General features: G+C 45.5%; 54 protein-coding genes, 1 tRNA gene and 1 other RNA gene (1 of these 56 running past the window's edge). 30 read left to right on the top strand and 26 right to left on the bottom strand.

The genetic code is table 11. The features are described 5' to 3' along the window. The 3 genes in view from mazG to hypF are tightly spaced (each overlapping or abutting the next) and all read right to left on the bottom strand, a layout consistent with a single transcriptional unit that may run on beyond the window. On the bottom strand, positions 1-452 hold the 5' portion of the coding sequence (gene mazG / locus VST71_01520; protein MEC4684397.1) for a nucleoside triphosphate pyrophosphohydrolase. Its footprint begins 328 nt before the window's first position; 452 of the gene's 780 nt are visible here — the first part of the coding sequence; its start codon is at positions 450-452; the stop codon falls past the left edge of the window. Next, positions 433-1,497 (bottom strand): hydrogenase formation protein HypD, encoded by a 1,065-nt coding sequence (gene hypD, locus VST71_01515; GenBank protein ID MEC4684396.1) that lies wholly within the window; start codon positions 1,495-1,497, stop codon positions 433-435. Before hypD ends, mazG begins: the two co-directional genes overlap by 20 nt. Continuing rightward, positions 1,494-3,797, bottom strand: a complete 2,304-nt coding sequence (gene hypF, locus VST71_01510) for a carbamoyltransferase HypF (protein MEC4684395.1) — start codon at positions 3,795-3,797, stop codon at positions 1,494-1,496. The genes hypD and hypF overlap by 4 nt, the downstream gene beginning before the upstream one ends. Before the next feature lie 118 nt (positions 3,798-3,915). On the opposite strand from hypF, the gene VST71_01505 reads away from it, so the two are divergent. The 7 genes from VST71_01505 to VST71_01475 all read left to right on the top strand — a co-directional run bounded on the left by VST71_01505 (position 3,916) and on the right by VST71_01475 (position 12,944). After that, positions 3,916-8,136 (top strand): acyl-CoA dehydratase activase, encoded by a 4,221-nt coding sequence (locus VST71_01505; protein MEC4684394.1) that lies wholly within the window; start codon positions 3,916-3,918, stop codon positions 8,134-8,136. A 47-nt stretch (positions 8,137-8,183) separates the two neighbouring features. Then, a complete protein-coding gene (locus VST71_01500) occupies positions 8,184-8,270 on the top strand; it encodes an AURKAIP1/COX24 domain-containing protein (GenBank protein ID MEC4684393.1) in 87 nt (28 codons plus the stop codon). Positions 8,271-8,378: 108 nt separating this feature from the next. Next, positions 8,379-8,603, top strand: coding sequence for a hypothetical protein (locus VST71_01495; GenBank protein ID MEC4684392.1), 225 nt, complete (start codon positions 8,379-8,381; stop codon positions 8,601-8,603). A gap of 77 nt (positions 8,604-8,680) precedes the next feature. Continuing rightward, the gene (locus VST71_01490; protein MEC4684391.1) at positions 8,681-9,631 is read left to right on the top strand and encodes a hypothetical protein; all 951 of its coding nucleotides are present in this window, start codon (positions 8,681-8,683) and stop codon (positions 9,629-9,631) included. Further along, entirely contained in the window at positions 9,631-10,731 is a 1,101-nt protein-coding gene (locus tag VST71_01485) for a sensor domain-containing diguanylate cyclase (protein ID MEC4684390.1), read from the top strand. Before VST71_01490 ends, VST71_01485 begins: the two co-directional genes overlap by 1 nt. Beyond that, a complete protein-coding gene (gene mqnE / locus VST71_01480; GenBank protein MEC4684389.1) occupies positions 10,721-11,830 on the top strand; it encodes an aminofutalosine synthase MqnE in 1,110 nt (369 codons plus the stop codon). The genes VST71_01485 and mqnE overlap by 11 nt, the downstream gene beginning before the upstream one ends. Then, positions 11,817-12,944: a radical SAM protein gene (locus tag VST71_01475; protein MEC4684388.1), complete on the top strand. Its 1,128-nt coding sequence runs from the start codon at positions 11,817-11,819 to the stop codon at positions 12,942-12,944. Before mqnE ends, VST71_01475 begins: the two co-directional genes overlap by 14 nt. A gap of 3 nt (positions 12,945-12,947) precedes the next feature. Here VST71_01475 and VST71_01470 read toward each other — a convergent pair whose 3' ends face one another. Then, a complete protein-coding gene (locus VST71_01470) occupies positions 12,948-15,032 on the bottom strand; it encodes an ATP-binding protein (GenBank protein MEC4684387.1) in 2,085 nt (694 codons plus the stop codon). Positions 15,033-15,197: 165 nt separating this feature from the next. Here VST71_01470 and VST71_01465 point away from each other — a divergent pair, with 165 nt between their 5' ends. Both VST71_01465 and VST71_01460 read left to right on the top strand, forming a co-directional pair. Beyond that, positions 15,198-16,148, top strand: coding sequence for an FAD-dependent oxidoreductase (locus VST71_01465; protein MEC4684386.1), 951 nt, complete (start codon positions 15,198-15,200; stop codon positions 16,146-16,148). A 17-nt stretch (positions 16,149-16,165) separates the two neighbouring features. Then, on the top strand, positions 16,166-18,214 hold the full coding sequence (locus VST71_01460; GenBank protein MEC4684385.1) for a lytic transglycosylase domain-containing protein: 2,049 nt from the start codon (positions 16,166-16,168) through the stop codon (positions 18,212-18,214). 16 nt (positions 18,215-18,230) lie between these two features. Here the strand turns inward: VST71_01460 and coaE are convergent, their stop codons facing one another. The 7 genes from coaE to VST71_01425 form a co-directional block, all read right to left on the bottom strand. Continuing rightward, a complete protein-coding gene (coaE, locus tag VST71_01455; protein ID MEC4684384.1) occupies positions 18,231-18,815 on the bottom strand; it encodes a dephospho-CoA kinase in 585 nt (194 codons plus the stop codon). A gap of 149 nt (positions 18,816-18,964) precedes the next feature. Then, positions 18,965-19,441 carry an SET domain-containing protein-lysine N-methyltransferase gene (locus VST71_01450; protein MEC4684383.1) on the bottom strand — a complete coding sequence of 159 codons (477 nt, stop codon included), beginning with the start codon at positions 19,439-19,441 and terminating at the stop codon, positions 18,965-18,967. A 399-nt stretch (positions 19,442-19,840) separates the two neighbouring features. Continuing rightward, complete coding sequence (locus VST71_01445; GenBank protein ID MEC4684382.1) at positions 19,841-20,521, bottom strand: PEP-CTERM sorting domain-containing protein; 681 nt, start codon at positions 20,519-20,521, stop codon at positions 19,841-19,843. A 670-nt stretch (positions 20,522-21,191) separates the two neighbouring features. Next, the gene (locus tag VST71_01440) at positions 21,192-21,380 is read right to left on the bottom strand and encodes a type II toxin-antitoxin system HicA family toxin (GenBank protein ID MEC4684381.1); all 189 of its coding nucleotides are present in this window, start codon (positions 21,378-21,380) and stop codon (positions 21,192-21,194) included. Beyond that, a complete protein-coding gene (locus VST71_01435) occupies positions 21,377-21,592 on the bottom strand; it encodes a type II toxin-antitoxin system HicB family antitoxin (GenBank protein ID MEC4684380.1) in 216 nt (71 codons plus the stop codon). Before VST71_01435 ends, VST71_01440 begins: the two co-directional genes overlap by 4 nt. 732 nt (positions 21,593-22,324) lie before the next feature. Further along, on the bottom strand, positions 22,325-22,528 hold the full coding sequence (locus VST71_01430; GenBank protein ID MEC4684379.1) for a type II toxin-antitoxin system HicA family toxin: 204 nt from the start codon (positions 22,526-22,528) through the stop codon (positions 22,325-22,327). Continuing rightward, positions 22,521-22,745, bottom strand: coding sequence for a type II toxin-antitoxin system HicB family antitoxin (locus VST71_01425; protein MEC4684378.1), 225 nt, complete (start codon positions 22,743-22,745; stop codon positions 22,521-22,523). The genes VST71_01430 and VST71_01425 overlap by 8 nt, the downstream gene beginning before the upstream one ends. Positions 22,746-23,405: 660 nt before the next feature. Here VST71_01425 and ahcY point away from each other — a divergent pair. The 3 genes from ahcY to VST71_01410 all read left to right on the top strand — a co-directional run bounded on the left by ahcY (position 23,406) and on the right by VST71_01410 (position 25,487). Then, complete coding sequence (gene ahcY, locus VST71_01420; protein ID MEC4684377.1) at positions 23,406-24,722, top strand: adenosylhomocysteinase; 1,317 nt, start codon at positions 23,406-23,408, stop codon at positions 24,720-24,722. 118 nt (positions 24,723-24,840) lie between these two features. Beyond that, positions 24,841-25,086: a CopG family transcriptional regulator gene (locus tag VST71_01415; protein MEC4684376.1), complete on the top strand. Its 246-nt coding sequence runs from the start codon at positions 24,841-24,843 to the stop codon at positions 25,084-25,086. Continuing rightward, positions 25,086-25,487 (top strand): putative toxin-antitoxin system toxin component, PIN family, encoded by a 402-nt coding sequence (locus VST71_01410; protein MEC4684375.1) that lies wholly within the window; start codon positions 25,086-25,088, stop codon positions 25,485-25,487. Before VST71_01415 ends, VST71_01410 begins: the two co-directional genes overlap by 1 nt. 133 nt (positions 25,488-25,620) lie before the next feature. Here the strand turns inward: VST71_01410 and VST71_01405 are convergent, their stop codons facing one another. The 3 genes from VST71_01405 to larB form a co-directional block, all read right to left on the bottom strand. Beyond that, positions 25,621-26,139, bottom strand: coding sequence for an NYN domain-containing protein (locus tag VST71_01405; protein MEC4684374.1), 519 nt, complete (start codon positions 26,137-26,139; stop codon positions 25,621-25,623). Between the two features lie 118 nt (positions 26,140-26,257). Continuing rightward, entirely contained in the window at positions 26,258-28,840 is a 2,583-nt protein-coding gene (mutS, locus tag VST71_01400) for a DNA mismatch repair protein MutS (GenBank protein MEC4684373.1), read from the bottom strand. Positions 28,841-28,880: 40 nt separating this feature from the next. Beyond that, entirely contained in the window at positions 28,881-29,624 is a 744-nt protein-coding gene (gene larB / locus VST71_01395; GenBank protein ID MEC4684372.1) for a nickel pincer cofactor biosynthesis protein LarB, read from the bottom strand. Positions 29,625-29,807: 183 nt separating this feature from the next. Here larB and VST71_01390 point away from each other — a divergent pair, with 183 nt between their 5' ends. From VST71_01390 to VST71_01370, 5 genes are all read left to right on the top strand, one after another. Further along, positions 29,808-30,914, top strand: coding sequence for a response regulator (locus tag VST71_01390; protein MEC4684371.1), 1,107 nt, complete (start codon positions 29,808-29,810; stop codon positions 30,912-30,914). 281 nt (positions 30,915-31,195) lie between these two features. Beyond that, positions 31,196-34,042, top strand: coding sequence for a valine--tRNA ligase (locus VST71_01385; protein ID MEC4684370.1), 2,847 nt, complete (start codon positions 31,196-31,198; stop codon positions 34,040-34,042). Next, entirely contained in the window at positions 34,035-34,517 is a 483-nt protein-coding gene (locus VST71_01380; GenBank protein MEC4684369.1) for a hypothetical protein, read from the top strand. Before VST71_01385 ends, VST71_01380 begins: the two co-directional genes overlap by 8 nt. Positions 34,518-34,588: 71 nt before the next feature. Then, complete coding sequence (nadC, locus tag VST71_01375; GenBank protein ID MEC4684368.1) at positions 34,589-35,434, top strand: carboxylating nicotinate-nucleotide diphosphorylase; 846 nt, start codon at positions 34,589-34,591, stop codon at positions 35,432-35,434. Positions 35,435-35,589: 155 nt separating this feature from the next. After that, positions 35,590-35,666 (top strand) — tRNA-Arg (locus tag VST71_01370). A 13-nt stretch (positions 35,667-35,679) separates the two neighbouring features. On the opposite strand, the gene VST71_01365 is transcribed toward VST71_01370, so the two are convergent. Then, the gene (locus tag VST71_01365; GenBank protein MEC4684367.1) at positions 35,680-37,029 is read right to left on the bottom strand and encodes a sugar phosphate nucleotidyltransferase; all 1,350 of its coding nucleotides are present in this window, start codon (positions 37,027-37,029) and stop codon (positions 35,680-35,682) included. Continuing rightward, on the bottom strand, positions 36,995-38,089 hold the full coding sequence (locus VST71_01360) for an inositol-3-phosphate synthase (GenBank protein ID MEC4684366.1): 1,095 nt from the start codon (positions 38,087-38,089) through the stop codon (positions 36,995-36,997). The genes VST71_01365 and VST71_01360 overlap by 35 nt, the downstream gene beginning before the upstream one ends. Before the next feature lie 438 nt (positions 38,090-38,527). Here VST71_01360 and scpB point away from each other — a divergent pair, with 438 nt between their 5' ends. After that, positions 38,528-39,052, top strand: a complete 525-nt coding sequence (scpB, locus tag VST71_01355) for an SMC-Scp complex subunit ScpB (protein MEC4684365.1) — start codon at positions 38,528-38,530, stop codon at positions 39,050-39,052. A 93-nt stretch (positions 39,053-39,145) separates the two neighbouring features. Here scpB and VST71_01350 read toward each other — a convergent pair whose 3' ends face one another. The 10 genes from VST71_01350 to VST71_01305 are packed head-to-tail and all read right to left on the bottom strand — an operon-like array spanning position 39,146 to position 46,102. Further along, positions 39,146-39,664 carry a cob(I)yrinic acid a,c-diamide adenosyltransferase gene (locus VST71_01350; GenBank protein ID MEC4684364.1) on the bottom strand — a complete coding sequence of 173 codons (519 nt, stop codon included), beginning with the start codon at positions 39,662-39,664 and terminating at the stop codon, positions 39,146-39,148. Beyond that, complete coding sequence (locus tag VST71_01345) at positions 39,661-40,095, bottom strand: tetratricopeptide repeat protein (protein MEC4684363.1); 435 nt, start codon at positions 40,093-40,095, stop codon at positions 39,661-39,663. The genes VST71_01350 and VST71_01345 overlap by 4 nt, the downstream gene beginning before the upstream one ends. A 5-nt stretch (positions 40,096-40,100) precedes the next feature. Further along, positions 40,101-40,628: a C39 family peptidase gene (locus VST71_01340; protein ID MEC4684362.1), complete on the bottom strand. Its 528-nt coding sequence runs from the start codon at positions 40,626-40,628 to the stop codon at positions 40,101-40,103. Then, a complete protein-coding gene (locus tag VST71_01335; protein ID MEC4684361.1) occupies positions 40,618-41,013 on the bottom strand; it encodes a PA2779 family protein in 396 nt (131 codons plus the stop codon). Before VST71_01335 ends, VST71_01340 begins: the two co-directional genes overlap by 11 nt. Before the next feature lie 57 nt (positions 41,014-41,070). After that, complete coding sequence (locus tag VST71_01330) at positions 41,071-42,567, bottom strand: MlaD family protein (GenBank protein MEC4684360.1); 1,497 nt, start codon at positions 42,565-42,567, stop codon at positions 41,071-41,073. Then, positions 42,564-43,322, bottom strand: coding sequence for an ABC transporter ATP-binding protein (locus tag VST71_01325; GenBank protein ID MEC4684359.1), 759 nt, complete (start codon positions 43,320-43,322; stop codon positions 42,564-42,566). Before VST71_01325 ends, VST71_01330 begins: the two co-directional genes overlap by 4 nt. Positions 43,323-43,349: 27 nt before the next feature. Next, entirely contained in the window at positions 43,350-44,120 is a 771-nt protein-coding gene (locus VST71_01320; protein ID MEC4684358.1) for an ABC transporter permease, read from the bottom strand. Between the two features lie 52 nt (positions 44,121-44,172). Then, positions 44,173-45,279 (bottom strand): alanine racemase, encoded by a 1,107-nt coding sequence (gene alr / locus VST71_01315; protein ID MEC4684357.1) that lies wholly within the window; start codon positions 45,277-45,279, stop codon positions 44,173-44,175. Then, entirely contained in the window at positions 45,279-45,518 is a 240-nt protein-coding gene (locus tag VST71_01310; protein ID MEC4684356.1) for a twin-arginine translocase TatA/TatE family subunit, read from the bottom strand. The genes alr and VST71_01310 overlap by 1 nt, the downstream gene beginning before the upstream one ends. Then, complete coding sequence (locus VST71_01305; protein ID MEC4684355.1) at positions 45,506-46,102, bottom strand: molybdenum cofactor guanylyltransferase; 597 nt, start codon at positions 46,100-46,102, stop codon at positions 45,506-45,508. Before VST71_01305 ends, VST71_01310 begins: the two co-directional genes overlap by 13 nt. 148 nt (positions 46,103-46,250) lie before the next feature. Between VST71_01305 and ssrS the strand changes: the two genes are divergently transcribed. The 12 genes from ssrS to VST71_01245 all read left to right on the top strand — a co-directional run bounded on the left by ssrS (position 46,251) and on the right by VST71_01245 (position 56,956). Then, a non-coding RNA gene (ssrS, locus tag VST71_01300) (6S RNA) lies at positions 46,251-46,438 on the top strand. Between the two features lie 408 nt (positions 46,439-46,846). Beyond that, positions 46,847-48,121, top strand: coding sequence for a replication-associated recombination protein A (locus VST71_01295; GenBank protein ID MEC4684354.1), 1,275 nt, complete (start codon positions 46,847-46,849; stop codon positions 48,119-48,121). Continuing rightward, positions 48,118-49,680, top strand: a complete 1,563-nt coding sequence (gene rny, locus VST71_01290; protein ID MEC4684353.1) for a ribonuclease Y — start codon at positions 48,118-48,120, stop codon at positions 49,678-49,680. Before VST71_01295 ends, rny begins: the two co-directional genes overlap by 4 nt. Before the next feature lie 60 nt (positions 49,681-49,740). Continuing rightward, positions 49,741-50,523, top strand: coding sequence for a TIGR00282 family metallophosphoesterase (locus VST71_01285; protein MEC4684352.1), 783 nt, complete (start codon positions 49,741-49,743; stop codon positions 50,521-50,523). 137 nt (positions 50,524-50,660) lie between these two features. Further along, entirely contained in the window at positions 50,661-51,173 is a 513-nt protein-coding gene (lptC, locus tag VST71_01280) for an LPS export ABC transporter periplasmic protein LptC (protein MEC4684351.1), read from the top strand. Then, positions 51,151-51,681, top strand: a complete 531-nt coding sequence (lptA, locus tag VST71_01275) for a lipopolysaccharide transport periplasmic protein LptA (GenBank protein MEC4684350.1) — start codon at positions 51,151-51,153, stop codon at positions 51,679-51,681. The genes lptC and lptA overlap by 23 nt, the downstream gene beginning before the upstream one ends. Beyond that, positions 51,671-52,396, top strand: a complete 726-nt coding sequence (gene lptB, locus VST71_01270; protein MEC4684349.1) for an LPS export ABC transporter ATP-binding protein — start codon at positions 51,671-51,673, stop codon at positions 52,394-52,396. Before lptA ends, lptB begins: the two co-directional genes overlap by 11 nt. Beyond that, positions 52,396-53,850: an RNA polymerase factor sigma-54 gene (gene rpoN, locus VST71_01265; protein MEC4684348.1), complete on the top strand. Its 1,455-nt coding sequence runs from the start codon at positions 52,396-52,398 to the stop codon at positions 53,848-53,850. Before lptB ends, rpoN begins: the two co-directional genes overlap by 1 nt. Positions 53,851-53,887: 37 nt before the next feature. Further along, positions 53,888-54,409, top strand: a complete 522-nt coding sequence (gene raiA / locus VST71_01260) for a ribosome-associated translation inhibitor RaiA (GenBank protein ID MEC4684347.1) — start codon at positions 53,888-53,890, stop codon at positions 54,407-54,409. Next, positions 54,396-55,265 (top strand): RNase adapter RapZ, encoded by an 870-nt coding sequence (gene rapZ / locus VST71_01255; protein ID MEC4684346.1) that lies wholly within the window; start codon positions 54,396-54,398, stop codon positions 55,263-55,265. The genes raiA and rapZ overlap by 14 nt, the downstream gene beginning before the upstream one ends. Further along, positions 55,262-56,374, top strand: coding sequence for a cysteine desulfurase family protein (locus tag VST71_01250; GenBank protein ID MEC4684345.1), 1,113 nt, complete (start codon positions 55,262-55,264; stop codon positions 56,372-56,374). Before rapZ ends, VST71_01250 begins: the two co-directional genes overlap by 4 nt. Before the next feature lie 63 nt (positions 56,375-56,437). Then, positions 56,438-56,956: a transcription termination/antitermination NusG family protein gene (locus VST71_01245; protein ID MEC4684344.1), complete on the top strand. Its 519-nt coding sequence runs from the start codon at positions 56,438-56,440 to the stop codon at positions 56,954-56,956. Positions 56,957-57,671 lie beyond the last annotated feature (715 nt).

The raw sequence follows: 57,671 nt of genomic DNA, 5'->3' as shown, positions 1-57,671 counted from the left end.
GATACACGCTCCTGAACCCTGTGGGCCTTCAGTAGCGCAGGCAGATTCCCTGGGATACCCTCAAGAATTGATTCCTTAAGCTTGCCCTCCTGCCGTTTATGCTCTTCCCATCTGTCGAGCACCTCATCTGCTGTCCTGAGCCTCTTGCCTCCAAACACATGGGGATGGCGGAAAACCATCTTCCCGGAAATCGCCCCTATGACGTCCCGGATATCAAACTCTCCTCTCTCTTCGGCTATCCGGGCATGAAAGACTATCTGAAAAAGGAGGTCTCCCAGCTCCTCCTTTATCCTTGAAGGGTCGTCTTCCTCAATCGCTTCGAGCAACTCGTAAGCCTCTTCTATCAGATACGGTTTCAGGGACTGTCGGGTCTGTTCCCTGTCCCATGGACAACCGTCCTCACTCCTCAATGCCTCCATTATCTTTACTAATTTATCGAAGTCCATCATCATACCTGTAATATGCCGAACAGCTTCCCTCTGTACTTACCATGCAGGCGCCAACAGGACTTTCAGGGGTGCATTTCTTCCCATACAGGGAACAATCAGTCGGTATTTTTATACCCATCAGCACGTCACCACACGCACATCCTCTTATATCAGGCATGCTTTCCGCCTCGATATCAAAGAGTTTTGAGGCATCCCGGTGTCTGAACTCCTCACGTAAGGAGAGACCACTTTCGGCGATTGTGCCAATACCGCGCCATTGAGCATCAACAGGCATAAAACAGGTCTCAATGAGGGAGATGGCCCTCGGATTACCCTCTGCCCTTACTGCACTGACATATTGTATATCAACCCTTGACTCCCTTTTGATAAGCTGTGCAAGCAGCATAGCGATTGTCTCGAGAATATCCCTTGCCTCAAAACCCGCAATAACGGAAGGTTTTTTATAATCCCGTGAAATAAATTCGTAGGGAGACCTGCCTATAATGGTGCTTACATGCCCGGGTAGGATAAAACCATCCACTTTAACCCTCTCATCGCCAAGCAAGGCCCTCAGTGCCGGGGGCACGAGTTTGTGGTTTGGATATATGTGAAAATTATTGATCCCCTTTCTGTCTGCCTCGCAAAGGGTGGCTGCCACAGACGGAGAAGTCGTCTCAAACCCGGTTGCAAAGAATACCACACTCCTGTCAGGATTTTCACCTGCTATAGCAAGGGCATCCATTGGTGAGTATATGACCCGTATGTCTGCACCCTCAGCCCTTGCCTCCTGAAGGTTTTTACGGGAACCCGGGACTCTCAGCATGTCCCCGAAGGTGGTGAATATTACCCCGGGCTTTTTGGCGATCTTTACAGCATTATCTATGTCTTCAATGGATGTTACACAGACCGGACAACCCGGCCCGCTCAGCAGCATGATACCTTCGGGCAGGATGGTCCTTATGCCGTGACGGAATATTGCAACAGTATGGGTGCCGCAGACCTCCATCAGCCTCACAGGACGGCCAATCTTTTTCATCATCAGATGTATATTTTCAATCAGATGCTTCACTGCCGCAGCCTCTCCCTTAATATATATGCCTGGCCAAGCGATATGTTTGCATCATTGGGAGGCATCAGCCTGTTACAATGGACACTGAAACCTTCTCCCTGAAGCCTTTCAAAAACCCTCTCTGCAATATAAAGGTTCTGAAAAAACCCTCCAGAGATAACTACATCCCTTATGCCTGTAAGGCTATGGAGTTTATTTACCACCCTTATTATAGTTGTAATGATGGTATTATGAAACCGCGCGGATATAATACTCCTGCCGGTTCCGGACGTCATGTCCTCCAGTATCCTCAGCAATGTAAAGGAAAAATCCACCACCATGGGCTCGGCAAACTTTATATCCACCGGGTAATCTTCAGCAATACCTTCTGCAGCACAAGACTCAAGCGCTGTTGCTGCCTCGGCTTCATAGGTATTTGTATCAGCTATGCCGGTAATTGCAGCCACGGCATCAAACAATCTCCCGGCACCTGAGCTATAGGGGGTAAACTCCGGCAGCTCAATCAGCCTCAATACATTTTTAATCCTCTCTTCGCCATAATGGTTCAGAAATCCGACTCTCTCAATGTACTGCAAGGCATCCCCCCCGGTCACCTCCTGGAGCCAGCCCAGGGCTATCCTCCAGGGCTCCCTTATTGCCATCTCACCACCGGGAAGTTTCATGTAACTGAAGTGACAGAGACGCTTGAATCCCTTGAGGTCAGCAATCAGAAACTCACTGCCCCAGATATTGCCGTCAGTTCCGTAGCCGGAGCCATCAAGGGCCACACCTATAACCTCGTTCCTGAGCCCTGCCTCAGCCATGACAGAGGCCACATGAGCATGGTGGTGTTGCACCCTCATTCCCTCCAACGGTTGAGATTCTGCCCACCTTGTCGAATAATACCCGGGATGCATGTCAAAGGCCATGGCAACCGGGTTGATCCTGTAGAGTTTTTTAAGGTTTTCAAGTGTCTCCTCAAAGAATTTCAGGGTTTCAAAATTTCCCATATCGCCGATGTGCTGACTCGGTATTGCATAAAAATCCCTTGTCAGGGTAAAGGTATTTTTCAGGTCCGCACCCACGCCAAGCACCTCAGGACCGGTCTCTTTTATAGCTATTGCCTCCGGCACATATCCCCTTGAACGCCGGATAAAGACGTTTGACCGTATAACCGAATCATCCACCCTCATGAATATATCCCTGTTATGCAGTAAAAATGCATCTGCAATCCCTGCAAGCCCCCCCTTTGCAGCCTCATTTTCATGTATTATCGGCTCTTCTGAAAGGTTTCCACTTGTCATTACAAGGCAACGGAAATTCGGTGTCCCTCCCCCTTCCCTTTCCGGATAGAAAAAGAGGAGATGGTGAAGCGGGGTGTAGGGGAGCATAAAGCCAAGGCACCGGTTTTTCGGGGCCACTTCTTCCGGCAGCCTGCAGTCGAGTCTTTTTTTCAGGAGCACTATCGGTCTCCGGCGGGAGAGCATGAGTTGAGCCTCCGCATCTGTTACATAACAGAACTCCCTTACGGTATCCATATCAGGTGCCATCAGTGCAAAGGGCTTGTTAATCCTCTGTTTTCTCTCCCTCAGCAGGGATACAGCGTCCGCATTTTCAGCATCACAGGCAATATGAAAGCCCCCAAGGCCTTTTACGGCAACAATTCCCCCGGCCTTAAACACCTTGATTGCTGAAGAAATGGGTTCTTCACCCACATCATCCTTAAATAAAGGGTTTATGCTCTGAAAACCGAGCTGTGGACCACAGAGGGGGCAGGCGTTTGCCTGTGCATGGAATCTCCTGTCTTCAGGGTCATGGTATTCCCTGCTGCAGTCATGACACATCCTGAAACGTAACATTGTAGTGTTTGGCCGGTCATAAGGGATTGCCCTTGTAATAGAGTATCTCGGCCCGCAATTTGTGCAGTTTATGAAGGGATAGAGGTATCTCCTGTCCGGGGGATCGAGGAGCTCGGACAGACAGTCTTTGCAGACGGATATATCCGGTGAGACAGGGGTAATACTGCCATTATCCTCACTCTCCACAATCCTGAACTCATCACTTCCGTATCGTGGTGGTTTTTCCTTTACGATCGATTCTACATCAATTGATTCTACATCGGAAAGTTCCGGTTTCTCACTTCTGAGACGCTTCAGAAACACCCCTGCGTGCTTCCCCTCAATCTCTATTACTACTCCCTCAGACGTGTTTTTCACAAACCCTTTGAGATCTAAAGACCTGGCAAGGTTGAAAACAAACGGCCTGAATCCCACACCCTGAACAAGGCCCCTTACTTTTATTTTTATTCTAAGATAGGTCATTATGATATATTACCACTTAAGATTGCCCCAACGTGAGCTTTTTGTATAAACTATTCAGTACTTTTATAACTCTTATAATAACACTGAAATATCCTGAGGGGTTTAGGGAGGTTAAGAGATGGCCCTTACAGCAGGTCTGGACTGTGGTTCTGTAAGTGTAAAAATTGCCATTATTGATGAAAAGGGGGAAGTTCTCCTGACCGTCTATCGCCGGCATAAGGGACATCCCGTGGATGCGGCCATTGAGCTACTGAGGGAGGTCTCTTCTGATTATCCCGAAATCATGATAGTCTTTACAGGTTCAACCGGTAAGCTTATGGCAAGGGCTACAGGCGCTGCTCATATCAATGAACTTGTGGCCAACTGCACATCCACAAAGAGGTTTTATCCGGATGTCAATACCATTATTGAGATGGGTGGAGAGGATTCAAAGCTTATTATCCTTGAAGGCAATGCAATAAAGGACTTTTCACTGAATTCGGTCTGTGCGGCAGGTACCGGCTCTTTTCTTGATCAGCAGGCAGAAAGACTGCGGTTAAGTATAGAGGAATTCAGCGAGACTGCATTGAGGTCCAAAAATCCTCCAAGGATTGCAGGACGTTGCAGTGTCTTTGCCAAATCAGACATGATCCACCTGCAACAGATTGCCACACCCATGGATGATATTGTGGCAGGGCTCTGCCTTGCAGTGGCAAGGAATTTTAAAGGCTCGATAGTCAGGGGCAGACCAGTGCCCCTCAACATATCCTTTCAAGGGGGGGTTGCACTGAATAAGGGTATGATAAAGGCATTTAAGGAGGTTTTTGAACTTGAAGAGCTGATAATTCCCGAGCATACGGCCTTCATGGGTGCGATTGGAGCGGCCTTCAAGGCATTGGATGAGGAAAAGACAACCGCCCTGAACTTCGGCAAACTTGAAGAGACCCTCTCCACGCTGAGGCAGAATGATTCAGGCCACAGACCGCTTATTGTAGAAGGGGATGGATTCAGGGAGAGGCATCTGCTGACAGAGGCCGGAGGGCAAGTGGCAGGGGTCAGGGGTCAGAAAAAAGCACGGGATCAGAAAAGCAGGGTTTATCTGGGTATTGATATCGGTTCCATCAGCACAAATCTTGCTGTTATAGATGAAGAGGGCAGACTGGTTGCAAAGAGGTATCTGATGACAGCAGGAAGACCTATTGAGGCTGTCAGGCTGGGTCTGCTGGAGGTAGGAAAAGAGGTGGGCAATGATGTTGAGATATGCGGCGTTGGCACTACAGGCTCCGGCAGGTACATGATTGCAGACTTTGTCGGTGCTGATATTGTAAAAAACGAGATTACTGCACAGGCAACAGCAGCCGTATTTATAGACCCTGAAGTTGATACAATTTTTGAAATCGGGGGGCAGGACTCAAAATATATCTCCCTCCGGGACGGCATAATAGTGGATTTTGAGATGAACAAGGCATGCGCTGCAGGCACAGGTTCATTCCTTGAAGAACAGGCTGAAAAACTTAGCATCTCAATCAAGGACGAGTTTGCCGACTGTGCCTTTTCATCAACCCATCCATGCAGGCTCGGTGAAAGGTGCACCGTCTTCATGGAGAACTCCCTCATGGCAAACCTCCAGCGCGGAGCCCGGAAAAACGATCTCCTTGCCGGCCTTGCGTACTCCATAGTGGAAAACTACATTAACCGTGTAGTTGCGGGGAGAAACATAGGGGAGCATATCTTCTTTCAGGGCGGGACGGCTTTCAACAAGACGGTAGTGGCAGCCTTTGAGAAGTTTACGGGAAGAACCATAACCGTACCGCCGAACCACGATGTAACAGGCGCCATAGGAATGGCCCTGATAGCAAGGGAGCATATGCAGGCTGCAAAAGGAAAATCCTCTGAAAAGGATGCTTTTCCGGAAACTTCCTTCAAGGGCTTTGACCTTGCAAGCAGGCCCTACCAGCAGAGCTCCTTTGAGTGCAGGAGCTGTGAGAACATGTGTGAGATTAACAGGATTAAGATAGATGGTGAAGACGGGTTCCTCTTTTATGGTGGCAGGTGTGAAAAATACGATGTACGAAGAAGGGTAAAGACAAAAATACCTGACCTTTTTGCCTTCAGGGAAGATGAGCTATGGAAGTCTCATACAGAACGTGCTGAAGGGGTAAAGGAATCAGGCACAAGCTTCCGCAGGGGCAGGATAGGAATCCCCTATGTCTTTTACTTTCAGGATTATCTTCCATACTGGAGTACGCTCCTGTGGGAATTAGGTTTTGATGTAGTGGTCTCACCCAAAACAAACAGGAGAATCGTCAGCCTTGGGCTTGAGACAGTGTTGGCCGAGACATGCTTTCCTGTCAAGGTCTCACATGGACATGTAAGGCATCTGCTTCAGGAGGGCGTGGATACCCTATTTATCCCGAGTTTTATAAATATGAACCCCACGGATGATCCATACGAAAAAGGCCATGCCTGCCCCCTTACCCAGAGCTTCCCGTATCAGATACGTGTGGCCTTTGAAAATGCCACTGTTGTCTCGCCTGTTATAAAACTGAAAGAAGGGGAAAACTTTGTTTTAAAAGAGATCAAAAGGACCATGAGGCATTTCGGCATTTCCTCTGGTGAAATCAGAAGGGCGATGAGAAAGGCACAGGAGGCACAGGATGAATTTATAGAAAATATCAAGGCTCGGGGCAGGGAGGTTCTGTCCACCCTGGACAGACGGGCCGTGGTAGTGGTGGGACGGGCGTATAATGCCTTTGATATGGGGGTAAATCTTGAAATACCGAGAAAACTTGCCTCCCTTGATGTGTTATCCCTGCCAATGGATTTCCTTTCTGAAGAGGATATCCATAATGACTGGCCTGATATGTACTGGAGGTCCGGTCAGAAGATACTGAAGGCAGCAAGGGTAATTAAGAAAAACAATCTCCTCTATCCTATTTTCATAGGTAATTTTTCCTGCGGGCCTGATTCCTTTATACAGAAATTTTTCGAAAAGGAACTTTCAGGAAAACCCTATCTCTATGTCGAGATAGATGAACATAGTGCAGATGCCGGTGCAATCACAAGATGCGAGGCATTTCTCGACAGCATTGATGCTCAGATTTCTGCCGGGAAAACAGAGCACAGAGACATCCAAGTACCGCAGAAGGTGGAGTTTTCCGTCAAGCAATCCTCGGGAAAACAGCGGACTGTTTATCTGCCGAGGATGTCCGATCACGCCTTTGCCCTGAAGGCGGCATTTGAGCATTGCGGCATACCTGCCGAGGTACTCCCCGAGACAGATGCAGGGGCGCTCGAATTCGGCAGGAGGTATGTATCCGGAAAGGAGTGTTATCCCTGTACAGTCACAACCGGGGATATGCTCAAAAAGGTCTTTTCTGAAGATTTCAGACCGGAGGAGTCAGCCTTCTTTATGCCCTCGGGAACAGGACCCTGCAGATTCGGTCAATACAATATCTTTCACCGGATGATACTTGAAGAAGTCGGGATTAAGGATGTTCCCATATTCACTCCTGTGCAGGATGTAACTTTTTATAAGGACCTCGGAATCGTCGGCAAGGATTTTGTGTCAAGATCCTGGGAGGGAATAGTGGCCTTTGAAATCCTCATAAAATGTCTGCACGAGAGCAGACCTTATGAAAAAGAGAAAGGCTCTGCGGATAAGCTCTATAATCAATACCTGCAGAAGCTGACCACAACTCTTAGCGGCTCTAATGGCAACATAATGCCGTTGATGGAGCAGATGAAAAATGATTTTGACAGCTTCCCCAAAGAGCATGGCGAAAAACCACTGATAGGAGTAGTGGGCGAGATATTCGTGAGGTCCAACAGGTTTTCAAACGAGGATCTTGTCAGAAAGATAGAGACTCTTGGAGGTGAGGTCTGGCTTTCCCCGGTGGATGAGTGGATTTATTATATTAACCTGATGTCCCTGAAAAAGACCTTGCGAAAAAAAGACATCTCTGGTATTATAACTATTCTCTTAAAACGGCTCTTTCAAAAAAGAATAACCGGCAGTCTCGAAAAACCGTTCAATGGTTTTTTGAAAACATTACACGAGCCTGATACAAGTGATATACTGAAGAAGGCCTCCCCTTATCTGCATGAATCCTTTGAAGGAGAGGCCATCATGAGCATAGGCAAGTCTATCGACCTTATAGGCAAAGGCGTTTCCGGGATCATAAATGCCATGCCCTTTGGATGTATGCCCGGTACGGTTGTGACGGCCATTATGAGGGGAGTTACGAAGAAATATGGGATTCCATCAATCAGTATCCCCTATGACGGAGCCGATTCTTCAACTACAGAGCTGCAACTTGAGGCATTCATGGAACAGGTTAGAACAAAAAACGGCAATTAAAGATTGTCGGCAGACATATTGAAAAATTTAAAGAAGGAGGTGATTGAGTGGGCAATGTCAAGAAGTGGCGTAAAAAAAAGATTAACAAACACAAGCATAAAAAACTCCGCAGGAGAATGAAGAATAAACGCTAAAATCCGCTTTAAGCTGGTGATCAGGAAGCCGGACAGTCTTGCTAATTACTTATAACTCTTTCAACTTTTAAAAAGAAAGAGCAAAATCCATAGACTGGGGAAGGGGCCATGAAAGAAGAGAGGGAGTTGAGCGAGAAGGTAAATCTCCTGGAAAAGGAGATTCAGACACTTGTATCCGAGATTCAGAGACTTGATAAGGCGGTATCGGAGGTTGAAGATGTCAAGCTTGAACTCAAGGGAATAAAATTATTCCTTGGCAGAAAGCATCCTGAGCTAAAAAATCAGTTACCCGAGATAGTCAGGAAGTTAAAAGCAAATAAACCGCCGGATTAATGGATCACCTCCCTGACGTCATCATTCACCAGGGATTCAAGGATTGTCCCTGCTGCCTTTTCATACATGGCCTGGGTATGAACCTGAGTGTTTGGACAGAGCCGGAAAAGACAAGGATACTTGCGGGGAAATTTCCCATAACGGTTCTATTATCCAAAACACCCAAAAATGTTGATATATCAAAGCAGAAAGAACCTTTAGTTAAAGCAAACTTTTCAGTTACACCTGCCATTAAAAACCGGATTACCACCGGATTGAAACCACGGACATTAAAAACCGTTTTTCACGATCTCAGGACATCAGGGTATACCGTTATGGCATACTCCCAGAGACGCCCTGCCTCGGATTGCATGTCCCTTGTGGGAGAGCTTGAGCTTTTACTGAAGCATCACCATCAACTTACAAAAAATGGTATTATTTTCATAACTCATAGCAGGGGCGGACTTGTTGCAAGGAAGGCCATTGAGTTGCTGAATATTAAATGCCTGGCACTTGTTACCCTCGCAACCCCCCACCATGGAAGTACCATGGCAAAACTGGCTGGCTCACTTTCCGGTATTTCAAGAATTATCTATCCCTTTTTTGAAAATGCTGAGAAAGGTACGGCCAGGAGTACCATCAAAAGGATAACGGAGTTCCTTAAAAGTGAAGCTATCCGGGAATTGCTGCCGGAGTCACCATTCATTACAGGGCTTGACGATAAAAGACTTGCTACTATAAAGACCCTCTCTTTTGGCGGTACAGATCCAACACTGCTTACAATTTACAGGTGGCATGAGGATTCGGCTAAAGGCGTTATGACACCGGGAAAACTCTTCTCGATACCGGAAATTCTGACATCCTTCGTTCCTGAAGGGATGTTGCCTGAAGAGCTGATTGTGGGAAAGGGGGATGGCCTGGTCACTAAAAAGAGTTCAGAGGCTCCTCATACTTCCGAACATCACAATTTAGCCCTGAACCATGCAAGGATACTCTTTGATCACTCTGTCAGGAAGACCGTTTTATCCTTTATCAGGACAGCGTATTGATGGAATTAACAGTTATAGCTTTAATCTCCCTTCTAATCATCGTCCTTATTCTCCTCTTCCTTTTTATTAAAAAGGAGCGGATGTATAAGAACATGGTAAAGGGATATCTGAGAACAATAAGAGAGCTGAATATACTCAATGAGCTCTCCGCCCATCTCCATACAACCATGGATAGAGAAGTGGTACTTGAGAGTATTATGGACAGGGTAAAGGACCTCCTCAGAGCAGAAAAATCAGCCATTATCATTATTGACAAACATGAGAGGATAACGGATTTCTATTCTTCCCTGGGGCCTACGGGGAAGTGTAAAACGGAGGTCAGGGGCATTATAAAAAAGGTCTTTAAGGAACTGACCCCGCTAAGAACAGAAGATATTAAAAAAGTGCCTGATTTTCAGGGTTTTCCGGACAAACATCCCGAGATACGGAGCCTGCTCATCGTTCCCATAATGTTAAGAAGGAAGGCCATAGGTGTGCTTGCTGTTTCCGACAAGAAAGGTTCCCGCTCCTTTTCATCAGAGGATGAAGACCTCCTGCTGACCCTTGCCTTTCACTCTGCATTTGCCATTGAAAAGGTTGATCTTCATGAAGGGATAGTGAAGATGGCAAGTACGGATGGCCTCACCGGATTGAACAACCACAGAACCTTTCAGGAAAGACTCGATGAGGAGCTTGAGAGGGCAAGGAGGTTTGGTAACAAGGTAAGCCTGCTCATGATAGATATCGATCATTTCAAGGCATTCAATGATACTTACGGCCATGTGTCCGGTGATGAAGCGCTGAAGAGAATCTCCTGCACCCTCGTTGATAATATAAGAACCGTTGATTTTGCAGCCCGGTATGGTGGCGAGGAATTTGCCATTATATTGCCGGAGATACCGCTGGAAGGGGCAATGGTTGTAGCAGAAAGAATCAGGGAATCAGTGGAAACCCAGACATTGCGTTTAAACGGGAAAAAAGCAAAAATTACACTCAGTATTGGTGTTGCCTGCTTTCCGGATCATGCCCTGAACAGAAAAGACCTTATAGACAGGGCAGATAAGGCCCTGTACCTTGCCAAACGCTCCGGGAGGAATAAAGTGTGTGCTTATGCCAAGTAAAGGAGCTATAAGTGAATACATAGAGCAGAAAATCCTTGCCGGTGAAAGGATCACTTTTGAAGAAGCGGTTGCCCTTTTTCAGGATGATGACATCCACACACTGGGTAAACTTGCAACCTCCGTTGCAGAGAAAAAAAACGGTAACAGGGTTTATTTTATCCAGAACCGCCATGTAAATCCCACAAACATATGCGTAAACCGATGCCGTTTTTGTGCCTTCAGCAGGTCAACGGGAGAAAAAGGCTCCTTTGAATTATCAATTGATGAGATATTAAGGAGGATTGAACTCTCCCCTGAAGGTCTCAGAGAGATCCATATAGTCGGAGGACTCCACCCTGACCGGCCCTTTGGATATTATCTGAGTCTGCTGCGAGCGCTCAAGAAGCACTTTCCCAATATACATATCAAGGCATTTACAGCAGTTGAAGTTGATTATTTTTCAAGGATAAGCAATCTTGGCCTCAGGGATACCCTGTTAAGACTGAAAGAGAGTGGTCTTGATGCCATGCCGGGTGGAGGGGCGGAAATATTTGCAAGCAGCATAAGGGAGAGGCTCTGTCCCGAAAAGATAACAGCTGAAAGGTGGCTTGAAGTTCACAAGGCAGCGCATTTATGTGGTATAAAGACAAACGCCACCATGCTGTACGGTCATTTTGAATCATACGAAGACAGGATAGACCACCTTTCAAGGTTGAGGGAACTCCAGGACCAGACAGGCGGGTTTCAGGCATTCATCCCCCTCTCCTACCATCCCCGGAATACAGACATGGGAGGCCGGTATCCTTCGGGAATCGATGATTTAAAGACAATAGCAATCAGCCGCCTTGTGCTTGACAACTTTCCACACATAAAGGCATATTGGGTTATGCTTGGTGAAAAACTCTCTCAGGTGGCACTCCTGTTCGGGGCAGATGATATTGACGGCACGGTCATTGAGGAGAAGATTACCCATGCAGCAGGTGCGATGACGGGTGAAGGACTTACAAAAGCAGAGATGGTAAACCTTATCAGGAAGGCTGGGAAAGTACCTGTTGAAAGGGATGCTTTTTATGAAACAGTGAAGGTCTACGAGACTCCGGTGAAAGATGAGAATAGATAAAAAAACTGCATTAAATCTGCTAAAAAACTCCGACCTTCTTGAGATTGGAAAGATAGCGGACGGAATAAGGAAAGACCTCCATCCGGAGGGTGTCGTTACCTTTATTGTGGACAGGAATATCAACTATACCAATGTCTGTATAAATAAGTGCAGGTTTTGTGCATTTTACAGAGACCCGGATTCTCCGGAGGCCTATGTACTGGAAGAGGAGCAGCTATTTGAAAAGATCAGGGAAACGATACATCTGGGTGGAACACAGATACTAATCCAGGGCGGGCTCCATCCGGCGCTGGACCTCTCCTTTTATACAGAAATGCTGAGGTCCATAAAGAGAGAGTTCGATATAAATGTGCATGGCTTTTCACCACCTGAGATAAGTTACATTGCCGGAAAATCCGGTCTTACCCTAAAGGAAACCCTCTTGACTCTCAAGGATGCAGGCCTTGATTCAATTCCAGGCGGAGGCGCCGAAATCCTGTCGGACAGGGTGAGAGAGGTGCTTAGTCCGAAAAAAATAAGGTCATCAGAATGGCTTGAGGTCATGGAGGAAGCTCATGGACTCGGGATAAAGAGCACTGCAACCATGATGTTTGGTTCCATAGAAGAAGAGGAGGATATAATTGAACACCTTGATGTCATAAGGGCACTTCAGGACAGGACAGGTGGTTTTACAGCCTTTATTCCCTGGAGTTTTCAACCTGGGAATACAGAGATTGCAAAACAGGAGCCAGATGTAAACTCGCAACCCGCAACCCGCAACTCGCAACTCGAAAGTCAGAAGCCGGCTGTAAACCCGCAACCCGCAACCCGCAACCCGCAACTAATCCCTGCCACCGCAGTCGACTACCTCAGGGTCCTGTCACTCTCAAGGCTCTATCTCGACAACATCAGGAACATCCAGGCATCCTGGGTTACACAGGGCCTGAAGATGGCACAGGCTGCCCTGAGGTTTGGTGCTAATGATTTTGGCTCTACAATGATCGAGGAGAATGTGGTAAAGGCCGCAGGGGTTTCATACAGGGTTACACGTGAGGATATAATAAACTCAATCAGGCAGGCAGGGTTCAGGCCTGCCCAGAGAGACACCTGTTATAATATAATAAAATACTTCTGATTCTTATGCCCTTTTGAGCCTTATGATAAATTTTGTTTCCCTGCCATTTACTGATTCAACCCTTATTGTACCGCCATGCAGCTCTATTATCTTATCCGCTATATAAAGACCAAGGCCTGTACCCTGGGATGATGATGCCTTGGTTGTATAAAACGGAACAAACAGTTTGTCAAAATCATCCTTTCTGATCCCTATGCCGTTGTCCTCAATCACAACCTTGACCATTCCCCTTTCCAATGCCCTTGCCCGTATTCCAATCGTTGGTTCCTTATCATTGCCTTTTGCAAGGGATTGCCTTATGGCGTTGTCGGCGTTCTCAAGGAGATTAAGGAAAACCTCTCTCAACTGTGACAGGTTGCCCACTACTTTTAAAGAACTCTCGACATCGACCTCAAGCCTTATTTGGCTGAAAGAGGATTTTTTCAGTCTCATCATCTCAAAGCTACTTTCAATTACATCCTTTAACAATACCGGAGACATCTCTTCAGAGGAGGTTCTTGAGTAGTTTCTAAGTTTTTCAATCGTATCCTCCGCCTGTCTTATATTATTGACTATGGAACCGACAAGCTCCTTTCCCCTCTTGTTAAAGGTGTCTGAGTACATTATGTTGAGCGACTCTACTGCAAGCAGGATTGTATGGAGTCGGTTATTTATCTGATGTCCCAAACCAGAGGCCATAGTTCCGAGAGACGACATTTTTGCAGCGTGGAAGAGTTCAGATCCTGCTTTTTCAAGATCCTTCAGATACAGTGCATTCTCAATTGCAAGGGCAAACTGGTTGGAGAGTGTAAGAAATGTGTCGATCTCATCAGAGGAGAAGTGCTGGCCGGACCTCTTGTTTCCAAAAGCAAGAAATCCAACAATGCCCCGCCGGGTGCAGCATGGTATGATGATAGCGGCATTAAGCCTTTGCATCTCGTCAACCACCCCACGGCCTTCCCCCCTGCTGAGGAGTTCATCCCTGTTCAGTATCTCTTTTTTTGATATTTTCCTGACAATCGGGTTTTGCATATCGAGTGTCAGAGGCCTTTCCGGCAGCCGAGGCCTCTCTGCCTTCAGTTCAAAATGGTTTGACTCTTCATCGAACAGATATATTGCGGCATATCTCAGCCGTGCAACGAGAGTTAATAATATTACTACAAATTTGAGCAGCCTGTTCAGGTCTCTCTTGTATAACATGCCATGGGATGCATACAGAAGGGTCTGCTGGTAGCGTCTCTGCTGCTTCAACAGCAAATTTTCTGTACGTTCTCCTATATAAATATACAGGAGTGGAGCAGTGGCAGCGAGTATAAGGGCAACGGATACGGGAATTATCCATAATCCAGGGCCAAGGAGCTTTATACCTAAAAGAAAAGGTGTGCCGGTGACAACAACGGCGGTTATAAAGAGAAGGAATAACCTTGCAAAGGCCACTCTGATATCGAGGAGCTGATGTCTCAGGGTTGCATATGTGAGGATAAACGTAAAAAGTGACATGAAGATAAAACCGAGTGGCATCACCGGTATACCGTAGTTACCAAGAAAGTCAACGGATGCAAGGGCTGCAACCAGCAATCCTGCAAAGATGTATTTTAGCTTGGTCCGCTGTATAGACGGTACATTCCTTTTCTTCATCTCCTTATATATCAGGTTCAGGGCAGAGAACAGAGTAATCAGAAAAAAGAGCATGAAGATAATGTGAAAGGGGCTTGACGCTGCAGGGTAAAATCCCCAGGGGTATAAGAAAAGACCTTTTATCATGTGGTTTGTACCTAAGACTATTAAGGCAAACAGGGTAGATACGAGATACCTGGCAGCTATTCTCTTTCGTGAGGTTCTGCCCACGAATTCATGTGCAAAATGGTAGAAGGTTGAAGGGATAAAGACTATGCCAACATAGCATATCCTGAAAAAAAGGAGGGACGTATCATAACTATCTGAAAAAGTTGCTACAAAAGCAAAAAAGAGCCAGAAGAATGATGCCAGACAAAACAGGAAAAGGCTCATGTTTATCCTTGACTTTCGGTTGTTCAGATAGACCATGACACCGTGAGAGAGGACGGTGATGGATGCAATGAGGTATAGGATGCTGACTAAAGGTTTCATGGATTATTTACCGGGTTATTATTCAAACTTTATTTCAGACATTATGAACTTGTTAATTATATCACAAGAATGCCGGAAGCTTGAAAGAATATAATAAAAACCTTGCAGATTATGATAAAATTGATTTATCAGGAGTTGATAATTTGCAATGGAGGTGTTTTACTGATGGGTGAAGACGAAATATATGACGTTCTGATTATCGGAGGTGGTCCCGCAGGTCTTACAGCAGCCCAGTATGCTGCAAGGGCCCATCTCAAAACAGCCATTCTTGACAAATCCTCTACAGCAGGAGCCCTTGCAATTGCAGATAAGGTAGAGAACTATCCCGGCTTGACAGAGCCCATCTCCGGGAAGGAACTTCTCGATATATTCCGGGAACAGGCGATACGGTTCGGGGCAGAATACCTTGAGGTACAAGTCATAGGTGTAAGTCTGGATAAAGAGATAAAAGAAATCTATACAATAGAGAGGACTTTTCAGGGAAAGGCCGTTATTTTAGCGACCGGTGCTATGGGCAGGAAACCTACAGTCAAGGGAGAGAAGGAGTTCCTCGGGAAAGGTGTAAGCTACTGTGCAATATGTGACGCTGCGTTTTTCAGGGGTAAGACTGTCTGTGTTATTGGAGACTCTGAGGAAGCTGTAAAGGAAGCCGAACTGCTTACGCGTTTTGCTGAGACTGTATATCTGATAGCTCCATCAAAGTCACTCAAAATTTCAGGCGAACATCACCTGTCTAAAATTGACAATCTGAAATTACTCACAGGTCATGTTGTTTTATCTATTGAAGGAGGCGAGGTAGTTGAAAGGATAAAGCTGAAGGACAGAAACACCGACAAAGAGGAGATATTACCTATGGATGGGGTCTTTGTTTATCTTCACGGAAACAAGCCTGTGGTTGATTTTCTCAATTTTTCCGTTGATATTAGCGATGAAGAATGCATAATAACAAACAGGATGATGGAGACAAATCAGCCGGGGGTTTTTGCAGCAGGCGATGTCACCTGTGTTGAGGTCAGGCAGGTTGTTGTAGCTGCGGCAAACGGCTGCGTGGCAGCACTGTCTGCAGACAAATATGTACACCACAGAAAGAGACGGAGATATGACTGGTCAAAATAAAAAACGCAGATCGTCATATGAAAAAGATATTTAGACATTTTTTGTTTATTTCATTCGCTCTTATCGTATTCCCGGCTTTTAGTGATTACACAAATACCTCTTCTGCCGGGACAGTGGACAGGGCACTGAATAGTCCTGTTGAGACAGGAATATATAATGAAGTAATAACACGTTTAGTCCTCGATTCCGGAAAAGCCCACCTTTTCAGTGATTATCTCCTTTTTCTCGGTGCCATGGATGCCTATACTGAAGGGGATTATTATCATAGCCTTGCTGATATAGATAAATTTCTCTCTCTCTATCAGGATACATACCTATCTAAAGATATACGGCTGTTGAAGATTAAAGTCCTCTATGCAATCCTTGACGAACAGGATATATGGCCGGAGATAGACGGGTGCTTTGAAAAAGATGCTTCCTTCTATTCAATTACCCTGAAGGAGATCAAGGATTACCTTAGGGACTTTCCTTCTGACCCGGAAGCCCGGTATCTCTATGCAAGAACATTAGAGAGGGCAGGAATGGAGGGAGAGGCCGGAGTTATCCTTAAATCCTTATACGTCAAGGCTGATAGATACTATACAGAGCTTAAGGATGAGGTCTCTCCTGATGACCTCTCTACAGAAGAAATCATCCTGATGAGCAAAAACCTCCGCAGATTTCTCAGACTGAAAGAGTCAGAAACCCTGCTCCTGACGAGATTGAACAAGCTGGCCGGCAGTGACAGAAAACCACTTTATACCTCCCTTGCCGATACATATTTTCGTATGAAGAATTATAGCTTGGCAGCCCTCTATTATCAAAAAGCCGACAACGTCCAGAAGGCGGCAATATCTTATTACAGGGCAGGTGATTATGATCTCTTTGAGAAGATGCTCGATCTGGCAAGGGATAAAAAGACCAAAGAGACCTGTACTCTCTTTCTGCTTAAAGGGATACAGAAGAGACGCGATATGGAGTTTGATGAGGCTCTGCAGATATTCAGGATGGCCTACAGAAGCTATCCCTGCGAGAAGGAAGCACTCTGGCATATTGCATGGACGGAATATTTAATGGGGGATTTCCTCAGTGCATCATATAATTTCAGAGACCTCTACAGCCAGCACAGAAACCCTGGATATCTTTACTGGCAGGCAAGATCACTTGAAAGTCTCGGACAAAATGCAAAAGGACTTTATAGTAGTATAGAGGGTGACTCTTTTTATGCATTTCTGGGGCGGATGAGGTCTGGCGGTATCAGCCTGACATCCGGGAGAGTTGAGCTCCGGAATTCATTAAAAAAAGAGGTTACGAGCTTCGATGCTGGAACAGATAGCCTGTCGAGGGCTAAAACTCCTGAATCTGTAAATTTCCCGGATAACCTTTCACTAACCTTTAAACGGGCCGGCTTCCTCAACAGTGTTGGCCTGCAGGATTATGCAATAAAGGAGATTTACAGCTACAAGCCGGAGGGTGACTATGACAGATTGAAGATATGCAGGTATCTCCAGTCCCTGGAGGCATTTAATGAATCTTTCCGCTGCGCAAGTAAACTGAAGAGATATCCCGGGACTTCCGTGCTCCTTTACCCTGCCGTATACAGTGATATTGTTGACAGAATATCGGCTGATTATAATATAGACCCCCTTGTTATCTTCTCAGTGATGCGGGAGGAGAGCAGGTTTAACAGAAAGGCAATCTCAAGGTCCGGGGCGCTGGGTCTGATGCAGCTCATGCCATTTACCGCGCAACGAATGGCAAAATCACTCGGCTATGGGACGGGGGTGCTTTCTGACAATGAAATTATGAGACCCGATTTAAATATAACCCTGGGCAGTTACTATCTCGGGCAGTTGATTAGCGAGTTCGGGTCTGTCCCAATGGCTGTGGCAGCCTATAACGCAGGAGAGAGTGCTGTCAGGAGATGGCTTGAGGCCAATCAGTACAATGAACTCGACGAGTTCATTGAGGACATCCCCTATAAAGAAACTCGACTCTATGTAAAAAAGGTACTGCGTTCATATTTTAAGTATCTTGATATCTACGGACAGAAGAAAATAAGAGATAAAACAGCGTCTGGCAATTAGACTTCTTGCTGAGTTCTCAAAAGTCTTCCCATACTCTCCTGACCTGCCTCTCCGTGTCATCGAGGGAACCTGTATTGTCTATAACATAGTCCGCCCTGGAGGCCTTTTCATCAACCGGTAACTGAGCAGCAGCCCGCACCCTTATCTCTTCATCAGAAAAACCCTTTCTCCTTAATCGCTCGCGGACAACATCCGCTTCAGCCCTGACAACAACCACCGCATCCACCCCTTTATCAAATCCGGTCTCAAAAAGCAGGGGGATCTCCACAACCATAATGATTTCCGTGTTACTGGTCAGATTTGCGGCCTTCTTATAATTTTGCTCTATTGTTTCAAGAACAAGGGGATGGAGCAGTTTTTCCAGTTTCTTTCTTTTGGTTTCATCAGAGAAGACCTTTTCAGAGAGTTTTTTTCTGACAATCTCCCCCTTTACGAGGATATCCGGGCCAAACATCTCCACTATGGAATTCCTGACTTCTGAGCGCTTTAACAGGTCATGAACGATTGAATCAGCGCTTAGAACAGTAGCGCCGAGTTCTTCAAATAACTTAAGCACAGTGGACTTTCCGCATCCAAAACAACCGGTAAGGCCCACAAGCATCTTATTCTCCCTTATTTTTTCTGTATCCCAGGATACTTTGGAGTGCTTATTTTGGCGGTATTCTTCGCCATACAGACGCTCAAGGTACGGCTCCTCCATACGCGTCGTGTACAGAGGAAGGAACCTGCAGCCAAACCATTAGTTTCGCACTATGTTTGCTCCGCACAATACCTGGCATCCATTTCAAGAAGGTAAGGAGCAACAAAGCCTTCGTATCTTTTCTTCCTCGCCTCCGGCAAATCCTTCCAGCCGGTAACTCTGCCACGACATATTTCAGAGCCGCACATGCACTCTTTCGGGAAATAATCAACTCCATAATTTCTCATGGCATAATCAAAGGTTATCTCCTCATCAGCAATAATTTCCCTTATGGCTGCAAAATCATGGGCACCGGTTTCATTGATTTTGATACCACAATTAGGGTCGCACGAATGATTGACCTTGCTTATTGATCCAGCATGAAAGACATATTCATCCTCACCAATCTGTGAGGCATGAGAGTGATTCTCCTTCAGTCTTTTTTCAATTACTCCGATCATCACGGTTTCACCGGCCTTAAATGATCTCGTCGCAAAAATGCCTTCCCCTTTTCTATCAGATACTCTTAATTCAAATCCATCGTCCATATTGAAACTCCTTTAAAGATTTTTTTTCTTAAACTTGCACCTGAACTATGGGGAACAGCGGCTTTTTACCGTATTCCTCTCCGGTAACTCTTTAAGACGTACTTTATATGTTAACATTTTCCGCTATAGCATGTTCCAGATTTTTTTCATACATTTAAAATGTCAAAAGTTTTCGGTTTGTGTCCTGGATAACAAAGTGATCCATAAATAGCTTTCAATGTTTTCAAATTTTCTCGGAATTTAATGCCTCGCCTTGTGCAATTGCACGTGCGATAGTAGACGTTGCAACAACTTAAGTAGTACTCTATCACTCGTAAGATCTAAAATTTAATGGCCCATAAAAAAATGCCCATCCGAACACATCCGAATGGGCATTTTGAGGCATTACATATTTGACTCTTATATCATCTTTCTTCTAGCAAACGCAAGTCCGATCAGGCCTGAGCCTATGAGGAGCAAAGTGCCTGGTTCGGGCACATTAACTCCGGATGCATCGCCACTCATGTTATCAACAACCCAGTAGTTACCGGTATCATGCAGGACTACATAATCGATATAGGTGCCCGCAGAAGCGGCAACGCTCAGAAAGTCCATTCCAACTCCGTAATTTTTTCCACCAGAAGCAGTTACAGTGCTCCCATCGGTTAAGTATGCCACCACATAGAAGTTACTATTAGCGCTATAGCCGGTTGAAAACCAGGTTCCATCATTCGACGTAAAATCGACTATTACGCCCTGTGCATCAGCATTTGGGCCAGCCCATAAGCCAACATTATCATAAATGTAGTAACCGCCATAACTATAACTGCCGTTCATATCTGAACAGTTATAGCTACCGGTAGAGCAATCTAAATAGAGAGAGGCATACCCATTGTAATCTAAAAAACTGATGCCGGGAATGTCGGTTACAGGCGCTCCGTTGACTCCATCTTCAAAATCAATGAAGAAAGCGGTTGCGTTACCAACCATTACAAGACTTACTACTAATGCAAACACAAACGTTAACATCGGTTTCACTATTTTCATTTTCTCCTCCTCCTTTCTTTCTAAATTTTCTCTTACAAAGAGATTTCCTAACATTTTAGCCTCCTTATTTATTTTTTTCAATTTAAAGCAATTGAATTACCATAATTTTATTATTTAATTATAGTTTAGTGCAAGAGATGTGCCAGCCTTGGCAGTATCCCTGTAACCTATTGAATTCAAAGGGAAATAACAGTATTGTGGCCTTTTGCCGAGATATGATTGTTTGCTTTTAGTGCAAGAAAGTCCGACAGTATTCCTGCCAAGTAATGGTAAACACAAGAAGGATTAGAGCGATCTAATGGGCATAACCAATTAATTTTAAAGGAAATTTAATCAAACCCTTTCAATAGACAGGAATCGCTTCCTATTGTGTAAGAAGTTTTTTTAAAGTAAAGAATTCCGACACTTAAAGTATGGCATGTGGAATCTGTAATCTGAATTGCCCTGACCGGGCATTTTTCAATATTTCCAAATAAATAAGGACGGTCTATAGGCCTCCTCACATATGCTACGCGTGTATCCGCACCAACAGCTGAAGGCTTGCAAATACAAGTGCCTAAAAGGTGCTTTTGCCCCTGTTCTTGTGCTTAAGCTCTCTCGCTCATGAGTTTGTTGAATCCGGAGCCATGATTAAAAACCGGCACACAGAGTTTTTAACTGAATTAAGTGGTTGATATTGCAGGGGTACAGTGGGGACCAGAAGAGAAAAAATCCAGCTACCCGATTATCCAATCTCTTTTATTGATAATGCCTTACAGATTTTCCGAGCTAACTTATTAGAAATCTCCGTATGGCGAGGTATGGTTTCGACATGACCTGTTAAAGGATTACACCATAGAGAGTGAGATGAACCCTCTCGTTTGAGGTAACAGCCGTGTTTGCGAAGATGTCGTAATAGCTCGCTTCTTTTCATTCAACTGCTACAACTTCAGATATTGCATCCTGTGGAATTCCTCGCATACCATTCTGCCTTCTATCCTCTAAAATCAATTTAATGGCTTCTGACAAGCTCTTAAGACATTCTTCTTTTGTCTTGCCCTGACCATTGGCTCCTGGTATTTCAGGACAATATGCAATGTACCAATCTCCATCTTTTTCAATTATTGCAGTAAATTCATTGTGCATATTTATACCTCCAAACCATTTTAGTCTATTATAGCATGAGCAAATGGGTAGAGTTAATTTTGGATAATGATATGATGACTGATAAGTACCTGTATAATATCAGACACCTTAAGAATCGATAGGGACAAAAAAACTTTGAATCTTCGCTAATTTTTTCGTATAGGTCTTTAAGATTGTGCCCCCTGCGCCATTTTTTTGTCTCGTAATATACTAATAATTTCAAGCACAATTCTAACGAGAAGGCACCATTAACAACATATGGTGTGATATACTCCGTGTCTCCACGATTACTCCCTTCGCATAGCATTACTAACTCTTGACCTTTGCCGACTATAATCGGAAGGGTATTCAGACAAGGTGACCCTTTTACTTGGTTTGCAAGAAGATTTGTTGTTTTATGAAATCGACTGATGTTATTTTTGACATATAAGATATTTATTTTCATCTTGCTGACGAGTTATCAGATACTTTTACCGTACCACAAAAAACATAGGGAAGGTCTACACATTTCACATTAAGGTGATCCGTACCCTTGATGATATTAACTGGCATGACGCCTTTTTGAAAACAACAAAATATCTCTTGCTCAAAAAGCATCCTCTGGTACGCATTCAAATCACCAACCGTTTGTTATATGCTGTTTTATTAACCTGGCAACTCTTCAGGGAGACATATTTGTCAGCAAAGCTAACCACTACAGCCAGCAAAAGAACGCTGTATTTGTTTGCCAGGTTAATATTCTTTCGTTTCTATTGCTTTGATAACTTGTTTGACAATTTTGGGATGTAAGATTTTGCCGGTGTGAAATGGAATTATCATTCGTCTTGTCCCCTTGATGTAAATCCTGTGACTACCTTTGCTTCTGATAAATTCATATCCATCCTTCAGGAGCATTGATTCTGCTTCCTGAGGTGTAAGTCGTGGAAGTTTAGGCAACCTGAACCTCTAAAGTTGTTGTTAGGATTTCCTTGCTCATCGCTTCCCTAATTTCCTCTTCCGTAAGTGTCTCCAAATAAAGTTCAATTGCCTCTTTTATGTTTACCATTACTTCGTCTATTGTCTCACCCTGAGTCTGACATCCTTCCAGTTCCGGTGCATAGGCGTAATACCCATATTCATCTTTTTCAATTATTATGCTTACTTTGTATGACATCACTAATGCCTCCAGCTTTTTTTCATATCATAGCAAATTTCTGCATCTTGTATTATTTTATACAGATATCATTAATTAGTGTCTGTGTATAAACTGCTGTTTTTAATTTTTGTCATACCTGAAGTGTCTGTAATCGGATATCCAGAACTCACTGAAAAGACTGGATTCCCGCTCAACAGACCGCGGGAATGACGGCTCAATTCTTATATTTATACACAGACTCTAATTACACGAATTTCCGGTTCCTCCGTTTATTTGTTAAAGTATAGCATATCTGAAAGATTTCACAAGATAAAAGTCATTTAAAATCAATAGTTGCTTACTCGCGGAATTTCGCATTTTTGAAAAATCCCCCTCCCCTCTTCCAAAGAGGTGGACTTATTCTGAATCCCGAATCAAGTTAAGGAACACACCCTGTTAATCCCCTCTTGATAGAGGGGAAAACTTTTGACCTTCCCGGCCTTATCAGGAGGAATGGAACATGAAAGGAAGAGCTTTATGGCATCAAATCCTTACTCGTTTACTTGCATTTACTTGCAATTGTTGGCTGAAAACATGATAATACTATGAACCGGTAATACAGAAACGGGCTCTCCAAGAGCCCAACCCGCCGGAATAGGCAGTTACAATACTTTTAAAATTCAGGAGGTTTTAAAGCTAATGATTGAGGACAAAATTGTTGTTGAGGATTTCAAGGTAGCGGATATTTCCCTTGCCGAATGGGGAAGAAAGGAGATATCCATTGCTGAAACCGAAATGCCAGGGTTGATGGCGCTTCGTCAGGAATTCGGACAGGAAAAACCACTTAGTGGAGCCCGGGTAGCAGGGTGTCTCCATATGACGATACAGACTGCTGTATTGATAGAGACCCTGGTTGAATTAGGGGCTGAGGTCCGCTGGTCATCATGCAATATATTTTCCACACAGGATCATGCTGCGGCAGCCATAGCAGCCCGTGGTATTCCGGTATTTGCATGGAAGGGAGAAAGCGAGGAAGAATATGACTGGTGTATAGAGCAGACGCTCTTATGGCCTGACGGAAAACCACTTAACATGATTCTTGATGACGGCGGGGATCTTACCCAGATTGTTCATGACCGCTACCCTGAGTATCTGAAGGAAATCCGCGGTATTTCCGAGGAGACGACCACAGGAGTTCATCGTCTTTATGAAATGATGCGTGAAGGCACCCTTGGCTGTCCTGCCTTTAATGTAAATGATTCCGTCACAAAATCGAAGTTTGACAATCTATACGGCTGCCGTGAGTCCCTGCTGGACGGGATAAAGAGGGCCACTGATGTAATGATAGCCGGCAAGATAGCGGTTGTAGCCGGCTATGGTGATGTCGGCAAGGGATGCGCCCAGTCTTTAAGGGGTCAGGGTGCCAGGGTTCTTATTACAGAAATAGACCCGATATGCGCTCTTCAGGCCGCCATGGAGGGTTATGAGGTTGTTACCATGGAGGATGCCGCACCCATTGCGGATATATTCATTACCACTACGGGGTGCAAGGACGTTATCTGCAGACAGCATATGGATGTGATGAAGGATCAGGCCATAGTCTGTAACATAGGGCATTTTGATATAGAAATAGATGTTGCCTCGGTCTTTAACGACCCATCGCTTAAGAAGGTAAATATAAAGCCGCAGGTTGACCAGGTGATCTGGCCTGAGGGCAAGGCCGTAACAATACTTGCCGAAGGGCGCCTTGTAAACCTCGGATGTGCCACAGGTCATCCTTCTTTTGTCATGTCAAACAGTTTTACGAACCAGGTTATGGCCCAGATGGAGCTCTGGAACAATCCTGACAATTACGAAAACAAGGTTTATGTGCTCCCAAAACATCTGGATGAAAAGGTTGCCCAGTTGCATCTGGGAAAGTTGGGTGTAAAGCTGACCACGCTTACCGATGCCCAGTCCGAGTATCTCGGTATTCCCAGGGAAGGGCCGTTCAAGCCGGACTATTACAGGTATTAATTTTAAAAAAAAAGGGCATAAAAAGCACTCTTTTTATGCCCTGCCCTCATATATCTGCTTTGACGCAGCACGATCATGTGTGTTGTGGTATTACATGGTAACACCACAGGAGGTTCTAATGGAAAAAAGGCAGAGGGTAGCCATAACCATATCCGTGCCCCCTGAGACTGCACAGGAGTACAGAAAGATAGCAAAGATTCAAGGGGAAACGATTAGCCAGCTCTTCCGGGAAATGTTTGAACTGTACAAGGAGGAAAAACTCAAAAAAGAGTTCTATTCTCTGCAGAGGTACGGTGCAAGGAGAGCCAGGGAGCTGAAAATCACCGAGGAAGATATCGAAAAAATCGTTTTCGAAGGCCGGTAGTGATCAAGGCCGTATTTGATACAAATATCTACATTTCAGCATTTATTACACCTGGAGGCAAAGCAGAGGAAGCATACCTCCTTACTGTTGAAAAAAAGGTAGAACTCTATACCTCTATACCGATCCTTACCGAAACGGCAGGAAAGCTCAAAGAGAAGTTCCTGTGGAGTAACGAACAGATAACAGCTACAATCAAACATATCGGCTCTGTTTCAACCGTTGTTAAACCAGGGAGCAGGATCAAGGTATTGCATGATGAACCTGATAACAGAATCCTCGAATGCGCAGAACATTCAAAAGCAGATTTTCTTGTCACCGGGAACAGGCATCTTCTTGATTTAAAGAAATACGGACAGACAAGGATTATAAAACTTGCGGAATTTCTCAGGAAAATCGGATAAGTTCTTCTTTAACCCCGTTATAACTGCATTCAGACTGTAATAGCGAAATATTTTAGACGGGATTTACAGGATACTTTTCTAAAAGAGATACTTTCCGATAAATAGTCTTTATCATGTTTATCCCGTCAAAATCCTATCCTTGTGAACTGTCAGGTCTTTTTTGTTTTGTCTTTCTCGGTGCCTTGTATATAAACCAGTCTTCCTTGGTTATCTCGTGAAAATAGTCTGCTTCTTCAATTAATATCCTGGCAGTTGTTTTTCTTACAGCAGCAATTTCTACCCTTACACCCTCCCCTTTCAGATGCGTAACCAAATCCACAAAATCTGCATCGCCTGACATAATGATAATAGTGTCTACCTTTGAGGCAAGTTGTGTTGCCTTGATGGAAAGGGGGATATCGGCTGACTTATGACACGGAAGAACCGATCCATAATAATTTTCGTGCAGCCTTTCAGCGAATTTGGAAGAAATGGACTTGCCTTCCCGAAAATAAAGCAGTCTGTTCAACCCCCTGTCATTAAGTAATTTCGGGATCAGTTTATCGAAATTGATCATTGTATTTTTTGATTTGGAGAGCTCGTGGATGCTCCGTTCAATATTATTCCCGTCGCAAAGGATAGCTACCGATTGATTGATTAGTATATTTCCCATAATTTTGTTTTAATTGTAATGATTTAACGGACAAGTTGATATACAATATCATAGAAATGACTAAAAATCAAGCTTGCCGTTCAGTAATATATCGTAAAAAGGATGATATTTCAAACCCTTATTGAAGGTCTTCCGCCATCTTGCGTATTTCAAGCAGACGCTTGACTGCCTCATCAGGGGTCAGGCATGAGGTGTCAATGCCGAGGAGTTTATTTACAATCGGCTCATAGTTTACTGAAAACAGGTCAAGCTGCGACGCCTTTCTGCGGGTATTCCTGCCCATAACCCTTGGTGTGCCGAATTCAGTAAACTCTGATTTTTCAAGATTATTCAGCACCTCCTTTGCCCTGTCTATCACAGGCTCTGGCAATCCTGCCAAGCGTGCCACCTGAATTCCGTAACTCTTGTCAGCAGGGCCCCGTTCGATCTTTCTCAGAAATATTATCTCATCACCCCACTCCTTGACGGAGATATTGTAGTTTTTTACTCCAGGCAAAGTGATTCCGAGCTCTGTCAGCTCATTATAATGGGTGGCAAAGAGGGTCCTTGCACCAATCTCGTTTGCAATGTACTCAGCTATTGCCCAGGCTATGCTTATTCCATCAAAGGTGCTTGTCCCCCTGCCCACCTCGTCAAGTATTATCAGGCTCTCTTTCGTTGCGTTATAAAGGATGTTTGCGGTCTCTATCATTTCCACCATAAACGTGCTCTGGCCCTTTGCAAGGTAATCCGAGGCCCCGATCCTTGTAAATATCCTGTCCACAACCCCTATTCTGGCCTCTGCCGCGGGGACAAAGGAGCCGACCTGGGCCATCAGCACGATCAGTGCAACCTGCCTCATATACGTTGATTTCCCCGCCATGTTCGGACCTGTTATGATCAGGAGCCTGTGGTCTTCCGTATCAACATAAGCGCTGTTCGGGATAAACTTCTCATCAGAGGTGCCCCTTTCAAGCACCGGATGCCTTCCGTCTGTAATTTCAAGTCTTCCCGTACTGTCAATCAGGGGTTTTTTATAGTTGTATCTTTTTGCAGTCACAGCAAGTGAGAGAAGGAAGTCAAGCTCTCCTATCGCCTGAGCAGTCCCGAGAAGGTCTTCAATTGAAAGAGCAACCTCTTTGAGTACTTCCATAAAGACTTCATACTCAAGGGCCTTGAGCCTCTCCTCAGCGCCGAGCACCCTGTTTTCGTATTCCTTTAACTCCGGGGTGACGTACCTCTCGGCCCCCACAAGGGTCTGCTTCCTGATGTAATGTTCAGGCACCATATGGAGGTTTGATTTTGTAACCTCAAGATAATAACCAAAAACTCTGTTATAACCGATCTTCAGTGACGATATGCCTGTTGATTCCTTCTCTTTCATCTCAAGCCCCGAGATGTAGTCCTTCCCCTTTGTGGACATTTCCCTGAATTCATCCACATCCTGTCTGTAGCCTGACTTTATTATCCCGCCGTCTTTCAGACCATTGGGCGGATCATCATTAATCGCCCGATCAATCAGGTCTTTCAATCCGCTGAAATCCTCCACATCACCGGAAATTTTCGTGAGTAGCGGGGAGTGGGCCTTCGTAAGGGCACCTCTTATTTCAGGAAGACATGCCACTGATGTCCTGATCGCAATAAGGTCGCGGGCGTTTGCACTGCGCTGGAGCACCCTTGTGGAGAGCCTCTCAAGGTCCTGAACCTGCCTGAGATAGGTTCTTAGGGTCTCCTGCAGCTCGTAGCCCTCTATAAGGTTTTCAACGGCCTCATGACGGTCTCTGATACCTTCTATGTTGACAAGGGGTTTTAATATGGCATTTCTGAGGAACCTTCCGCCCATTGGCGTCAATGTTTCATCCAGTATTTTGAGCAGGGTACCCTCGGATGAGCCGTCTCTCATGTTATGTATCAGTTCGATGTTCCTCTTGGTAACGGAATCAAGGAACATATACTCACCCTGCTTGAGCACAGCAGGTTTCCTGAGTACAACAGCGCCCTTCTGGTTTTCCGTGAGATAGTTGATGAGCGCTCCGGAGGAAGATACTGCTGCCTTCATCTCCTCACAGCCGAAGACTTCAAGGGAATAGACCTTAAAATGTTCAAGCATCTTCCTGTATGCCTCGGAGTAGTCAAAAAACCAGTCCTCATAATAGGTCGTAAAATAGCTGTTCAGTGTATCGAGGTAGTGGAAATGACCCTTGAGGTGAGACGGGCAGAGAATCTCCTTTGGTTCAAACCTCTGGATCTCGTCCTCAACCGGTCGGTCGGTCTCGTAAAGAAAGAATTCACCGGTTGAAAGGTCTGCGATTGAGATGCCGTGGACCTTGCCGTCAGGATAAAAACTGAGTATAAAGTTGTTTTCCTTGGGGTTTTCAGGCGTATGCGTACCCGGAGTGATAACCCTGACAACCTCTCTTTTTACAATCCCCTTTGCCTCCTTGGGGTCTTCAACCTGTTCACAGACGGCAACCTTGTAACCTGCATTTATCAGTCTGGTTATATAGGTCTCTGCAGCAAAATGAGGGACCCCGCACATGGGGGTGGGTCTTTCCTTTCCCCTGTCACGCGTTGTGAGGGCTATCGAAAGGACGGAGGAGGCCACACGGGCATCCTCACCGAACATCTCGTAAAAATCACCAAGGCGAAAGAAGAGTATGGCGTCGGCATGTTCCTGCTTTATACTGAAGTACTGTTTCATGAGGGGGGTCTGTTCTGCCATAGGGATATTTAAAACAATTTCTGCCTGAAAGTTCAACTTTTCATCTTTTAGTCCCTGTATTTATCCTGTGTGCAAGACATCCTGCCCCAAAACCGTTATCAATATTGACAACCGCAATCCCCGGCACACAGGAGTTGAGCATTGCAAAGAGTGCGGTAAGCCCCCCAAAGGAAGTGCCGTAACCGGTTGATGCGGGTACCCCGATGACAACACTGTCTGCAATACCACCAACCACAGAGGGAAGAGCACCCTCCATGCCTGCAACAACCACTATTACCCTTGCCTCCCTGATGAGGTCCATGTATGCAAATAATCTGTGTATGCCTGCTACACCGACATCATAAACCGTCTCAACCCTGCTGCCAAGAAAAGAGGCCGTGAGCGAGGCCTCTTCAGCCACTGCGATATCCGATGTCCCTGCTGTAACAACGAGTACAAGGCCGCTGCCGGACTTTGCCCCCCCTGCCATTATAATTCCGGAACGCGGATAATGCTTTGCCCCTTTAATGCGGAGTGCCTTACGGATATTCTCATCTGCCCGTGTTATGAGCAGTTTCCTGCTCTTCTTATAGATCGCCTTTGATATCCTCAAAACCTCATCGACCGTCTTCCCTTCAGCAAAGACCACCTCAGGGATACCCTGTCTCAAAGCCCTGTGATGGTCCACGTGTGAGGAATCAATAGCCTCAAACGGCAGGGATCTTAATTTCTCCACAGCCTTCTCGGGTGACAAGGTTCCGTCTTTTACCTTCTGAAGCAATTCGTTCAATAAAGAAGCATCCATAACAGATATATTAAAATTTTTTGATGATATTTTAAAATACTTGACTTTTCTGGCCATTAACAATAAAATTTTGTTAGTGTGTTTAACCACAGATAAGCAACAAGTACTGAGTTGAGTCTTTTTGATAGTGATTCCTCAAAATAAAAACTAAACGGGCAAGTCCCGTTAACTAAGAGGTGGGATATGAGCAAAAAACTGCTTTTGGCTGATGACAGTATAACCATTCAGAAGGTCGTTGAACTTATACTCGCTGATGAGGGGTTTGAGATCAAATCGGTTGGAGACGGAGAACATGCCTGGGCTGTAATAAAAGAATTCATGCCGGATATAGTCCTTGCAGATATAGAGATGCCAAAGATGAACGGCTATCAGTTGTGTGAAAAGATCAAGGAGGATGAGAACACAATGGGAATTCCCGTTATTCTCCTTGCCGGAGCCTTTGAGCCGATTGATGAAGACCTGCTAAAAGAGGTCGGGGCTGATGATTATATTGTAAAACCCTTTGAATCCCAGGAACTTATCAGCAAGATAAACGCAATATTTGCAGAAAAAGAGATGCTGGAAGAAGAAGGTGTAGCCGAGACACTTGAAGAGGAGTTTGAAGTAAGTGAAGGCGAAACCGTTGAAACTGCTGAAACTTTTGAAACTGCCGAAACGGTTGGACACCTGGAAACTGCTGAAACGGCTGAAAGCTCTGAAACAGAGACGGTAGAAGAATGGGAAAAAGAGGAATTGACCATGGAACCTTCTCTGGAACCCTCTGAGGAGACATTTGCACTGGAAGAAGAGCTGACTTTTGAGGAAGACGATGAAACCCTGGAAGAACTCGAAGAGATAAAAGATGAAGAGCTATCCCTGACCGGAGACAGGGCCGCAGTTGGAGAAGAAAGACAGGGACAGGCAGTTCCGCTCCCGGGAACAGAAGAAATGAAGTCTATGTTCAAGGCTATTGCCGAAGAAAAAATTTCAGAGATGGTCAATTCACTTGACAGCAATGAGTTTTATGCCGCCTTTACATCTTCAGTTGAGGACAGGATGAAGGAGATGCTGGAGTCTTTTGATCTGCAGGCTGCTATATTGGACAGCGTCAACAGCCTCATGAAACCGGCAGTAGAGAAGATTATACTTGACACCGCCCCCCGACTCATGGAAGAGACCATCAGTAATATGATGGAAGAGTTAAGTTCCTCGTTAAAACAGCAGATTGAAAAGATCATATGGGAAACCGTCCCTGACCTTGCCGAGACCATTATTAACCGGGAGGTCGAGGAGATTAAGTCTATACTCTGAAAATAACGCTATCTTGACCCTTAAATTTTAGATCATAAAGAATGTCTTAAATGCTGGATTTAATATCTGAATTTTGAATTCTTTTCTCGCCCCCTTGACGTAAGGGACAAAAAAATATATAATTTCCCCCACCCAATGCATCTTCTGTAATAAGGATTTATTCAGAGATAACCTTGAGTTGTTAAAAATCAGGCCGTTCCTGACAAGAAAGAATGCAGTGCACAGCACAATCATGCTGAAATAAATCTACTATTGAAATAACAGTGACAGGAGCTTTAAATATGAGTGAACTTGAGAAGAACTACAGGTTCGAAGATGAGATGAAATGGTATGAACTCTGGGAAAAGAAGGGATTTTTCAGACCAGAGGTGAATCCGGACGGAGAAGCATACAGCATAGTGATCCCCCCTCCGAATGTCACAGGCTCCTTACATATGGGACATGCCCTGAACGCAACCCTCCAGGATATACTTATCCGCTGGAAAAGAATGCATGGTTACAGGGCATTGTGGCTGCCGGGAACCGACCATGCAGGTATCGCAACACAGAATGTAGTAGAGAGAGAGCTGGCAAAGGAGGGAATTGACCGTTTTACCCTTGGCAGAAAGGAATTCATCCGGAAGGTGTGGGAGTGGAAGGGGGAATACGGGGAGAGAATAATCAGCCAGCTCAAGCGTCTGGGGGCCTCCTGTGACTGGTCAAGGCAGAGATTCACACTCGACGAGGGGCTTTCAGAGGCTGTCAGGGAGGTCTTTGTAAGACTCTTCCAGGATGGTCTGATTTACAGGGACCTCCGGTTGATCAACTGGTGCCCAAGATGCCATACAGCACTTTCCGACCTTGAGGTGGAGCATGAAGACCTTGAGGGAAAGCTCATATACATACGTTACCCCCTGACTGACGGCAGTGGATACATAGTAGTGGCCACTACAAGGCCTGAGACCATGCTTGGAGACAGTGCCGTGGCCGTACACCCGGAGGACAGCAGGTATAAAGACTTTATAGGCAAGAGAATCAAACTCCCCCTGACAAGGCGGGAGGTTCCCATAATTGCAGATGAGATGGTAGACCCCAACTTCGGCACCGGCGCTGTAAAGGTCACCCCTGCGCATGACTTTAATGACGAGGCAATGGCCAGAAGGCAGACCCCCAATCTGCCCTTTATCACGGTTATTGCCGAAGACGGAACAATGACGGATACAGCGGGGAAAAAGTATGCCGGACTTGACAGGTATGAATGCAGAAGAAAGGTGATTGAGGATTTAAAGGAACTCGACCTTATCGAGAAAGAACAAAAACACGTCTACTCCGTTGGACACTGTTACAGGTGCAAGACAATAATTGAACCCTTCTCAACAGTACAGTGGTATGTAAATGTCAAGGAACTTGCCGAAGATGCAATAAAGGCTGTACGGGACGAAAGGATTCAGATTATCCCCGAGGGCTGGTCAAACAGCTATTACGCGTGGATGGAGAATATAAGAGACTGGTGCATATCCAGACAGATATGGTGGGGCCATCAGATACCCGTCTGGTACTGTCCTTACTGCAGGACAGAGGAAGGACAACATCATGGAGACCTCATCTATATAAGCTTTCACAAGCCTCTGAATATCGGCGGAGACAGTGTTCAGGCCGGAACCTATACGGAATTAAGGCTGAGGGGCCTCGCTCCCGAAGATATCATGAAGAACGCCAATACCGTTAAAATAGATAAATCCGTGACCCCGATATGTTCAAGGCAGGACCCTGGAGAATGTCCGTATTGCGGCAGCAAGGAACTGCTCCGCGACCCCGATGTACTGGACACCTGGTTTTCCTCTGCCCTGTGGCCTTTTTCCACCCTCGGCTGGCCTGAGAAGACAGATGATCTTGAGACATTTTACCCCACGAATGTGCTGATTACAGGATTTGATATACTATTCTTCTGGGTTGCAAGGATGATAATGATGGGCCTGAAATTTATGGATGACGTACCATTCAGAGATGTTTATATTCATGCACTCGTCAGGGATCTGAAGGGACAGAAGATGAGTAAATCAAAGGGTAATGTAATTGATCCGCTCGTATTGATTGATAAATACGGGGCAGATGCCTTCAGGTTCACACTTACGGCCTTTGCCGCACAGGGAAGGGACATAAAATTCTCGGAGGAGAGGGTTGAGGGATACAAGAATTTCATTAACAAGCTCTGGAACGCCTCAAGGTTTATAAATACAAATATTGCTGGAGAACAGGCGTTGCCATCGAGCGATAAAAAATGGCAGAAAGAGCTTGATACTCCGGGAAGATGGATACTGAGCAGGCTCGCAAAGACTTCAGACGACATTAACACTGCACTGACTGAATACAGGTTTAACGACGCTGCCACTTCAATCTACCAATTTATCTGGCACGAATTCTGTGACTGGTACATAGAACTCTCAAAACCCGTTATTTATAATAATACAAACAATGACGCACTCCGAAGGGCAACACTGAAATGCCTGCTTTATATCCTCGAAAGCTCTCTCAGGCTGCTGCATCCTTTTATGCCGTTTGTTACAGAGGAAGTCTGGCAGACAATTCCCCACAAGGGCGAGACCATCATGCTAAGTCCGTTCCCCCACTACAGGGAGAGAGATATTGAGGCCGAAGAGCGGATGTCCTATATCATGGAAGCTATCACTGGAATAAGGACGATTCGCGGTGAATTAAACATAGCACCGTCTCTTGAGCTCTTCGCACTCATCAGGCCCTACAATAAGGAAACAGAGGAAATACTTGCCGAAAACTCCCTGTACATAAGTAAACTGGCAAGGACGAGGGAACTCAGCATCGGGACAGAGGTTACAAAAGGAAAGGGAGTAGCCACTTCGGTCAAGGACCACCTTGAGGTTTATGTCCCGCTCGAAGGGCTGTTGAATGTCGATGCGGAAATCAAAAGACTCAGGAAGGATCTGCAAAAGGTCGAGCAATCCATTTCGTCTCTGGACAGGAAACTTCTCAATGAAGATTTTATAAGCAAGGCACCAAAGAATGTTGTTGAGAAAGAAAAAATGAAGTATAATGAATTTATGCAAAAGAAGGAGAGGATTATCGAGAGCATAAATAAACTGGAAGAGCTCAGGGGGAAAGATAATGAGTGAAAAAAAGAGGGATGTTGAAAAAAAAGACCTCAGTCTTATAGATGCTGAATTTGTAAATGTTGTACAGAGCACCGTCAGGTCTGTAGAGGGTGGACATGTGGAGTTGCAGCAGGTTGGGGCCCTCAGCATTGATGGTGAAAGGGTTGAGGTAACACAGGGAGCGGCATGTCTTATCAAGGGTGGAGATGTCAGGGTTAACCAGAGCATAAGCATTATCACTTCCGGCGGCAACACCTCCGTGGAATCATCCTTTGCACCACTGATTGTATCGAGGGGAGATACCGAGATGAAACAGAGTGCATCCTGTGTTATTGCAGCCCGGGATATCAAGGCAGAAAATACAAGGAGTATCTTCCTGCTCGCCGGCAATGTAGAGGGCAATGTACAGACTGTTTTTGACTGGAAGGCAACCCTTTCGCTTGGTGCAGTTGTAGGCGGGCTCATCGGATTTCTGTCACTCCTGAAAAAGAGATAAGCTTTGTTTTAATGAACCTCGCGGCCGCAGAGACAACAGGGCACCGTTAAAACGAAAGAGGGGAAAATATAGTGCACAATGTATACAGCCCGGTCAGGGAGTTTCTCATTCAGGCCCTGAATGAGGATATAGGCCATGGTGACCTTACAACCGAATTTATTATCCCGACCCATCACGTCTCAGAGGCCGTTATCCTTGCAAAAGAGGACTTTATCCTCTCGGGCCTGCGGTTTGCCAAAGAGGTCTTCAATATAACAGACTCGAGGATAAGCTTTAAAGAAAGCATGTCAGATGGAAACCCGGTAAAAGAGGGAGTGATTATAGCCACGTTGAAAGGCCCGACTGCAGGACTGCTGACAGGGGAGAGACTGGCACTTAATATACTGCAGAGACTCTCCGGCATCGCCACACTGACAAACAGGTTTGCAGAACTCATCAATGATACGGGAACCCGCATTGTGGATACAAGAAAGACAACCCCAAACATGAGATACCTCGAGAAATACGCTGTCAGAACAGGAGCTGGATATAACCACCGCTTTGGTCTTTATGACGGGATTCTCATCAAGGATAACCACATAATGGCAGCAGGCGGGATAAAAAATGCAGTAAAAAGTGTCAGAAAGAAGGCCCACCACCTGATGAAGATAGAGGTTGAGGTAAAGAACATTGAAGAACTGACAGAGGCACTGCATGCAGGGGCAGATATCATCATGCTTGATAATATGTCAGTTGAGCTGATGAAAGAGGCCGTAAGGATTGCTCATGAAAACAACCCATCGCCACTTATTGAGGCATCGGGGGGTGTAAGCATTGACAACATCCGCGAAATTGCCCTTACAGGTGTAGACCTGATCTCTGTAGGGGCCCTGACCCACTCTGCCCCATCAGTTGATATAAGCATGAAAATAGTCTAAATACTGACTGCTGCTGAAGCAAACCAAACAAATTGACAATGGATCGGAAGAATTGCTATTATCAATAGCTACATTGAGTATTTTTTGAAAGAGTCTTATATATTTATGCATTTTTGTCCCCTGTGGTCTCATGATCTCAAGAAATCAAAAACAATGCGCCCATAGCTCAACTGGATAGAGCGTCGGACTACGAATCCGTAGGCTGGGGGTTCAAATCCTCCTGGGCGCGCCAACTTCCTGGTATCTCAGCCCTTTCTCAAAACATACAATCTTCTGACAGATACAAAGTTTGCAATGACAGCAAGGATTACCAGGAGACCGAACAACTGATTTAATACTGCACCGAGCATAATCAGAAACGACCTTGTATCTCTTCCAAATCTCCAGCTTGAACCCTCCTGCTCCTTTAAAACAACCGCATCATACTTGATAGCCGTATAACTGTTCATAAGGCTCCCTGTAAGCGCAAGGTAACCTGTAACCCACACAAGATAGTCGCCACCGTGTGAATTCCACCAGCCATATGTCAAACCAAGGATTACAGCGGCATCTGCGTATCTGTCCAGTACTGCATCAAACCACGCCCCGTAATCCGACTGCTGAAATTTTAACCGTGCCACCTCACCGTCACATCCGTCAAGGATTGAAGAGACCTGCACCAGGAGTCCACCAAGAAGAACGGGCAGGTAATTGCCGAAAGAAAGCATCAGGGCTGCAAGGAGAGATATGGTAAAACCTGAGAGTGATATTGTATCCGGCTTTATCCCTGTCTTCACCAGAATCCTTGAAATCCTTATTGATATGGGTCTGTTCAGGTACCTTGATATAAAACCGTCTGTTGGTTTTATCAAACTCCTGCACAGCAGGTCTTCCGCCTTTCTAAATGACTCTTCAGTATCAATATCAATCCAGAACCTGCCGTCAAGGTCATATGCCTTGAGCATTCCCCTGTCAGCAAGTCTCTGCATGCCGCCTGAAAGCGTCTCATCACCATGCATTATACCCTCCTGAAGGGCGTCAAATAATGAAACAGAGCAGGAAAACATTCCGCAATCAACAGCATTATAATCCGATAATCCCTTGCCGATACTGACAACCCTGCCATCCCTTACCATTACCCTGGTGGCATCTTCCATATCAATATAGTCATTTGGAGCACTGTCAACCACCATCAGGACTTCCTTGTCATCCAGTTGAAAACTTCCTGCTTCCAGCAGGACTGAAGGCTCAAACAAGTGATCCGACATTAACAGGAAGAACCTCTCCTTCAATACTTCCCGGGCCTTCAGGACAGACAGGGCATTCCCCCTCTGCCATTCTGTATTTTCTATATATGTAATCTCAACGCCGTACCTGCTTCCATCTCCCAATTCCTCTTTTATCATCGCCCCGAGATAACCGACAACCACGACAAACTCCCTGACAGAGGCATCTCTTGCAGTAAGAATTACGCGTTCAACAAGTGATAGGCCAAGAAGTCTGGCCAGGGGTTTTGGACGGTTATTCGTCATGGTGCTGAGCCTGCTGCCCATACCCGCGGCAATAACCAGGGCCTTCATCTCAGCGCTCCCGTTCACCCGAGATAAACTCTTCAACCATCTTCCTTGCTGTATTGTCGGGAAACTGCCGTGGTGGGTGTTTCATGGTATAGGCTGAAATTGATGTAAGAGGCCCGCCCGTCTTTCTCTCTATCGCCAGCTTGCAGCATCTTATTGCATCAATTGCACAACCGGCAGAGTTTGGAGAGTCCTCCACTGACAACCTCAGCTCCAACTCCATCGGAACATCACCGAAAGTCTTCCCTTCCATCCTGAGGAAACAGACCTTGTTATCCTTGAGCCAGGGGATATAATCAGAAGGGCCTATATGGATGTTTCTTGGATCAAGGGGCTCCGAAAGCACTGACTGAACAGCCTCAGTTTTTGATACCTTTTTTGACCTGAGCCTGTCACGTGACAGCATATTGAGGAAATCCGTGTTACCACCTGTATTGAGCTGATATGTCCGCTCAAGCCTCACTCCCCTGTCTGAAAAGAGTTTTGCCAGTGTCCTGTGGGTTATTGTAGCGCCGATCTGGGCCTTTATATCATCCCCTGCTGCCGGGATACCTTTCTGACTGAACCTGTCAGCCCATTTACTGTCAGAGACGATAAAAACAGGCATACAGTTAATAAAGGCCACACCGGCCTCAAGACAGCTCTCAGCGTAATATTTGGCAGCCTCCTCCGAACCCACAGGGAGATAGTTTAAGGCAATCTCGGCTCCACTCTTCCTCAACACCTTCACAATATCAGCCTCCGGCATATCTGCAATCAGAAAGGTTTCATCCTCGGAATACTCCTTCATGTGCTGTGCAACACCATCAAGCACCTTCCCCATGACTACCTTTACCCCGGCCGCGGGGATCTCCTTCTGAAATACAGTGGTACAGTTAGGGGGTGCAAAGATTGCCTCGCTTACATCTCTGCCAACCTTTCTCCTGTCAATATCAATTGCAGCAACAACCTCGATGTCTCCGGGATTGTAACCACCGATATCCCAGTGCATAAGACCAGCCACATCCTCCACTGTCTTGTTCCTGTAATAATAAATACCCTGCATCAGGGAGCTGGCACAGTTTCCCACACCAATAATGGCAATCTTTATCCTTCTCATACTATACCTCCTGATGAAGCAGTATTGCCGACTTGATAATTCCTATAACTCCCCCTTTCAGATACTGAAGCGGGATAAAACCGAAACCATCCGGGCTTTGCCCCCAACCCCCGGAAGCACTGTTACTTATTAAGGATGAACTCTCAAGAGGATTATCAACAGATATGTTACTGAATTCCCGATACCCTGCAGCAAAAAACCGCCGGGCGTAAAACTTATCAGGATAACATACAAGAGCTGTAATCAATATAGCATCATCAGTCGGAAAAAAACAAGAAGTGCATGGCATCCAAAAACAGTGGATACCCCTATGAATTAAGGGCTTTTCTGTCTCCCGGTTACAAGGGATATACCAGCATGGATGACTCAAAATGAACGCCTTTATGATAGAATAAATGCACGTTATCAGCCTCAAAAATAACAGAGGATAAGAAACCTATGGAAAAGGAACAGAAAAGGGCACTTTTAGAGTCGATACTCTTTATTTCGGGAGCACCTGTGAACCTGAAAGACCTGCAGAAGATAACGGAGTTTTCTACAGGAGAGATAAGCTTTTTGATAAATGAGCTTATGGCTGAATACAGGAACCGGAAAGGTGGCATACTCCTGGTTGAAGTTGCAGAGGGGTACCAGATGGTATCAAACCCTGAATATTCACACTGGATCAAAAAGCTTAAGGCCACAACACCGCAGAAACTCTCGATAGCAGCCCTTGAAACCCTTTCCATTGTGGCTTACAGACAGCCCATTACAAAGGCAGAGCTTGAGCAACTCAGGGGGGTCAATTCCGACGGTGTAATAAAGAGTCTGCTCGAAAGACGGTTTATCAGGATTGTGGGCAAGAAAGAAGTACCGGGCCGGCCCCTCATTTACGGGACCTCCAGGGAGTTCCTTCAGCATTTCGGTCTCAAGGACCTCTCGGAATTGCCGACTATGCGGGATCTGAACCCTGACGAGTTGTAAAAGCACAAAGGGCATAGCGTGTAGGACACGGAACCTTTGCTTTGTCTTTAACGCCATGCGCCAGGCTCTCTGCGCTTTTCTTTTCTTACGTCATCAATACTCTATTCCCTTCCTTGCGGCCTGTCCTTTGCTGAGGGGGTGTTTTATTGCCTTCATGTACGTGACATAATCAGCTATACCAATCATCCCATCCGTTGCGCCGCGCCCTGTAAGGACAAGCTCTGTGCTTTCACAAAAGCTCTTCATAAAATCAACGGCTTCCCTTTCTGAAAGTATGCCGGCGCCAACAAGGTTATTGAATTCATCGATAATGACGAGGTCAAAGTCCTGTGCACTATGCTGAATCTCCCGCAGGGCCTCAAAAGAGTGTTTCTTCAGTTCAGTCCTGTCTATCTCCGGGTAGAAAGATGGTGGCTTAATGTCAGTGAATCTCCTTATCTCAATAGAGAGTTTTTGCAGAAGGTCAAGCTCTCCACCCGTATAGTCGGGTTTCATAAACTGGGCAAACAATACTCGCCACCCCCTGCTTTTTGCCCTGACAGCAAGGCCCACGGAGACAGTCGTTTTTCCCTTGCCCTCACCAGTATATATATGGATAAGCCCCTTTGTCATCTTGCCCTCCTGACTTCCTCAATCTTCATAAGAGTGTCCCTGTATGTATCAGACCTCTCAGGTCGTATCTCTATCGCCCTCTCTACAAGTGCTTCAGCCTCATCAAGGTTCTTACCCAATTTATAATAAAGCCACGCCAGATTATTCATTGCATCGGCATTTGCTGGCTCCTCATGAATGGCCTTCCTGTAAAACTTCTCGGCCCCCTCTAAATCCCCTTTAAGAAAAGAGGCATTGCCCATATATAAATATGCTACAGGTAAAGTTTTTGAAGCCTTCCTGTATTCGCTTATCGCCTCGTCATACTGGCCCTTTTTTTCATAAATAACACCGAGGTTGATGTGTTCTTCAGGTGTAAGGGGGTCATCAATCACAACTATCCTGGGCAGACTGCAGGAGAAAAGAGAAATAGTAAACAGGAAGATTAACAAAACCTCTAAGGTTTTATGAGTAATGTCCAGTAGTCTGTTTTTCCCCATATCCTCTGCAGTTCACTGTAAGTAAAGAACTTCTCCTTCTCTTTTCCTGAATGGGCAAATATGCCGTCATTGTTGTACCCTACTATAACCATAAAGTGGTTTTTCTCTATAACATAGAAACCAAAGTCCACAAGTACAATCAATGGATAACCCTTTTGTATCTTGTCACGGATATCTTCCACCCCACCCTTATAGGTCGCGGCACTGAAACCTGCCCTGCGTGGATAAAGAAGCATATCCATACTGAGGGTACCATTAAGACGGGCTTTAAAAATATCCCTGGCAATTTCCTGGGGGTCCACCTCAGAACCCCAGAAATTAAACACCTCAGCAAGTGATACAGGCCCGCACTGATAGGCATCCTGGAGAAAGAAGGGGACGGAGAGTATCACATCCCCCCGCCCCTTCTTTCCCTGAGTTTCAAGACCTGCGCAACCACCAAGAAGTATTACAAGAATAATTAAAAAAACTGTCTTATTTGACAATAACAACCCTGCGACCTGTTAGCTGGAGGAGTAAAACCACTAAAATAGCTATCACAAGAAGGCTGATTATAATACCAAGTCCGCTGTCACCTGCCACCCTTAACTGATCAATCCTCTGTGCAAACTGATTGAGATCCTCATCTGACAGAGAACCAAGCCTGTCAGCAACCTCACCTGTTGTAAAACCAAGGGCCAGAAGTCTTTTGCTCACAACCTCGGATTCAAGAAACCTCTGGAGCTTCCGGATGTCAACCTGCCTTTCAGACTGAGATAAGCCGAGGAATTCAGAACCGAGCATTGCACCATCAACCCTCGGAACAACAGCAAACAGAAGCATGGAAAAAATCAGATAGAGACCAACCTGCCTGAATAAGGGTATTCTCAAAACTCTTCACCTCCTTTCCATTATAATAGTAATTAAGTTACATTTAACAAACAGCCCTTACCTTACTGATACGCTCGGCAGTGAGCCAAAGAGATATTTGAAATCCTCATCCTCGAATTTTATTCCACCACCAAAATAGACACCCCGCCAATGTGAATTCAAAAGATTGTCCACTCCACCACTAACAAAGAGGTTCCTGAAGAAATAGTAATCCATGGAGAACTTTAAATGGGGTCGTCCGGCACCCTCTTCTTCATTATCAAAATCCCATATATCCGCCGAAACCTTTAACCGGTCATTCATAAAGAATTGGTCGGCTCCGAGACCGACTGTGTTTTCCTTAAGACCGATCCTTAAGACCGAGTCCTTAAAGCGCTTTGCAAACTGTGCGGTAAACTCTATCTTTCTCTCGATCACCTCTTCCTCCTCAACAGTGGTTACACCGTTTACAGAGGTAACAGTCTTTGTTGTGGTAACACTTCCCAGGGGGTCATCCACAACCCCAAGAATATAGTATTTATCAGGCCGGGGCTTGAGTGTCAAATCAAAATAGCCCTTCCCGTCGCCGGTCTTCGTCAGATATTCTCCCCGAAAGGTGATAAAGGTCCTGAACCTCTCTATCCTGGCAATGGTATTTTCGATACCACTGGCCGCCTTGGTTACAGATTCATAGAGTCTCTCGTCTGTAACGAGCTTCCCGATTGTACCCTCACCTTTTTCGATCTTCTCTGCAACCTTTTGAACCGATGACATCGTCTTATCCGTCTTCTCCATCAAGCTTGCTATCTTCGGCCTGTTCTCTTTCAGGAGGGCTTTTAACTCTTTTGCAGCGTCCTTCAGCTCTTCAACCATCTCCGGTGCCTTTGCGCTAAAATCCTTAAAATTGCTTACCGTATCTGTAATTTCACTGCTATTGTCTTCAACCAATTTATTAACAGAAGCAGTCAGTGTATTAATTCCCTCAAGGGTTTTCTTTAACCGCCGGTCATTTGAGGTTATTGCAGTATTAAGATTTCCCGTTAATTCTGCAAGGTTAGCAGCAGTCTTCTTCAATGCCTCTTTGGTCTCTTCAGTGCCAAACACATCGTTTATGTTATCTGTGAGGGTCTGAAAACTATCGGAAATACCTGCAAGCTTGTAGATCATATCATCAATATCCACCGGCTCATGTACTCTCTGAATTATCTCGCCTTCCTTGAGCTCTATCTGCTCCGTACCCGGCCTTATCTCGAGATACTTATCACCTAAAAGACCTGATGTCTTGATGGAGGCCACGGCATCCCTGTAAAGTCTTATCTCAGGGTAAATCCTGAGCCTCAGCTTTACCCTGTTTCTTTCAAGGACTACCTTCTCTATTACACCGGCATCAACCCCTGCTACCTTTATCTTTGTCTTCTCGTCAAGGCCTGAAATATTCGAGAAATAAACATACACGGTGTAGCCCTCTTTACGCAGCCACTCCTTGCCACTCACCTTGAAGGTCATATAAGAAAGCACTGCCAGGACGATAAGGGCAAAGATTCCTACTTTCAGCTCTGTGCTAAAACCTCTCACCTGGTAACTCCCTCGATCTTGATTGGTCCAACGGCACTACCCGTGATGAATTGCCTTACAACAGGATTAGAGGTGTTTTTAATCTCTTCAGGCGAGCCAACCTCTATTATTTTTCCTTCATAAAGCATGGCTATACGGTCTGCTATTTTATATGCACTCTTCATGTCATGAGTTATTGCAACCGAGGTCACGTGAAGCCTCTCTCTGAGCTCAATTATGAGGTCATTTATTGCATCTGCCATTATAGGGTCCAGGCCTGTTGTTGGTTCATCGTAAAGTATGATCTCCGGTTCATGAGCAATAGCCCTTGCCAGCCCTACCCTCTTACGCATCCCGCCCGAGAGTTCCGATGGGATAAGATCCTCGACACCCGAAAGGCCCACAAGCCTTAATTTTGCAGATGCAATGCTCCTTGCCTCCTCTTCAGATATCTTTCCATGTCTCAGCAGGGTAAAGGCAACATTCTCCCACACGGTAAGGGAATCAAACAGGGCTGCACCCTGAAAGAGCATCCCGAAAGTTCTTCTCACCTCATAGAGTTCCCTCTCCTTGAGTAAGGAGATGTCCACTCCTTTTATAATGACACGGCCTCTATCAGGTTTTAACAGACCAATTATATGCTTTATGAGAACACTTTTACCAGACCCGCTGCCCCCGATGACAACCATGCTTTCGCCCGGCTCCACTTCGAGGTTTACACCTCTCAGGACTTTTTTTTCACCAAAAGACTTATACAGGTCTTCAATCTTTATCATTACTTTAAATCATTGTTCCAAACTTCTTCACCTGAACAGCCAGGCAGAGAGAAAATAATCAGAAATAAGTATCGTCATGGAGGACAAAACAACAGCACCTGTTGTTGCCTTACCCACCCCCTCTGCCCCACCTTCAGTATAAAAACCCTTATAACAGCTGATAAGTGAAATAGAGGCGCCAAAAAAAGCGGCCTTTATAAGCCCGCTGTAAATATCGTCCAACTCCAGGTAGTCCCACGTCCTGTTCCAGTATGAAACAGAGTTTGCGCCAAAGAGTCCGACACTAATAACAAACCCACCTATAATTCCCACAATATCAGTAACAATTGCAAGGGCCGGAAGCATTAATGCCCCTGAGATGAACCTCGGGACAATAAGGTACTTCACGGGATTTGTGGCAAGGGTTTCAAGGGCATCTATCTGCTCGGTAACCCTCATGGTGCCAAGTTCAGCAGCCATGGCAGCACCTGCCCTGCCAGCAACAATCAGTCCAGTAAGCACAGGGCCGAGTTCCCTTGTCATGGATAGGGCAACCACTGTACCGACCAGTGTTTCTGCCCCAAAACGCTTAAACCCCGTATATGTCTGCAGCGACAGGACCATACCTGTAAAAACAGCCGTTATAAAGACCACAGGCAATGACCTTATACCGATCTCATGCATCTGTTTAAAGGTATTTCTTATCTCGTAAGGTGGGATAATAAGCTGTTTAAGGGCGACAGAAAGCAGGATCAGCACACTGCCGAGTTCACGGGCAAACCCGATTAACATTCTTCCAAGTATCTCTACTGGATTCATTTTCATTTCTCCCGGCCGAACAGGGAGTAAAGATTAAGTAGTGTGCACACTGCTAATTGTTCCCCACGTATACTCTCCGGTTCCTTAAGCCAAAAGAAGTAAATACCTCATAGGCAATGGTGCCTGCCTTTGAGGCAAGTTCCTCCACAGAGATAAATTCCTCACCCTGGGAGCCTACTATGACTACCTCATCAGACTCTTTTACACCTTCAACATCCGTCAGATCAACCATCGTAAGGTCCATACAGACCCTTCCAATAACAGGCGCCCTCTTTCCCCTTACAATAACCTCGGCATTATTAGAGGATGCCCTGATAAAACCGTCTGCATAACCCATCGGCAGTACACCCACAAGGCTGTCCCTCATGGTAATAAAAGTCCTCCCGTAACTTACGGACATGCCTTTTTTTATCTTTCTTACGGCAAGCAACCGTGTCTTTATGCTCATAAGAGGCCTTACTTTAACAGAAGAGTAAGGATTACAGCCATAGAGCAGTAGGCCAGGCCTGACAGCATCAAGGTATGACTCCGGTAATGTCATAATTGCAGCACTATTTGCAATATGGCAGACCGGCTTAATACCTTTCTCCTGAAGGTAGGCCCTGATCTCTGAAAACCTCTTGATCTGACTCTCTGCAAGGGTCCTGTCAGCAAGGTCAGCATCGGAGAAATGACTCATCAGACCGGTTACCCTTATTCCCTCCAAAGAGGCAATTCCTGTCAACTCACGCTTGACATCCCCGGAGTTGACCCCCAACCTCCCCATACCTGTGTCCACATTTACATGCACCTCTATTTCCCTCTTCTGTTTGACGGCAAGGGCTGAAAGCCCTGCTGCAGACTCCATACTGTTAATAACAGGGATGAGTCCGTATTTTATTATATCTTCAGATATCTCGGGGTCAAAGAGCACAATAACCGGATTGTTTATACCTGCTTTACGCAATTCAACTGCCTCGGAGATATATGCAACTGCAAGGGTGTTTATTCCACAATGGATCAATCTTCTTGATATTTCTACTGCCCCATGCCCATAGGCATCTGCCTTTACCACCGGAAAGATGGGTCTGTCAATAACCCTCTCCTTAATCAGGTCAAGATTATACGACAAATTATCAAGATTAATCTCTACTACAGGCCCTCTATGCATATTCGTCATCAGGCATTCTGTTTCTGATCTTCTTTTTCCGTCTTCTTTTCTGCCGTAGTCTTTTCCGACGACTCCTCTACAGGTTTTTTAGGTGTTACGTCTATCTCGTCAGGCTCGTTTGTTGCCTTCTTGAAATTCTTTATCGCCTGTCCAATCCCCTTGCCTAATTCGGGCAACCTTGATGCCCCGAAAAGGATGACTACAATAATCAATACAATTATCAGCTCCTGCATCCCTAACCCAAACATATCTTTCCTCCTATAAATTTATTAAAATCCCCGATTGTATTTATATTAACAAAACTGACACCTTCAGGGTCTATTTTTTTAATCTCTTCCTCTTCAACTATATGGGCATTGAGGTCTCTTATAAACCTTTGAAGCCCGATCGCCCCTTCTCTCAGATGGGTTTCAAGGGGCGACAAGATGCCTTTGCCATACAAACCCAGGAGGGGGTGAAGGCCTTCCCTGAATGAGCAGACAACCATGTCGGCATTCGTGGAAATACCTGAGAGATATCTTATCAGGGAGGGATTCAGGAACGGCATATCACAGGCAGCCACAAATATCCTGTCAGTCCTTGAATTAACAAGAGCTGAGAAAATCCCCCCCATGGGTCCTCTTGAGGGAAAGAGATCACCGATCATCCTTTCTCCTGAAAAAAAGTAATATTCAGGGGTATTCGTACTGATAATCACCTCTACGAATATCTCTCTGAAGAGTCGCAGCGTCCTGTCAATTATACGTTCCTCCCCCACCCTGAGCAATCCCTTGTTTACGGGAAATCTCCTGTTGTCACCACCGGCAAGTATAACACCTGTTATGTCGGTCATTTATTCATGGTCCTGACTTTGCAAAAGATACTGCATATTATAGAAAAAACAACCAGTATTATGACATTATTATATAGACAAACCCTCAATCCGCAAGATTAACCTTGCCACAGGAGGGCGTTTTCTGTTATAAATTAATAAGGGCTGATTATACCTGCCCTGCTGGTGATTTAGGATGGAAATGTTGATCCCGCAAATTAGATCTTTAGGGAGCCGAGGTAAGGGATGTGGTGTGCATACCCCGTCATTTGTGCCGGGGGAGCCTAAACACCCTTCAGGGCACCCACCTTATTTAAGGGGATCTAATTTTTCATCTACACCGCAGGGTGGGTTATTAATAATGGATTACAGGAAAATACGTGAAGCTATTATACGAAAACTCCTTATTTCTCACTTATTCTCTCATTTTCGTATAACAATCAATGCAATAATAATTATGGTATTTAATACTTTTGGAGGCAAGATAGATAAATATAGAGGTTTTCTGATCCCGGTACTCGGGGTAATCTGTTCTCGATATAGTGAATATAGAGTCAACACCAGATCATCCTGTCAGAGTACTGCCTTATTGGAACTTGTGCATATAAAGCAAACCTCCTGACCCTCCGAAAGTATTATCCCCATAATAATCGAAAAGCGTCTGTATCTCTGTATCTGTGACCAGTATCAGCAAACGGCCTGTACAACGTCAGGCCCGAACATTATTGACTACTGCACACTGTAAGCGGAGAGGGGTAACTAAAAATGGAACTTTTTGTAACAGAACAGCGAAATAAACCACTTGCGTGGCGTATGATGCCAGCATCACTGCAGGAGTTTGTGGGCCAGGAAGACTTGCTTGGTACAGGTGGTCCGTTGAGAAGGTTAATTGAGGAAGACAGGATAGTATCCCTGATTCTCTACGGGCCTCCGGGAACCGGCAAGACCGCCATAGCAAGGATTATTGCTAAAAAGACAGAGGCGCGTTTCGTCTCCCTTAATGCCGTCACTGCCGGGGTTAAGGATATCCGCAATGCCATCGCCTACTCAGGCTCCGGCAGGACCATACTCTTTATTGATGAGATTCACAGGTTTAACCGCCTCCAGCAGGACGCACTCCTTCCACACGTAGAATCAGGGGAGATAACCCTTATAGGGGCATCCACCCAGAATCCGTTTTTCGCCCTTGTACCTGCCCTTGCCTCAAGATCAACCATATTTGAGTTTAAACCCCTCGCACCTGAGGATATAAAACTACTGATCAGGCATGCACTTGCCTCTGAAAAGGGATTTGGCAAATACAGGGTTGAAATGGATGAGAGGGCAATGAATTACATTGCCGTCCGCTGCTCAGGGGATGCCAGAAAGGCACTTAATATGCTCGAATTATCCTTTCTCACTGCCTGCACCCCCTCCTCAAGCAAGGTCACCATTGCGGTTGAAGGGCTGAAAAACTCCCTCCAGCAAAAGAGCCTTTACTATGATGAAGACCTGCATTACGACATTATTTCCGCTTTTATCAAGAGTATGCGGGGTTCCGACCCCGATGCCGCAGTATACTGGCTTGCCAGGATGATTGCCTCAGGTGAGGACCCCATGTTCATTGCCCGGAGAATCGTTATCTGTGCCTCGGAAGATGTGGGAAATGCAGACCCGATGGCCTTGAATGTGGCAGTATCGGCAATGCAGGCCCTTGAGAAGATCGGAATGCCCGAGGGCAGGATTATCCTTGCCCAGGCAGCCATTTATGTAGCTACTGCACCAAAGAGCAACGCATCATACATGGCTATTGATAAGGCCACCCATACCGTTGTTAATGAGCCCCTGCAGAACGTACCGGATCATCTGAGGGACAGTCATTACAAGGGGGCTGAAAAGTTGGGAAGAGGCGCTGATTACAAGTATCCCCATAATTATAACGGTCATTATATTCAACAGGAGTACCTGGAGCATGAACAAACGTTTTACGAACCCTCTGACGAAGGTTACGAGCAGAACATCAAAACTACAATGAAAAAAAGGAGGTCCAACCAAAAATGAATATATCCATCTCCATTCTGACAGGACTTGTATTCGGTGCTGTACTGTCGCTGATATTTTTCTTTATTTACAAGACAGGCGCAGAGAAAAAGAGACAAACCCTGGATAGTGAGGCACGGAAGATACTGGATGAGGCCAGAAAAGAGGCCGAACAGATTAAGAAAGAGGCATCTTTAGAGGCAAAAGATATCGTCTATATTGCCAAATCAGAGGCTGAAAAGGAACTGAAGGAAAGACGTAAGGAGCTTAACCAACTCGAAAGGCGGCTGAGAAACAAAGAGGAGCATCTGGAACGCAAACTTGAACAGATGGAAAAGAGAGAAAGTGACCTTACAAAAAGGGAAAAGGATTTTTACTCGAGAGAGAGGACTATCAGGGACAAGGAAAACAGGCTTTCAAACCTGATAAAGGAACAGACCTCGGTCCTTGAGGAAATCTCGGCATTAACTGAAGAACAGGCCAGGGCAGAGCTCCTCAGGCGCGTTGAGGAAGAATCAAGGTTTGAAGCTGCAAAACTCATAAAGAGGATAGAGGACGAGACCCGTGACACTGCTGAGAAAAAGGCAGCAGAGGTGATCAGCCTTGCAATCCAGCGGTACGCAAGTGATTACGTCTCTGATGCAACAATCACTGCGGTAACCCTGCCCGGAGACGAGATGAAGGGACGCATAATAGGCCGTGAAGGAAGGAACATCCGGGCCCTTGAGGCCGCTACGGGTGTGGACCTGATAGTGGATGACACGCCTGAAGTCGTAACCCTCTCCTCATTTGACCCCGTAAGGAGAGAAGTTGCCAGGATATCCCTCGAACGCCTGATAGCTGACGGCAGGATCCATCCTGCAAGGATAGAAGAGGTGGTGGAAAAGGCAAGAAAAGAGGTTGAGACCACCATAAGGGAAGAAGGAGAAAAGGCAGTCTTTGACCTCGGTCTAAGCGGAATCCATCCCGATATCATAAGACTTCTCGGGAGGCTCAGGTACAGGACTTCCTATGGACAGAACGTGCTCCAGCACTCAAGGGAGGTGGCATACCTTTCAGGTCTCATGGCCGGTGAGCTTGGAGTTGATATAAAGCTTGCCAAGCGGGCGGGTCTGCTTCACGATATAGGCAAGGCTGTAGACCATGAAGTTGAAGGTCCCCACCATGAGATAGGGATGAACATAGCCCGCAAATACGGTGAAGATGAGCGCGTACTGAATGCCATAGCATGTCACCACGGTGATATTGACCCTATATGCGTTGAGTCAGCCCTCGTGGCAGCCGCTGATGCGCTGTCTGCAGCAAGGCCCGGAGTGAGAAGGGAGAGTATTGAGAACTATATCAAGCGCCTCAAAAGACTTGAGGAGATAGCCACCTCATATGATGGCGTAGAGAAATGCTATGCAATACAGGCGGGCAGGGAGATCAGGATTATTGTTAAGCCGGAAGATGTATCCGATGAAATGTCATCGCTTATATCAAGGGAGATTGCAAAGAAGATACAGGCGGAACTCTCCTATCCGGGGCAGATTAAGATAATGGTCATAAGGGAGACAAGGTTTGTTGATTATGCAAAGTAGATACACTGTTGTGAACTGGAAATTGCGGCTTGTTGGCATGCGACAGGATACTTATTTATTGTGAGAGTTCTGCTTATAGGTGACATTGTGGGCAAGGTTGGAAGAAAGGCGGTAACAGCCTTTCTTCCAACACTTATCAGCCGCTTCAAGATAGACCTGACGATTGCCAACTGTGAGAACGCAGCCGGGGGGTTCGGCATAACGGAAAAGGTTGCAACCGAGCTGTTCAATTACGGTATCCATATCATGACCTCAGGCAACCATATCTGGGATAAAAAAGAGGCCGTTGCCCTCCTTGTAAAGGAGGACCGGATTCTAAGACCGGTCAATTATCCACCCGGGGTGCCTGGCTCCGGGAGTATTATCTACAATCTAAACGGCAGGAAAGTGGGAATCATGAATGTCTCGGGCCGCGTCTTCATGAACATCATGGACTGTCCCTTCAGGACTGCTGCTGCAGAGATTAAACGGTTAAAGGAAGAGACGGATATAATTATTGTGGATTTCCATGCTGAGGCCACATCTGAAAAGATAGCCTTTGGCTTTTATATGGATGGACATGTTTCGGCTGTTCTGGGCACGCACACGCATGTGCAGACTGCTGACGAGCAGATACTTCCAAACGGAACCGCCTACATTACAGACGTGGGAATGACCGGCCCGTTAAATTCAGTCATAGGTGTGGATAAAAATCAGATTATTGATAAGTTTCTAACACAGATGCCAAAAAAATTTGAGACCGCAAAAGGGATTGGGATACTCTGCGGGGTAATAGTGGAGATTGACGAAAAAACCGGCCGTTCAACCTCCATACAACGATTACAGTTAAAGACCGGCGACTGAGAAGAAAACAACCGCCCCTGTTACCCTAAAAAATGCTTTGAGGTTTAAAGCGTCAGGCCTGCTTCTGCCACTGGCATAATATTTGCTGAATTACAACCGCTAATGGTATAATTCTACATGGAAGAATGCTTTTTAAGATGAAAAAATACCATACAATATCTCTTCTGCTGGCAACATCAACCCTTTTAATAATCCTGGTCTGGATGGCTATGGGGGATAAAAAACCATCCTATACCAGGGGGCCTGGGAAATCCGTTATGAAAGGTGTCGAGGTAGTGTATTATAAAAAAGAGAAGCCCGACTGGCGCGCAGAGATTAAAGAGGCCCTGTTTTCCCGGGATGAAACCGAATCTGAATTAAAGGATGTCAATATATTTTATTTCAAGGGAGATGTAAGACTCCATTCAAAACAGGGTTTTTATGATATTGCTAACGGCCGGCTCAGACTGGCTGGTATGGTTAACGGCAAAGGAAAGGGATTTACCTTTAAATCACCGGAATTACTCTATCTTCCGTCAGAGGACATTCTTACTACTTCAAAGGGACTGGTGATTAAAGGTAAGAATTACATACTTTCGGGTAGAAGCGGAAGAATAAAGGATTCGCAGGTGATGGAGGTTACCGGAGATGTCAGGGCAGTCTTTTATTAAGACTCTGTTGGTGTTCTTTGTCTTTCTGTTTGTTACAGCAGGCATGGCAGGAGCGCAGAAACCCCATGACGGAAAGGGCGTTCCGGCCTCAACTGATTCGTCTCTCGGGACTGCCGTGATATCAGCTGAAGAACCGGTTGAGATAACAGCTGAGAAGCTTATAGCCGATAACAGGGCACATACTGCGGTGTTTGAAGGCAGCGTGGTAGCACGCCAGGGAAAGATAACCCTTTATGCCGACTGGATGAAGGTCTTTTATTCAGAAGCCGGCGATGTCGGAAAGATAGAGGCAAGGGGAAACGTGAAGCTTATTAAGGATGCACGCGAGATAACATCAGGCGAGGCCATCTATTACAGAGAGCTGCAAAAGATCGTCTTTACCGGAAACCCTGTTGCCACAGAGGGTAACAGTACAATCTCAGGGGACAGGATGGTTTATTATATTGCAAGTGACCGCTCAGAAGTTGAAAACAGCCGCGTAATAATAAAAAAACAAAATGGCCCATAAACTATTATCCAAAGGATTGAAAAAGGCTTACAAGGGAAAAGCCGCTGTAAAAGGCCTTGATATCTCTGTAAAGACCGGGGAGATAGTCGGCCTGCTCGGTCCCAACGGGGCAGGAAAGACAACCACCTTTTACATGATAGTCGGTATGGTGAAGGCTGACAGCGGAGAGATATTTCTTGATGAAACGGATATAAGCAGTCTTCCCATGTATCAACGTGCAAGAATGGGAATCAGCTATCTTCCCCAGGAACCCTCTATCTTCAGACGCCTTACAGTAAGAGACAACATTCGGGCCATCCTTGAGATAAAGGGATACAACAAGACAGAGATAGAGGAAGAACTGTTAAAACTTCTTGAAGAGTTTCAACTGAAGGACTTCTCCGAGAGGAAGGGTATACACCTCTCGGGAGGTGAGAGGAGAAGGACCGAGATTGCACGCACCCTTGCCACAAAACCGACTTTTATTCTCTTTGATGAACCCTTTGCAGGCATTGACCCTATAGCCATACTTGAATTAAAAAACACATTGAGGTATCTTAAAGATAAGGGGATAGGCATACTCCTGACCGACCATAACGTCAGAGACACCCTGTCCATAACCGACAGGGCATATATTATCAGTGACGGAGCTGTACTGGATGAAGGTGAACCAGAGAAACTAATCAATAACCCTGAGGTAAGGTCTGCCTATCTTGGAGAGGAGTTTACCTTATAATGGCACTTGAAACCAGACTTGAAATAAAATTATCGCAAAAACTCGTCCTGACACCTCAGCTTCAGCAGGCCATCAAACTCCTGCAACTGCCACAGCTGGAACTAACGCAGGCCCTGAATCAGGAACTCACCGAAAACCCGTTCCTTGAGGAGCTCCAGGAAGAGCAAATACAGGAAGAACAGACACAGGAAGAACAAAAAAACGAGGAGGCTGAACTCCCGGAATCAACACCTGAAGAAGACGTGCTGTCGCCCCTTGAAAACCTCATGACCTTCAGGGCAGATGATTATTTTGATGAAAGAAGCAGTGACGGAAGAGACCTCGGATATTTTACACCTGGAACGGATACTCCGACATCATTTGAACAGTTTGTATCTTCTTCCCCAAACCTCTACGAACATCTCAACTGGCAACTCCGCCTTAATACAAGTGATGAATTGCTTCAGATTATCGCAGAGGCAATTATCGGCAATATTGATGACAACGGGTACCTGAGAATGTCGGATGAAGATCTGGCAGAAGTCTGCAAAGTCCCGGTAGAGCAGGTGAGAGAGGCAATTGGACTTGTTCAGGAACTGGACCCGCCGGGGATAGGCGCAAGAAATCTCAGGGAATGCCTGCTGATCCAGATAAAGATGCTTGGCCTTGCCGGCACCCTGGTTGAGAAGATAGTGCAGAACAACCTTGTGGAGCTTGAGAAAAAGAAGTATAAAGCTATTGCAAAGCAGTATGGTGCAACCTATGAAGACATAATGATAGCTGTAAAAATCATTGAAGAACTCGACCCGAAACCCGCAAGAAATTTTTCGTCCCATGAGACAAACTATGTAATCCCGGATGTATATATTGAGAAGACAGACGGTGAATACCAGATTATCCTCAACGATGAGGGACTTCCGAGAATCAGGCTGAACAATCAATACAGAAAGCTCCTGATGAACAAGGCTTCCCTGACAAAGGAGGAAAAGCAGTTCCTCGAGGAAAAACTCCGTTCCGCCCTATGGCTTATAAAGAGTCTTGACCAGAGGAACAAGACCATCTACAAGGTGACAAAGAGCATCCTCCACTTCCAGGAGAAGTTCTTTGATTATGGTCCACGCTATATCAAACCGCTCAATTTAAGGGATGTAGCCACAGATATCAGCATGCACGAAAGCACCGTCAGTAGGGTTACATCCAGCAAATATCTGGCCTGTCCCCACGGAATTTTCAGTTTCAGATTCTTCTTCAGCAGCTCACTTCAGGGTAACAACGAGGATATCTCGTCCACCCTGGTAAAGGAACAGATAAAGAAGATAATCTCTGAAGAGAATCCCCAAAAACCCTTCAGCGACCAGAAGATAGCTGATTTTCTGAATCAACAGAACATAACCATAGCCAGAAGGACCGTAGCAAAATACAGGGAAGAACTCAGGATTCCGCCAAATTCCAGGAGAAAAAGGGTGGAGTTTTAAGACCGAAGACCGGAAAACGAAAAATAAGGAGGTTAACATGAACATTATCATCAACGGCCGTCATCTCGATATCACCCCAGCCCTCAGAGATTATGCAGAAAGCAAAGTAAGAAAATTTGAAAAATACCTTTCTTCCATAACAGAGGCTGTCGTAACTCTCTCAGTCGAGAAGTACAGACACAAGGCAGAGGTACTGCTTAAAGCCAACGGAATCATGATACAGGCAGAAGGAGTAACAGGTGAAATATACTCCTCTATTGATGAAGTGGTTGAGAAACTGGAGCGTCAGACAAAGAAGTACAAGGAAAAACAGATCACCCAGCGCAAGGAAAACCGTGCACAACCAGCCCCCCCGGCTGAGGAAACAGACACATATCCGGAAATCAGGATAATACAGAGAAAAAAAATTGCCACAAAACCAATGACTCCTGAAGAGGCTGCCATGCAGATGGAACTCCTTGGCAATGATTTCTTTGTATTTACCAGCGCAGATAGTGGCAATGTCAATGTACTTTACAGAATGAAAGATGGAGATTTCGGATTAATTGAACCAGCATGAAGCACCCATCAGAGTAGTCGTTATTACAGGGCTCTCAGGTGCCGGTAAAACAGTAGCCCTGAGGGCCCTTGAAGATGTCGGCTTTTTCTGTATAGATAATTTTCCGCCACAATTGCTTAAAAACTTTATTAATCTCTCCACGTCGGAAAAAAATATCAAAAAAGTGGCAATAAGTGTTGACGTCAGGGAGAGGAGTTTTGTTGACGGTATTGAAGAGGCCATTAACTCTCTCAGGGAAGATTATGATGCAGAGGTTGTCTTCCTTGAAGCTGAAATATCTATTCTTTTAAGGCGCTTTAAAGAGACAAGGCGGCCTCACCCACTGGCTGAAACCTCAGGCGGAGACATTCGGAATGCCCTGAAATTAGAGGCAGAATATCTCTCATACCTGAGAAAACTTGCAAACAGGGTTATCGATACATCATCATACACCCCCCACCAGCTAAGGTCATTTATTATGGAGGCATTTGGTGGAGACCAAACGCCCTCTATGGGTATTAACATCATCTCTTTTGGGTACAAATTCGGAATACCACAGGAAGTGGACATCCTGTTTGACATAAGGTTTCTGCCGAATCCTTACTTTATTGCTGAATTGAGAGAGCTCAACGGCCTTGATCAGCCGGTAAAAAAGTACGTTATGGACAATCCTGTCACTAATAAACTCCTTGATAAACTCAAAGACCTCATCAATTTCCTGGTTACCGAGTATCTTAAAGAGGGCCGCTCATCCCTGACCATCGGCGTTGGCTGTACCGGCGGACAGCACAGGTCTCCGGTAATTGCAGAGGAACTGTCTCAATACCTCTCTTCAACATTTGACCTCAAGATAAAGGTGATACACAGAGAGCTATGATTTACCTCGACCATAATGCCACAACTCCAGTTGACATGGAGGTACGGGATGCCGTCTGTGATGCCCTGAATGTCTATGGCAACCCCTCAAGCTCTCATATAGCCGGCAAAGAGGCTCACGAGCTTGTTGAAGGTGCAAGAAAAGCCGTAGCAGAGCTCATTGGAGCAAGAGCGGAAGAGATAATATTTACCTCCGGCGGCACGGAATCAAATAATCTCGCCTTAATCGGTTTTGTACAATCCTTTGGAAAGGGACACATTATCTCCTCACGTATAGAGCATCCCTCTGTCACAAACCCCCTCAAGTATCTCGAAAAACAGGGATACGCAATTACACTCGTTGGTACGGACCATAACGGGGCAGTAAGACCCGAAGATATTTTGAAGGAAATACGGCCTGATACCATTCTTGTAACGATAATGCACTCAAATAATGAAACAGGCGTCATTCAGCCGATTAAAGAGATTGCTGCAATACTGAAAGAGAGGGGTATAGTCTTTCATACGGATGCTGCCCAGTCTGCCGGAAAAACACCCCTGGACGTCGGGGAACTCGGCTGCAATATGGCAACCATTGTATCCCATAAGTTCTACGGCCCGAAAGGCATTGGGGCACTCTATCTCAGGAAGGGCACAAGGCTGAACCCAGTAACGTATGGAGCGGGACATGAGAAAGGACTGAGGCCCGGGACAGAGAATATTCCCGCAATTGCCGGATTCGGCAAGGCATCGGAGATTGCAAAGAGAGACTTGTCCCAGCGGGTCGAACATACAGAGAGGGTTACCGGCATGCTCTACCGGAAGCTCCATGATTTGATACCGGACATAAAACTTAATGGTGAGACAGCCCTGAGACTGCCGAACACACTTAATATCTCAATAAAGGGTATCGTTGGAACAGACCTTGTAAACTCCCTTAATGATACGGTTGCCATATCAGCAGGGTCTGCGTGCCATTCAGGCACCTGTACCCCCTCAGATGTCCTGCTCGCAATGGGTCTGAGCCCTTCCGAAGCCATATCAGCCGTCAGGATAAGTACGGGCAAGGATACCACGGAAGATGAGGTTTTAAGGGCATCGGAGCTGATTGCCAGGGCCGTCAGGAAATAATATGGTTCTTTTCTTTTTTTCTTTGAATTTAGTGGGGAAATAATATAAAATAGGGTATAACATATGAGTACATCCGATATTCATGAACCCACAAACTGGTACGTTATCTACACAAAACCCTCACAAGAGGACCTTGTTGCAAAATACCTCCAAACAGCCAACTTTGATGTCCTGAATCCTGCTGTAAGGAAAAAACGTTTCTATAAGGGACGGCTGAAGATGATTGTAGAGAAACTCTTTCCCTGCTATGTTTTTGCCAGATTCGACCCTGAAAGAGACTATCGCCTCATCAAGTACACAAGGGGTGTCCGTTATGTCATCGGAAGCAGGTCAGGGTCACCCTATATGGTGGATAAGACAATAATCGACTCTATCCACGCAAGGATGAAGGACGGGTTCATTGACCTGTCAGCCAAGGAACTCAAACCAGGAGACAGGCTTATAATAACAGACGGCCCCATGACCGGCTTTGAAGGTGTCTTTTTATGCGAACGGCCAAAGGACAGGGTGCTTATATTGCTCAGAGAGGTCTCCTGCCGTCTGGAAATAGAGAAGCAATCCGTATCGCTTGCATCTAAATAGCATATCCCCATCACAACATCTTTTATTTGTCCCCTCATAATCAGAGTCCGTGTATAAACTCAATTTCCCCATCCGTCATCCCGGTGTTCCCATCTGTCATTCCGGCAGTTCTTTAGCCGGAACCTATCTCCCATCTGTCATTCCGGCAATCCTTTAGCCGAAACCTATCTCCCATCTGTCATTCCAGCAGTTTTTTATCCGGAACCTATCTCCCATCTGTCATTCCGGCAATCCTTTAGCCGGAATCTATCTCCCATCTGTCATTCCGGCAGTTCTTTAGCCGGAACCTATCTCCTGTCTGTCATTCCGGCAGTTCTTTAGCCGGAATCTATCTCCTGTCTGTCATTCCGGCAGTTCTTTAGCCGGAATCTATCTCCTATCTGTCATTCCGGCAGTTCTTTAGCCGGAACCTATTCTTTTAATGCTTTAAAAAGGCCCAGAACTTGAACAGTTGTCGTTTTTTTCCCGTCATTCCCCGAAAGCGTTCGGGGAATCGTTCTTTAACAAAGAATACCGACATACTTTACTTGCACAAAATTAGGAGCACTAAAACGAGTTTTACCTGCCTGTGCAGAGTAAGCGTCAAATAAAGCCCATCTTCCCAGGAAGAGGTAAGAGATGCCATGATAAGCCAATCAAAAATAAGGAGGCGAGTCATGGCAAAGAAAGGGTCAAGAGAGGGAGAGAAAGAGGAATACTGGAAGGGGCATATACG

The organism is Nitrospirota bacterium, from assembly GCA_035873375.1.
Classification (GTDB): domain Bacteria; phylum Nitrospirota; class Thermodesulfovibrionia; order Thermodesulfovibrionales; family JdFR-85; genus BMS3Bbin07.
Note: the sequence above shows the minus strand (reverse complement) of the source record. Positions and strands in the feature narration are given on the sequence as shown.

What these genes read in the sequence shown, in the direction of transcription:
- hypF (MEC4684395.1), bottom strand. Translation starts at nt 3,797, where the DNA reads ATGACCTATCTTAGAATAAAAATAAAAGTAAGGGGCCTTGTTCAGGGT.
- VST71_01505 (MEC4684394.1), top strand. Translation starts at nt 3,916, where the DNA reads ATGGCCCTTACAGCAGGTCTGGACTGTGGTTCTGTAAGTGTAAAAATT.
- VST71_01495 (MEC4684392.1), top strand. Translation starts at nt 8,379, where the DNA reads ATGAAAGAAGAGAGGGAGTTGAGCGAGAAGGTAAATCTCCTGGAAAAG.
- VST71_01490 (MEC4684391.1), top strand. Translation starts at nt 8,681, where the DNA reads ATGAACCTGAGTGTTTGGACAGAGCCGGAAAAGACAAGGATACTTGCG.
- VST71_01485 (MEC4684390.1), top strand. Translation starts at nt 9,631, where the DNA reads ATGGAATTAACAGTTATAGCTTTAATCTCCCTTCTAATCATCGTCCTT.
- mqnE (MEC4684389.1), top strand. Translation starts at nt 10,721, where the DNA reads ATGCCAAGTAAAGGAGCTATAAGTGAATACATAGAGCAGAAAATCCTT.
- VST71_01475 (MEC4684388.1), top strand. Translation starts at nt 11,817, where the DNA reads ATGAGAATAGATAAAAAAACTGCATTAAATCTGCTAAAAAACTCCGAC.
- VST71_01470 (MEC4684387.1), bottom strand. Translation starts at nt 15,032, where the DNA reads ATGAAACCTTTAGTCAGCATCCTATACCTCATTGCATCCATCACCGTC.
- VST71_01465 (MEC4684386.1), top strand. Translation starts at nt 15,198, where the DNA reads ATGGGTGAAGACGAAATATATGACGTTCTGATTATCGGAGGTGGTCCC.
- VST71_01460 (MEC4684385.1), top strand. Translation starts at nt 16,166, where the DNA reads ATGAAAAAGATATTTAGACATTTTTTGTTTATTTCATTCGCTCTTATC.
- coaE (MEC4684384.1), bottom strand. Translation starts at nt 18,815, where the DNA reads ATGCTTGTGGGCCTTACCGGTTGTTTTGGATGCGGAAAGTCCACTGTG.
- VST71_01450 (MEC4684383.1), bottom strand. Translation starts at nt 19,441, where the DNA reads ATGGACGATGGATTTGAATTAAGAGTATCTGATAGAAAAGGGGAAGGC.
- VST71_01445 (MEC4684382.1), bottom strand. Translation starts at nt 20,521, where the DNA reads ATGTTAGGAAATCTCTTTGTAAGAGAAAATTTAGAAAGAAAGGAGGAG.
- VST71_01440 (MEC4684381.1), bottom strand. Translation starts at nt 21,380, where the DNA reads ATGAAAAGAAGCGAGCTATTACGACATCTTCGCAAACACGGCTGTTAC.
- VST71_01435 (MEC4684380.1), bottom strand. Translation starts at nt 21,592, where the DNA reads ATGCACAATGAATTTACTGCAATAATTGAAAAAGATGGAGATTGGTAC.
- VST71_01425 (MEC4684378.1), bottom strand. Translation starts at nt 22,745, where the DNA reads ATGTCATACAAAGTAAGCATAATAATTGAAAAAGATGAATATGGGTAT.
- ahcY (MEC4684377.1), top strand. Translation starts at nt 23,406, where the DNA reads ATGATTGAGGACAAAATTGTTGTTGAGGATTTCAAGGTAGCGGATATT.
- VST71_01415 (MEC4684376.1), top strand. Translation starts at nt 24,841, where the DNA reads ATGGAAAAAAGGCAGAGGGTAGCCATAACCATATCCGTGCCCCCTGAG.
- VST71_01405 (MEC4684374.1), bottom strand. Translation starts at nt 26,139, where the DNA reads ATGGGAAATATACTAATCAATCAATCGGTAGCTATCCTTTGCGACGGG.
- mutS (MEC4684373.1), bottom strand. Translation starts at nt 28,840, where the DNA reads ATGGCAGAACAGACCCCCCTCATGAAACAGTACTTCAGTATAAAGCAG.
- larB (MEC4684372.1), bottom strand. Translation starts at nt 29,624, where the DNA reads ATGGATGCTTCTTTATTGAACGAATTGCTTCAGAAGGTAAAAGACGGA.
- VST71_01390 (MEC4684371.1), top strand. Translation starts at nt 29,808, where the DNA reads ATGAGCAAAAAACTGCTTTTGGCTGATGACAGTATAACCATTCAGAAG.
- VST71_01385 (MEC4684370.1), top strand. Translation starts at nt 31,196, where the DNA reads ATGAGTGAACTTGAGAAGAACTACAGGTTCGAAGATGAGATGAAATGG.
- VST71_01380 (MEC4684369.1), top strand. Translation starts at nt 34,035, where the DNA reads ATGAGTGAAAAAAAGAGGGATGTTGAAAAAAAAGACCTCAGTCTTATA.
- VST71_01360 (MEC4684366.1), bottom strand. Translation starts at nt 38,089, where the DNA reads ATGAGAAGGATAAAGATTGCCATTATTGGTGTGGGAAACTGTGCCAGC.
- scpB (MEC4684365.1), top strand. Translation starts at nt 38,528, where the DNA reads ATGGAAAAGGAACAGAAAAGGGCACTTTTAGAGTCGATACTCTTTATT.
- VST71_01350 (MEC4684364.1), bottom strand. Translation starts at nt 39,664, where the DNA reads ATGACAAAGGGGCTTATCCATATATATACTGGTGAGGGCAAGGGAAAA.
- VST71_01325 (MEC4684359.1), bottom strand. Translation starts at nt 43,322, where the DNA reads ATGATAAAGATTGAAGACCTGTATAAGTCTTTTGGTGAAAAAAAAGTC.
- VST71_01320 (MEC4684358.1), bottom strand. Translation starts at nt 44,120, where the DNA reads ATGAATCCAGTAGAGATACTTGGAAGAATGTTAATCGGGTTTGCCCGT.
- alr (MEC4684357.1), bottom strand. Translation starts at nt 45,279, where the DNA reads ATGACGAATATGCATAGAGGGCCTGTAGTAGAGATTAATCTTGATAAT.
- VST71_01310 (MEC4684356.1), bottom strand. Translation starts at nt 45,518, where the DNA reads ATGTTTGGGTTAGGGATGCAGGAGCTGATAATTGTATTGATTATTGTA.
- VST71_01305 (MEC4684355.1), bottom strand. Translation starts at nt 46,102, where the DNA reads ATGACCGACATAACAGGTGTTATACTTGCCGGTGGTGACAACAGGAGA.
- VST71_01295 (MEC4684354.1), top strand. Translation starts at nt 46,847, where the DNA reads ATGGAACTTTTTGTAACAGAACAGCGAAATAAACCACTTGCGTGGCGT.
- rny (MEC4684353.1), top strand. Translation starts at nt 48,118, where the DNA reads ATGAATATATCCATCTCCATTCTGACAGGACTTGTATTCGGTGCTGTA.
- lptC (MEC4684351.1), top strand. Translation starts at nt 50,661, where the DNA reads ATGAAAAAATACCATACAATATCTCTTCTGCTGGCAACATCAACCCTT.
- lptA (MEC4684350.1), top strand. Translation starts at nt 51,151, where the DNA reads ATGTCAGGGCAGTCTTTTATTAAGACTCTGTTGGTGTTCTTTGTCTTT.
- lptB (MEC4684349.1), top strand. Translation starts at nt 51,671, where the DNA reads ATGGCCCATAAACTATTATCCAAAGGATTGAAAAAGGCTTACAAGGGA.
- rpoN (MEC4684348.1), top strand. Translation starts at nt 52,396, where the DNA reads ATGGCACTTGAAACCAGACTTGAAATAAAATTATCGCAAAAACTCGTC.
- raiA (MEC4684347.1), top strand. Translation starts at nt 53,888, where the DNA reads ATGAACATTATCATCAACGGCCGTCATCTCGATATCACCCCAGCCCTC.
- VST71_01250 (MEC4684345.1), top strand. Translation starts at nt 55,262, where the DNA reads ATGATTTACCTCGACCATAATGCCACAACTCCAGTTGACATGGAGGTA.
- VST71_01245 (MEC4684344.1), top strand. Translation starts at nt 56,438, where the DNA reads ATGAGTACATCCGATATTCATGAACCCACAAACTGGTACGTTATCTAC.